Consider the following 53,967-nt stretch of genomic DNA (forward strand, 5'->3'; position numbering starts at 1 on the left):
CGACTTCGAGGGCATGGTGACCATCGGAGCCGCCTTCGACACCAAGCCCGCGTACAAGACGTTCCGGCTGCACTCGCCGGAGCGGTTCGTCGTCGACATCGCCCACCCCGCGGGCTGCCGGGCCTGACCGCCCGGGTGGGGGCCCGTCGCTCCGGACGGGCCCCTTGTCCCGTGCCGCTCACACTCCGGTGAGGCCGGTCTCCATGTACACGGTCGACCCGGTCCTGCGCGCCCGGTCGATCTCGACGAGGCGGGCGAACTCGTGCGGGTGCATCTCCCGCTCCCACTCGTCCAGGGTCCGCAGGCGGTACTCGCTGTGTTCCTCCGGGTCGAGGACGACGGCGGCGATCTGCTCGTCCGTCAGCTCGCCCCCGTCGAAGATGAAGCCGATGTGGTTGGCCGGCCAGTCCTCGCCCCGGTCCGTGACGAAATGGGTGGCGAGGAGGCGCGGCTCGCCGGTGAAGACCAGACCGGTCTCCTCGTGGCACTCGCGCACGGCGGTCTCCCAGGGGGTCTCCCCCGGGTCCATGTTGCCCCCGGGCCACTGCCACGGCCGGGTCTTGTAGGTGGCCCTGAGCTGGAGCGGGCGGCCTGCGGTGTCGGTGAAGTAGAGGCAGGCGTACGCCGTCGCTCTCGGCAGCGTGTCGACGTACTCGGCGGGCGGCAGCCAGGTGTTCGCCATGGGCGGTTCTCTCTCGACGGACCGAATGGGTCCCTTCCATCCAAGCGGTCCGGGCCGGGCCGGCCGGCGGCTCGCCAGTGGATCACCGGATCGTGTGAGCGCCTCCGGAGCCTTCAGGCGGCCGAGACCAGACCCGCCTCGTACGCGATGATCACGAGCTGCACGCGGTCGCGTGCGTCCAGTTTCGCGAGCAGCCGGGTCAGATAGGTCTTCGCGGTGGCGATGCTGATGTGGAGCTCGCCGGCGATCTCGGTGTTGGACAGGCCGCGTCCGACGAGGGTGAGCACCTCGCGTTCGCGGTCCGTGATCCCCTCGGCGCGGCGACGCGGTGCCGCCGGCTCGGTCCTCGGGCGACCGGTGAACTCCTTGATGAGCCGCCGGGTGACGCTCGGCGCGATGAGGGCGTCGCCGGAGGCGACGACGCGGACGGCGGCGAGGATGTCGTCCAGGGCCATGTCCTTGACGAGGAATCCGGACGCGCCCGCGTGGAGCGCCGCGTACACGTGGTCGTCGTCGTCGAAGGTGGTGAGGACGACGACGCGGGCGTCGGCGGGGCCCTCGGTGATGATCCGGGTGGCCTCGATGCCGTCCGTCCCGGGCATCCGCAGGTCCATGACGACGACGTCGGCGCCGGTCTCCTCGACGAGACGGACGGCCTCGGCGCCGTTCGCGGCCTCGGCGACCACGACGAGGTCCGTGGTGTCGGTGATGACCATCCGGAGCGCGGTGCGCACCAGGGGCTGGTCGTCGGCGAGGACGACGCGGACGGGCTGCTCGACGGTGGTCGCGCTCATCGGGTGGTGGCTCCTGTGGGCAGGGGAAGGCGGACGGTGACGCGGTAACCGCCGCCGGGGCGGGGTCCCGCGGTGAACTCTCCGCGCAGCACCGCGACGCGCTCCCGCATCCCGGTCAGGCCGTAGCCGGAGCCCGGGCCGGGGCTCACGCGCGCGTGGCCTGCGGCGGGACCGCGGTCCTCGACGGTGACGGCGAGGGAGTCGGGGTCGCGCTGGTCGACGGTGACCGCGCAGGAGACGGCGCCCGAGTGCCGCACGACGTTGGTGACGGACTCCTGGACGATCCGGAAGGCGGAGAGGTCGATGTCCGGGGGCAGTGGGCAGGGGGCTCCGACCCTGCGGACGACGACCCGGACGCCGGCCTTCCCGGTGAGTTCGGCGAGCCGGTCGAGGGCGGCGAGTCCGGGCATCTCGGGGAGTCCTCGCACGTCGTCGGCGGGTTCGGCGCGGCCGGGTGCGGTGGGGCCCGGCTCGGACCGCGTCTCCGCCTCCGTGTCCGCCGTGCGCAGGGCGCCGAGCATGCGGCGCAGGCCGGCGAGGGTCTCGCGGCTCGCCGTCTCGATCTCGCCGAGCGCCTGTCGGGCGGCCTCGGGCTGGGTCGTGATGACGCGCCGGGCGGCACCCGCCTGAAGGGCGACGATGCCGATGCTGTGGGCGACCGTGTCGTGCATCTCGCGGGCGATCCGGAGGCGTTCGGCGGTGACGGCCTGCTCGGTGGCCTGTGTGCGGCTCCGTTCGGCGTACTCCCGGGCCTGCCCCTCCGAGCGGCCGAGGAGCCAGGCCACGAGGGCGGTGAGGGCGACGGCCAGCGTGCCCGTGGTGCCGGCGGGCCAGCCGGCGAGCACACGCACGGCCAGGTAGACGACGAGAAGACCGAGGGCGAGCAGGAGCGCCCGCCAGGCCTCGCGGCGGGGGCGGGCGGCGGCGATGGCGTACAGAGCGACGTCGACCGCGAGGTACTGGGCGAAGGGGATGGCGGTGACGCCGAGGGGGGTGGAGGCGACGACGGGGGCGACGAGGAGGTGGTTGAGGGCGGCGGTGGGACGCCGGGTCAGGAGGGCGCTGCCGCGAAGAGTGTGGAGCGTGCCGACGGTCAGCATGAGCAGACCGTCCCAGCGCAGGATGACGAAACCGGGCAGGACGTCCGGCCCCTCCTGGCCGGGCACGCGGATCCGGAGGAGGGCGGTGAAGACCATGCCCGCGCCCCAGGCGACCGCGGCCCACCCTCCGGGCGTGACCCTCTTGAACAATTGTGCGGACCGGGTGGCGGACATGCCGTGATCGTAGAGGGCCGCCCCGGGCCCGGTCATCGGACCGAGGGTGTACGACCCGGGGTGACAGGGCCGCCGCCGAATGTCCGTGCTGGTCCGATGCCCTGCACGGGGCCCGGGCGGCACGGTGGTGCCCATGATCGAAGTCAGGGAACTCACCAAGCGCTACGGCGCCACGACCGCCGTCGACGCGCTCACCTTCACCGTCCGGCCCGGCCGGGTCACCGGATTCCTCGGCCCCAACGGCTCGGGCAAGAGCACCACGTTGCGGATGATCCTGGGACTGCACACGCCGACGAGCGGCTCGGTGACGGTCGCCGGGCGGCCCTTCACGGACCGGCCGCGCGGCCTCCGGCACGTCGGCGCGCTCCTCGACGCCGGGGACGCGCACGGGGGCCGGACCGCCCGGGCTCATCTGGCGGTCCTCGCGCGCAGCAACCGCATCCCCCGCTCCCGGGTCGACGAGGTCCTGGAGGAGGTCGGGTTGGCGGCAGCCGCCGGGCGCCGCATCGGCGGCTTCTCGCTGGGCATGCGGCAACGGCTCGGCATCGCCGGCGCGCTGCTCGGCGACCCGCCGGTGCTGCTGTTCGACGAGCCGCTGAACGGCCTCGACCCGGAGGGCGTGAAGTGGGTGCGGGGGCTGTTCCGCGGGCTCGCCGCGGAGGGCCGCACCGTCTTCGTGTCGAGCCATCTGATGACGGAGATGGAGCACACGGCGGACGAGCTGGTGGTCATCGGCCGGGGCGCGTTGATCGCGGCGGAGAGCCTCGCGGAGTTCGCCGCGCGGGGCAGACGCCTGAGCGTGACGGTCGGCACGCCGGACCGGGCGCGTCTGACGGAGCTGCTGCTCGCGGAGGGGGCGGAGGTCCGGGAGGAGGCGGGCGCGCTGACGGTGACCGGGCTCCCGGCGGCCCGCGTCGGCGAACTGGCCCTGGAGCACCGGGTGCTGCTCGACCAGCTCACGACCCGTACGGCCTCCCTGGAGGAGGCGTTCATGGAACTGACCGCCGACAGCGTCGAGTACCTGGCAGGAGACAAGCGATGACGACCCTCGATCTTCCCGTGGCCTCCGTGGCGGAGCCCCGGGCCCGTTTCCGTGACCTGGTGGCGTCGGAGTGGCTGAAGCTGTGGTCGCTGCGCTCGACGGGCTGGTCGCTGCTGCTCGGCGCGATCGTCGTGGTCGCCTTCAACTTCGGGACCGCCTGGGACCACTACCGGTACTTCCTCCAGTACGACGAGGCGAGCCGGGCCGAGTTCGTGGCGAACGACATGGCGCTGTGGGACGCCTTCACGTACAACGCGGCACTGGTCCTGATTCTCTCCTCGGCCGCCATGGGAGCGGTCGCGGTGGTCGGCGAGTACGGCAGCGGGCTCATCCGTACGACGTTCACGGCGGTGCCGGCGCGGGGCGCGCTCATGGCGGCGAAGGTGCTGGTCGTGACCGTGGTGCAGGCCGCCTTCGGAGCGGTGGTCGCGGGCGCTTCGTTCTGGTCGACGCAGGCGATGCTGTCGGCCCGGGACATCGGGCTCCCGATAACCCATCCGGGAGCGGCGCGCATCGTCGTGGCCTCGGCCCTCCTCGCCCCGGTCTGCGCGGTGGCCGGGATGGCGATCGGCGCGCTGCTGCGGCGGGGCGCGAACTCGGTCGTCGGGGCGGTGGTCCTGCTCCTGCTGCTGCCGGCGGTCCTCACGGACCGGCGTCACCTGACGGCGGTGCTCGCCCACGCGACCCCGCTCCACGCCTGGCAGCGGCTCGCGGACGCGGGACCGCCCGCCGAGGAGCTGTTCCCCTGGTCGGCGGGCGGGGCGTGGCTGGTGTACGCGCTGTGGACGCTGGGCGGGGCGGCGGTGACGGTCCTGGCGGTGCGGCGCCGGGACCAGTAGGGGTTCATACGGGACGCCTGAGCCGGCGGCGGACGAGATGTTCGTGGACGAGGCGTCCGACGAGGGCGCCTCCGTACACGACGAAGCCGACGCCGACGAGCCAGGACTGGAGGACCAGGACGGTGCCGAACTGGCCGTACGTCACGGCGTTCGAGGCGATCAGCGGGGAGAAGACGAGCTGCGAGAAGACCCGCAGCCCGAGGAGGCCGAGCGCGGTGAGGGCGGCGCCGGGGGCGAGGGCCCGCCAGCGGATACGGCCGCAGAGCAGGAAGCGCTGCGACCACCAGAAGAAGAGGAAGGTGCCGAGGAGGTCACCGAGGGCGACGACGACGGTGACGCCCGCCGAGGCCTTCTCGGGGGCGGGGAAGGCCACGAAGAGCAGCAGGGACGCGACGAGGACGGCGAGCCAGACGACGTGCCTCCACATGGTGTGCCAGCGGGCGGTGGGGAGGTCCCAGGCCCGCTCGTACCCGGTCTGTACGGCGGATCCGAAGGTGACGCCGAAGGCGGCGAGTGCGGCGAGGCCGAAGGCCGTGGTGCGCTGCAGGGCCTGTCCCGGCTGGCCGAAGAGGCGCTCGACCTCCTCCTCCGAGACCTCGGAGACGCCGAGGCCCTGGACCAGCCAGCGGGCGAAGCCCTGGCCGCTGGCGAGGTCGGCGGCGGCGACGACGATGAGCAGGGGGACGAGGGTGAGCAGGCTGAGCGCCGCGAAGCCCATGGCACGGTGCATGAGTTCCATGGCCCGGCCCCGGTTCCAGGCGAGGCCGACGGAGGAGGCGAGGACACGGGCGTGGAGCCGTGCGAACCAGTGGCCGTGTTCGGCGGGGGCACCGTCGCGCGGCGGACCGGGTGTGGAGGGCATGCCTGGTGAGGTACCCGGCCGGGCCTCGGGGCATCGCAGGGAGGGGCCGAACGGGTGGGGCGGGTCCGGCGGAGCACCGGCCCGGGCGGGCCGGTCGGTGTGGAACGCGGGGCCGACGGGCCGCTGGAGCGCGGACCGGAGGGCCTGGCGGGCCGGTGGGGCGTCAGCCGGCGCGGCGGGGGCGGGCGGCCGGGCCCGTGCGGACGGTGACGTCGCGGGGCGTGAGGACGGCCTGTTCGTCGCCCTCGCACTGGACGACGACGCGGACGGGGGCCCCGCACGCGTCGTGCCGGATGTCGAGGACGGGCCCCTCCGGCTCACCGGCGTGGGTGTCGCCCCACTGCTTGAGGGCGAGGAGCACGGGCCAGAGGTCGACGCCCTTGCGGGTGAGCCGGTACTCGTGGCGGGTGCGGGCGCCCGGTTCGCGGTAGGGCTCGCTGCGCAGCACACCGGCGGCGACGAGTTTGCGGAGGCGGTCGGCGAGGACTGCTTCCGAGAGGCCGAGGTGCTGGCGGAACTCGTCGTACCGGCGCACGCCGTTGAAGGCCTCGCGGAGGATGAGCAGGCTCCACTTCTCGCCCACGACGTCCAGGGCACGGCGGACCGGGCAGTTCTCCGTATCCGTCTCCAGCCAGTTCATCCGCCCACTGTAGCCACCTGGCTCTGTCGTTGACAGTCAGCTGGCACGGGAGCTAGCTTCGCCGTACAGAGTCAGATGGCCGGTGGAGTGGAGTGGTGATGGGGCGGTCACGCACGGTCGAGTGGGAGGACGCCGGGGCCACCGCGCGGGCCGCGATGTCGATGGCGGGAATCGATTTCTGCGGGAGATGGTGGCGGGCCGGCTGTCCGCGCCGCCCATCGCCGCCCTGCTCGGATTCACCCTGGAAGAGGTCGAGCCGGGGCGCGCGGTGTTCGCGCTCGAACCGGGCGAGGAGCACTACAACCCGATCGGGAGCGTGCACGGCGGCGTGTACGCGACGCTGCTCGACTCGGCCGCCGGCTGCGCGGTCCACAGCACGCTCCCGCAGGGCACGGCGTACACCTCGCTCGACCTGTCGACCCGCTTCCTCCGCCCGGTCACGATGGACACGGGCAAGATCCGGGCCGTCGGCACGGTGTTGTCACAGGGGCGCCGCACGGCGCTCGCGGAGGCCGGCCTGTACGACGCCGAGGACCGCCTCCTCGCTCACGCGACCAGCACCTGCATGCTGTTCCCGGTGCCGTCCTAGAACCACGGGCTCAGCGGGCGCCGGAGATCGGAAGGGTGCGGGTGCAGCCGTCCGGGGCGATGTCGGGCACACCGTTGGCCTGGAGGGCCGCGCTCACCAGCGTGGCGAGCAGGTCGATGTCCGAGCCCATGTCCAGCCGGACCGTCACCCAGCCGGACCCGGCCCGCAGCCGGACCGCGCTCGACCCGAGGAGGGCCGGGCGCAGTTTCGCGACCATGGCACGGGTGAGGTGGACGTCCGCCTCGTGCTCGCCGTGGAAATGGACGATCTCCTGCGTCCCTGTGCCGAGTCCGAGCTCGGCGCCGCAATGGGCGCGGCCGGGGGTCAGCGAGGGCCAGCTCATCAGACGTTCACTGGCATGCCTGGCCGTGTTCATACGAGGAGCGTGCCGGGCCCGGGGGCCGTGCACAAGCGTCCTGCCGGAAGAATCCCGCCGTGGCGAGAAACAGGTGGTCGGAGAAGGTGGTGTGACCGTCCGTCACCGCGGCGCGTGGGGAGAAAGTGACCCTCTGTCACGATGCGGGGCGGGTGCGGATGCGGGCCGCGAGCACGGCCACGTCGTCCTCCGCGTGAAGGGCGTCGAGGCGGTGCAGCACCTCTTCGACGACCTGCTCGGGGCCGGAGTCCGGGGGGAGCCGGAGGGCGGCGAGGCGGGCGAGCGAGACGTCGATGTCCTCCCCGCGCCGTTCGACGAGGCCGTCGGTGAAGACCAGCAGGGTCTCGCCGGGGGCGAGCGGTCGCGTGGTGGGTTCGTAGCCCCCGACGCCGGTGCCCAGCGGTGGACCCACCGGGAGGTCGACGAGCTCCGCGGAGCCGTCCGTGCCGAACACGACGGGCGGCAGGTGCCCGGCGCTGGCGAAGGTGGCGGTGCCCCGGGCCGGGTCGACCCGGACGAGCAGGCAGGTGGCGGGCCGGCGGGCGTCGTCCTCGGCGACCACCGAGTCGAGGTGGCGCAGCACCCGGTGCGGCGGCAGGTCGGTCGCGGCGACCTCGCGGAGCGCCGTGCGATAGGCGTTCATGTCCACGGCCGCGTCGAGGCCGTGGCCCATCACGTCACCGACGACGAGGAGGCTGCGGCCGAAGTGGAGACGTACGGTCTCGAACCAGTCGCCGCCCACGAGGGCGCGGGGACCCGCCGGGAGGTAGCCGCCCGCGATCTCCAGGTTGGGGTGCGGCCTGCCGGGTTCGGCGACGAGGGCGCGCTGGAGGTGGAGAGCCGTGTCCTCGGTGGCGACGAGCCGGCGGGCGTGGCCGAGATGGCGGGCGGCGAGCCTGGCCGTGTGCCGGAGGACCGCGGCCTCGTCGGGGGAGAAGACGGGGCCGCCGCGCGTGACGGTCACGGTCCCGAGGGCGTCCTCGTCGTGGACGGAGAGGGGTGCGGCGAGGCTGGGGGCGCTGTCGCCGCCACCGGTGTCCGCCGTGCCCGCCGTCGCCGCGCGGCGGACCGGTCCTCCCGGTTCGCCGTGCAGGTCGACGGTGACGGAGCCGTGCAGATGGCGGGCGAGGAAGGCCGCGAGCTCACGGCAGGTGGTCGTCTCGTCGAGCGTCGTGCCGATCTCGCCGATCGCCTGCTCCAGGGCCCGTGCCCTGGTCGGGAGGGCCTCGTCCCGTTCCGCCACGACACCTCCACCGCCGTGCGGGCCTCCGGGTGGCGTACCCGGTCCCCCCATTGCACCAGCGGCCGCCGCCCGGCGCGCGGCACGGAGCTCGCGCCGGACGGTTGTGCGGTGGTGCCCGATCTGATCAAGTACAGCTGAGGCTACTGGCCAGTACGAGATTCCGCTTCCCGGGGGACAGCCATGACGACCGGATTCTTCACCTCCGTCGACGACGTCGCCGAACGGCTCGCCACGACCGGCTACCTGGCGTCGCCGGCCGTCGCCACGACCGTCTTCCTCGCCGACCGGCTGGGCAAGCCGCTGCTCGTCGAGGGACCGGCCGGCGTCGGCAAGACGGAGCTCGCCAAGGCCGTCACCGAGGTCACGGGGGCGCGCCTGGTCCGGCTGCAGTGCTACGAGGGCGTCGACGAGTCCCGCGCGCTCTACGAGTGGAACCACGCCAAGCAGCTGCTGCGGATCACGGCCGGGCGGGGCGAGTCCTGGGACGAGGCGCGGACGGACATCTTCGGCGAGGAGTTCCTCCTCCCCCGGCCGCTGCTCACCGCCATCCGTTCCGAGGATCCGACGGTGCTGCTCATCGACGAGACCGACAAGGCGGACGTCGAGGTGGAGGGGCTGCTCCTGGAGGTGCTCAGCGACTTCCAGGTGACGGTGCCCGAGCTGGGCACGATCACGGCGACACGACGGCCGTTCACGGTGCTCACCTCGAACGCGAGCCGCGAGCTGTCCGAGGCGCTGCGCCGGCGCTGTCTCTTCCTGCACATCGGCTTCCCCGAGGAGGAGCTGGAGCGCCGGATCGTCACCCTCAAGGTCCCCGGTCTCGACGCCGCGCTCGCCGCCTCGGTCGTACGGGTCGTGGGGGCGCTGCGGGCCATGGACCTGCGGAAGGTGCCGTCCGTGTCGGAGACGATCGACTGGGCCCGCACGCTGCTCGCGCTCGGTGCGGACCGGCTGGACGAGCGGATCGTGCGCGAGACCCTCGGGGTCCTCCTCAAGCACCAGGAGGACATCGTGAAGGCGGCGGCCAAGCTCGACCTGGACGCGGTGTGAGCCGGCCGGCCTCCGACCGGGCTCACGGAGCCGGTACGCGGGACGAGGCGCCCGCCGGGGCCGCCGTGCGGCTCACCGGGCTCGTCGCGGCGCTGCGCGCGCACGGGTTCGGCATCGGCACCGGCGAGACCGTGGACGCCGGCCTCGCGCTCGAAGCGGTCGGCTTCACCGACCGGGAGCGGGTCCGGGAGGCGCTGGCGGCGACGCTCCTCCACGGCGAGGTCCAGCGCACGGTGTTCGACCAGGTCTTCGACCTCTACTTCCCGCTCGGCGGCGCTCCCGGACCGGCCGAGGCGGACGAGAACACCCCCGCGGACCTCGCCGCCCTGCGCGACCGGCTCGCGGAGGCCCTCACCGCCGGGGACAACGCCGCGCTCGACCGGCTGGCCGCCGAGGCCGTGGGCGGATTCGGCGGCTACGGCTCCGGTCCGGAGTCGGACGGCTGGTCCTCGTACCAGACCCTCTCCCGGGTGCGCCCCGAGACCCTCCTCGCCCGGGTGCGCGACCGGCTGCGGGCCGCGGCCGGCGCCGAGGACCCCGAGTTCACCGACCGGCTGCTCGACGACGAGATCCGGCGGCGGATCGAGGCCTTCCGGGAGCGCGTGCGGACCGAGGCCCGCCGGCGTGTCGCCGAGCGGCAGGGCCGTGACCGGGTCGCGCGGCGGGCGGTCGCGGGGACGGCGGACAGCGTGGACTTCCTGCTGGCCGGGCGGGCGCAGCTGGACGAGCTGCGGCGTACGGTACGGCCGCTGGCGCGGAAGCTCGCCACCCGGCTCGCGGCGCGGCGGCGCCGGGCGGCCCGTGGGGAGATCGATCTGCGGCGGACGCTGCGCGGCTCGCTGTCGACCGGCGGTGTGCCGGTGCGCCCGGTCCTGCGACGGCGCCGTCCCCAGCGTCCCGAGCTGGTCCTGCTGTGCGACGTGTCGGGATCGGTGGCCGGTTTCGCGCAGTTCACGATGCTGCTGGTGCAGGCGCTGCACGACCAGTTCAGCCGGGTGCGGGTCTTCGCCTTCGTCAACCGGGTGGACGAGGTGACGGGGCTGATCGCGCGGGGCGCGGCCGACCCGGCCGGTCTCGGTGACCGCATCCTCGCCGAGGCGGAGCTCACGGGGTGGCACGGGCAGAGCGACTACGGGACGGCGCTCGGGGAGTTCGCCGAGCGGTACGCGGAGGCGGTCGGCCCGCGCACGGTGGTCTTCGTGCTCGGCGACGCCCGCACCAACGGTGCCGATCCGAATCTCGCGGCGCTCCGGCTCGTCGCGGAACGCGCGCGCCGCGTCCACTGGCTCAACCCCGAACAGCCCTCGCTGTGGGGCACGGGCGACTCGGTGGCTCCGGCCTACGCGGAGCTCGTGGAGATGCGCCCGTGCCGCAACGCCCGTCAGCTGGGGGCGCTGATCGGCCGGCTGCTGCCGGTGTGAGGAGGGGACGGGGAACGGGAGCGCCCGCGCTCCCGGCCCGTCTCCCGACCGGCCCCGCACGCCCCCGCGTGGCACCATCGGTCCATGGCAGACGCATCCGACCGGCCCGAGTCCGACCTCCCGCGCGGGATCGGCGCGCCGGCGACGCGTGCGCTCGTCGCGGCCGGGTACACGCGGCTCGCCCAGCTCGACGGTGTGCCCGTAGCCCAGCTCGCCGCCCTGCACGGCGTGGGCCCGAAGGCCCTGCGCGTGCTCGGCGACGCACTGGCGGAGCGGGGGAAGTCGCTGGGCTGAGCACCGCCCGGTTGTACGGCGGGTGGCCGCTCGAACTAGCGTGGCCTCCATGGAACTCTTGGGAGAGATCACGGCCGACCGTCCCCTGCTCGTGCTCGCCGTCAAGGAGGAGGCGCAGTTCCTCGACACGGAGCTGCCCGTCCTGCTCACCGGCATGGGCAAGGTGAACGCAGCGACCGCGCTGTCGACGGTGCTCGGCCGGGGGCCCCGGCCGTCCGGGATCGTGAACCTCGGGACCGCGGGGGCGCTGCGTCCGGGCTGGACCGGGACGCACGTCGTCGGGACGGTGCTGCAGCACGACCTCGACGGGCAGCTGCTGGCGACGCTGACCGGTGAGACGTACGGCGCTCCGCTGACGCTGCCCGACGGTGGCGACGTGGTGCTGGCGACCGGCGACGCGTTCATCTCGGACGAGGCGGCCCGCGCCCGGCTCGCGGAGCGGGCGCCGCTCGTCGACATGGAGGGGTACGCGCTCGCGGCGGCGGCGGAGCTCGCCGGGGTGCCGCTGCGCATCGTGAAGCACGTCAGCGACGAGGCCGGTGACGGTGCCGCGCGCACCTGGCGCGAATCGGTCGCCGAGTGCGCGCGGGCGCTGGCCGACTGGGCGGAGGCGAACACCCCGTACCGCTCCTGACCCCCGCCCGGGGCGGTGTCAGCGGTGCTGGAAGTGGACCTCCGGGTTCGCGGGCGTCGGGCCGTCGAGGACCGGGCGCGGGATCCCGCGCAGGTGCTGGTCGAAGAAGGCCGCGACGTAGGTCCGGGTGACGGCGACGGCCCGGTCGGTGGGCAGCTCGGGCTGGGGCAGCCCGAAGTGACGTGCGATCACGGGGCCGTCGGAGAAGGTGAAGTGTTCGGATCCGGCGACCGTGATCCAGCGCTTCCAGCCGTCGAGCGCGGTCCACGTCCGGTCCCAGCTGGTGTCCTGCCCGCCGGGCAGGTGCATGCTGTCGTGGGTCCCGAGCATCAGGAACGGGCGGCCCCGCAGGCCATCCGCCGGGAGGTCCTCCCAGAAGGCGCCGTCCATGTTGATCCCGGCGTCGATGCGCGGATCGGCCGCCATCGCGGTGGCCGCGCTCGCCCCGCCGATGGAGTGGCCGGCCATGCCGACGCGGCGCGCGTCGATCACGTCGGCGTACCGCCAGACGGGCTCGGGCCCGGTGAGCCGGTCCAGGACGTACCGCATGTCGGCGGCGCGGGTCGAGGTGACGACACTGCCGTGCACCCCGCCCTCGTCGAGTGCCGTGCAGGCGACACAGGTGAGGGTGCGGCCGCCGGGGAGGCTGATCCCGTAGGACTCGTAGGCGTGGTCGACGGAGGCGACGATGTAGCCCCGCGAGGCGAGGTCCACGGCGAGATGGGTGAGCGTCCAGCGGGAGACGCCGAAGCCCGGCGAGAGCAGCACCAGGGGGTGTCGGCCGGACGCGGGGCGGACGCCGGTCCTGCTGTGGGTGCGGGTGCGGGCGAGCACGTCGCCGGAGACTCCGGGCCCGAGCTGCACGGCGAGCAGCCGCGCCTCGTCCCGGGTGGCGTACGGCGCGGGGCGGCCGCCGCCGGAACGGGCGGCCGGGTAGTGGAGCGTGACCATGAGCGCGCGGCCGTCGGCGGTGGGCACCCAGGGGTCGGTACGGGAGCGGTCGACCAGCGGCAGGACGGTGCTGCCGACGGCGTACGGCCCGGTCGGGGCCGGCAGGGTGGCGGCCCGCGCGACCTGTGCCGCACCTGCGGCCGCCGGTGCGGCGGTGGTCGGGCTGTCCGGGCCGGCCGCCGTGGCGACGCCGGCCGGTAAGGCGAGGGAGCAGACGAGAACGGCGGCGGCGGCCGCCCTGGTGAATCGGATCATGCCTGCACGCTAGGGGCCGGTACCGGGCCCACGCGTCCCTCCCTGGGCCGACCTTCGGTCAGCCCAGGGTCTGACACAGGATCGGGTCCTCGTCCCGGAGCGTGTCGTGACAACGTCCCTCCCCCGGTGCCGTCCTGACGTTCCGGCGGCCGGGACGACCTTGACAGCGTCGAAGGCGGCCTGCCTATGGTGAGGTGTCTCCGCCCGCACACCTGGGCGGGACCGGAACCGGGGGGGGAGGCGCAGGTGCTCGCAGTGATCGCCACGGCGCACGTCCCCGCCCGCTCCAGTGCCCGCCTCGTCTGCCGCCGGCACGTCGACTTCTGCCGTACCTCCTCGGCCATCTGTCCTTCCCCTCGCGCCTGACCCCGCCCTCCGTGGGTCCGCGCCTCCGCTGACGTCCCGTCGCCCGGTCCCCCGCAGCCGTGCCCCGCACCGCTGCCGTGCCGTCGCGCGCCCCTGTCGTTCGGAAGGACTCCCATGCCCCGCCCTGCCCTGCACCTGGCCGTCGAGATCGACGGCGACGGTGCCCATCCGGCCGCGTGGCGCCGTGCCGCGCACTCCCCCGGCGAGCTGCTGACCCCGCGTCGGCTCGCCCGGGTGGCGGCCGTCGCCGAGAACGCCGGGTTCTCCCTGGTCACCCTGGAGGACTCGGTCCTGCCGCCCGGCACCGCCGGCGGCCCGGATCCCGTGGGCCGGATCGGCGCGGTGGAACGCGCCGCGTTCGTGGCCGCGTCGACGAGCGTCCTCGGTGTGGCACCGGTCGTGGCGACCACGTACGCCGAGCCGTTCCACATCTCCTCGCAGCTGGCCTCGCTCGACCACGTCTCGGCCGGCCGGGCCGGCTGGGTGGTCGGGGTCGAGGAGGATCCGGCGGCCGCGCGCGCCTGGGGGCGGCCGGTCGTCGAGGGCGCCGACGCCCTCGCCCGTGAGGCCCGGGACGGCCTCCGTGTCGTGCGGGACCTGTGGGACTCGTGGGAGGACGACGCGGTGATCCGGTCGGTGGCCACCAGCCGCTACCTGGACCGGTCCCGGCTCCACGCCATCGACTTCACGGGGGAGACGTACTCCGTGAAGGGCCCGTCGATCGTGCCGCGGCCGCCGCAGGGCCGGCCCGTGGTCCTCGCCCGCCCGGAACTCGTCCCGCCCGGTCTCACCGATGTGGCACTGGTCGGCGGAGCGACGCCGTCCGAGGTGGCCGAGGCGGCCTCGGTGTCCGGCGCGCCCCTCGCCTTCGCCGAGATCGAGGTCGCCCTCGACACCCCGGGCGAGTCGGCGCGGGAGCGGATCGCCGACCTGGAGCGGTACGCCCCGTGGGAAGGCGGCCCGGACCGGCTGCGGTACTCCGGTTCCGCCACCGGTCTGGTGGACCTCCTGGCGGAACTGGGCGGCCATGTCGACGGGGTGCGGCTGCGACCGCTGGTCCTCGACGAGGACCTGGCGGTGCTCTCCCGTCTCGTGCTGCCCGAGCTGTTCGTCCGGCGGATCGCCGCCCGCCCGCTGCCGGGCACCACCCTGCGCACCTCCCTGGGCCTCCCCCGGCCCCTCAGCCGCTTCACGACCGACGGTGCCGCCGCGCTCGTCCGGGAGGAGACCCGATGACCCGCGCCGACGTGAACGACGTCCCCCGCCCGGACGCCCGGCTGCACTTCGGGGTGTTCTTCCAGGGCGTCAACCACTGGACGATCTGGTCGGACCCGTCCAGCGGCTCCCAGATCGATCCGGCGTCCTTCCTGCGGGTGGCCAGGACCGCCGAACGCGGACTCTTCGACGCCTTCTTCCTCGGGGACGGCCTGCGGCTGCGCGAGTCGGAGGGCGGCATCCACGAGCTGGACGTCGCCGGCCGCCCGGACTCGATCACCCAGCTGTCGGCGCTGGCCGCCGCGACCGAGCGGATCGGTCTCGTCTCCACGTCCAACACCACCTACAACGAGCCCGGCGACCTCGCCCGCCGGCTCGCGGGCCTCGACCTGCTCTCCGGCGGCCGGGCCGGCTGGAACGTGGTCACCACCCACAACGCCTGGACCGGCGAGAACTTCCGGCGGGGCGGGTTCCTCGACCACGCCGACCGCTACCGGCGGGCCGAGGAGTTCCTCTCCGTCGCACGCGCCGTGTGGAACGGCTGGGCGGAGGGCGCGGTGGCCGCCTCCGCCGACGCCCGGTCCTGGTCGGTGCCGGGTGCGGTGGGACGCGTACGGTCGCGGACCGACCACTTCGACGTCGATCTGGCGCCGACGCTGCCGCGCGGCGCGCAGGGACATCCGGTGATCTTCCAGGCGGGCGACTCCGGCGAGGGCCGGGACTTCGCCGCCCGCAACGCGGACGTGATCTTCTCCGCGCACGGCACGGACTTCGACGACGCGCTCGCCTTCGCCGAGGACGTCCGGAGGCGCCTGCGGGCGGCCGGACGGCCGGAGGACGCCCTGCGGATCCTGCCGGGCACGGAGATCGTCATCGGGGCCACGGAGAAGGAGGCGGAGGAGAAGGCCCGCTGGGTCCGCCTCGAACAGGTCACCCCCGCCGTCGCGCTGGGCATCGCGAGCCGGTTGTGGGGCTTCGACCTGTCCGGGCGGGACGCGGACGGGCCGCTGCCCGCCGAGGATCCGGTGGTCGCCGCGTACGACGGGAAGTTCGGCACGCGTCAGCTGGGCGAGACCCTGGACACGGTGGCCGAGTGGCGGGCGAAGGCCGATGCCAACGGCTGGTCGCTGCGCGAGACGGTCATCGAGCTCGGTCCGCAGCGCGGTCACGTCGGCACCCCGGCCGGGCTCGCGGAGAAGTTCGCCCGGTTCGCCCGGTACGGGGCCGTCGACGGCTTCAACATCTCGCCGTACCTGGTGCCGGACGGACTCGACGACATCGTCGAGCTGCTCGTGCCGGAACTCCAGGAGCGGGGCGTCTACCGCACGGCGTACACGGGGACGACGCTCCGGGAGCACCTGGGGCTCGCGCCGGTGGCGTGACCCTGCGGGGATCCGGGTGCCCGGCGACACGGGCACCCGGATCCCTCCGTACGGCCGTCAGCCCAGCGGCAGTTCCAGGAAGGCCGGCGCGTCCTCCGCGGAGCTGACGACGGTCTGCGTCCAGGTGACGGAGGCGTCCCCGTACAGCGGGTCCTTGCTGTCGACGACCAGCATCAGCCGGTGGCCCGGGGCGATGTCGTACGCGGCGGCCTGGAGCCGCCAGGTCACGGTGCGGTCCTCGTCGGGCGTCAGCCCGTACAGGTTGAGCGGCTCGTGGGTGACGATCCGGGCCGTGTCGTCCTCCGCGACGTCGAAGAGGTGGGCGACGAGGCCGGCCGAGGCGGCGGTGGAGCGCACGGTCAGGCGCAGCCTCGGGATGCCCCGGATCCTGCGCGCGGCCGTGCCCTCGCCCTGCGGGGCGGTGAGGGGCGCGGTGATCCAGGCGAGGGCGTGCCTGCGGTCGATCTTGCGGGTGTCGTAGGTCTTGGGGTTGCCGGCCCGCTCCGCCTGGCCGGTCTTCATCAGCGCGTCCATGACGGTGGCCTCGGTGTCGACGCCCGCGAGGAACGCGCGGCGCCAGCCGGTGACCTCCGAGGGAGCCGTCGTCTCGCCCGCGGGGAGGAGGCGGCCGTCGGTGCCGGCCGCGCCGTCGCCGGTGAGGCCGAGGACCTCGACTCCGGTGGTGACCCCGCGCCAGTCGGCCCGGTGTTCCCGGAGCGCCTCCTCGACGATCCGGTTCTCGCCGGTCGGCTCGCCGGTGTCGGGGTCGGGGACGGGTTCGGTGACGTAGGTGAACATCACCTGGCCGCAGACCTGGTCCCAGTCCTCCACGCCGTTGCGCTCGCCCTTCAGGTGGTGGTCGAGCCAGGCGTACGCCTCGGCCATGGGGAGGTTGGCCCTGCCGGGTTCCGTGCCGATGAGCCCCGGCCCCTCGGGGGCGGCGTGGTCTCCGATCCAGAGGTTGAGCCGCTTGGGGACCTCGAGCCCTTCGAAGGTCTCCAGGAGCTGGTTGACGGCGAAGAGCCCCTCGTGCCAGGTGTTCGAGAAGAAGGTGGGCGTCTCGTTCTCGTTGGTGAGGTGGAGGTACGACTCGGGGGCGCGCAGCCGGCCCCACTCGACGACCCTGTCGAGGTTCCGGTCGGCCAGGAAGTCGGCGAGGACCTCCTGGTTCGCCGCGTCGAACTTCGTCTCCGGCGGTCCGCCGGTGAGCGCGAGGAGGGCCTTCACCGCCGCGAGGTGGCGGGTGTCGTGGTCGTAGAGGCTGGTCGCGAGGTTCCCCCAGGTGCTGAGGGCGACGACGGCGGCGACGCGGTCGTCGTGGGCGGCGACGAGCTGGCTGATGCCGGAGCCGTAGGACTCGCCGAGGAAGCCGATCACGCTCGGGGCGAGGTGATCGGTCGCGAAGTCGATGACGGCGGAGCCGTCGGCCCAGTCGTGGGGTCCGGCGACGTCGACGAAGCCCTCGGAGGTGGAGGGCAGTCCGGGGATGCCGAGGCCGCGGGGCGTGTAGGCGAGGACGTGGTAGCCCCTGCGGGCGAGGGCGAGGTAGGACCAGAGGAACAGCGGCCAGCCGAAAGGGGTCCAGCCGGCCGGGACGACGACCAGCGGGTGCGGGCCGGGACCCCGCTGCCGGAGGCTGAAGGCGGAGAGCCGGATGCCGTCCGAAGCCTCGATGCGGTGGTACGCGGGGAGGGCGAGGCCGCGTACCTCCTCGATGTGCGCGGCGAGTTCGGCGGGGAGCAGGGGTTCGGAGCCGTCGTCGCCGTCTCCGTTCAGGAGGGCGCTGGTGAGGGTCTGGGCGAGCCGGACGACGTCGGGGTCGACGGTCCCGTCGGCGGCCCAGAGGCCGCGGCCGGTGAGGCGGGAGGTCTCGGCGGCGGTGAGGCCCGCCCTGATGCCCGGGAAGCCGGGGAATTCCTCGGACGATCCATGGGCGAAGGGGTTGTCCTGGGGCACGTGCACCCGTTCCTCTCGACTGGGCTGTGGGCCGTCCGCACGGCGGACCGTCGCAAGCCTCACGTACCGGGAACCGAGCGACCAGAGCGCACGAACGGCGCACAGGACGCGCAACCGGGTGGCAACGACACAAGCCGCCCCAGAGTCGATGTTTGGCGCCGGGGGTCCGCGCCGGTCATCAGGGTGCTGCGGGCGGGCGGACCACGACGACGGCGGCGACGTCGTCGTCGAGGCCGCCCGCCCCGTACGCCGAGAGGTCGCGGTGGAGCAGCTCCGGCAGCTCCGCGGCCGGTTCCCGGGCCCAGCCGCGCAGACGCAGCTCCAGCGGGTAGAACGTGCCCGTCCGGTCGCGGGTCTCGCTGACTCCGTCCGTGTAGAGGAGCAGTCGCTCCCCCGGCCCGAAGGGCACCTCCTCGATCCGGTGGTGGTTCTCGGCGAGCCCCGCGAGGTTGACCGGCAGCGACGGGTCGGCGAAGTGCACCGGCTCGACGCCGTTCGCGCCCTGGAGCAGCGGGGCGGGGTGGCCGCAGCTGAGGAGCCGTACGACGTCCTGGCCGTCGGGGAACTCGACCAGGACGACGGTGGCGAAGCGTTCGGCGGCGTCGGAGTCCGGGTCCCAGGCGCCGTAGCGGGCCAGGCCCTCGTCCAGCCGGTCCGCGAGGACCCCGAGATCGGGTGCGTCGTTGACGGCGGCGCGGAAGGAACCGAGCAGGACGGAGGCCGTCTCCACGGCGCCGAGGCCCTTGCCCTGGACGTCTCCGAGCATCACGCGGACCGCGCCGGGGATCCTGACGGCCTCGTAGAAGTCGCCGCCGATCCGCGCCTTGGCGGCGGCCGCGACGTACAGCAGGTGCAGTTCGAACCGGCCGAGGCGTTCGGGCAGGGGGCGCAGGACGACCCGCTGGACGACCTCGGCGACGGCGGTGACCTCGCGCAGGTCCCGCTCGTAGCGGGTCCTGACCCGGCTGACCCAGGCCGCGGCGGCGGTCACCGCGGCGAGGATGGCCTCGCTGGCGAGGAGGTCGGAGGCGAACCCCTGGCCCCGGGTGAAGTCGAGCAGGGCGCGGACGCCCATCGCGGTCAGGCCGATGGCGACGGTGGCGCGCACGGGCCAGGTGACGGCCGCGAGGGCGGGCGCCGCGACGAGGAGGCGGTCGAAGCGCTCCCGGTCGGGAGTGATGAGGTCGGCGAGGACCGTCAGCACCAGGACCAGGAAGGGCAGGGCGCGACCGAGGTTGAACTGGGTGCGCGCCGCCGTGCCGGGAGGGTGACGGTGACCGGCTGCGGGCATCTCATGATCGTACGCAGCGCTGTCCTCCCGCCCCGGGTGCGGCGGGCTCCGGGCGTGTCCCCCGCCGGACCGCGCGGGCGGGCAGGGCCAGGGCGGCGGGAAGGGCGAGCGCGGCGATCAGCGTCAGGGCGGGGAGGGCGGCGCCCCCGGCCGGTACGAAGCCGCCGTCGGGGACCAGGGCGAGGAGCAGGGTCGCGGTGGCGACGCCGAGCGCCGGTCCGACGTTCATCGCGGTCTGCTGGAGTCCGCCGGCGACCCCGGCGTGCTCGGCGGGGGCGCGGTGGACGACGACGGAGGTCGCGGTGACCATGAGCGTGACGAACCCGGCTCCGATCAGCGCGGCGGCGGCGCCGACGGGAACCGCGCCGGCCGTCGCATCGAGCCGGGAGAGCAGCAGGACCCCGAGCGTGAGCAGCGCGGCCCCCGCGGTCGCGGTGCGCCGGGGGCCGAAGCGGCGCTGGAGCGGCGGGCAGAGCGGCGCGCCGAGGATCATGAGGACGGCGAGGGGCAGGAAGCGCAGGGCGCAGGCGAGGGGGTCGAGGCCCTGGACGTCCTGGAGGAAGTACGTCGTCACGAAGAGCGCGCCGGACAGGGCGGCCGAGGCCGCGAGGAGCGCGGCGAGCCCGGCGACGACCGGTGCGCTCCGGAGCAGCGCCGGGGGCAGCAGGGGGTCCGCGACCCGGCGCTCCTGCCGGGCGAAGGCCACCCCGGCCGCGACGGCGCCGCCGCAGGCGAGCAGCGCGCCCCCGGCGCCGCCGGGCCGCGAGGCCGCGTCGAGGCCCTGGACCAGAAGCCCGAGCGTGAGGGCGAGCAGGAGCGCGCCGAACGGATCGAGCGCGGCGAGACCGGATGCGGGGCGCGGCGAGGACGAGGGGCCGGGCAGAAGCGGGCGGTCCTCCGCGGCCGTGCCGTCCGCCGGAGCCGTGCGGCCCGGCGACGTCAAGGCCAGTGCGCCGATCGCGAGGGTCGGGGGGACGCCGAGGAGGAAGACCGCGCGCCAGCCGTACGAGGAGACCAGCGCGCCGCCGACCAGGGGGCCGGCCGTTGCGGCCAGGCCGATGGCCGCGGTGCGCACGGCGATCGGGGTCGCGAGCCGGTCCGGTGGGTAGGCCGTGCGCAGCATGCCGAGGGTGGCGGGCTGGAGGAGCGCCCCACAGACGCCCTGGAGCACGCGCAGCGCGATCACCGTGCCGATGCCGGGGGCCAGGGCGATCCCGGCGGAGGCGGCGGCGAAGCCGAAGGCTCCGACGGCGAAGACCCGCCGGTGGCCGTACCGGTCGCCGAGGCGGCCGGCGAGGACGAGGAGGCTCGCGACGGCGACGAGGTAGCCGGTGCTGGTCCACTGCACCTGGCCGACCTGGGCGTGCAGGTCGTGCTGGAGGGCGGGCTGGGCGACGGTCAGGACCGTGCCGTCGAGGGCGACGACGGCGGCGCCGACGACGCTGCAGGCGAGGGTGCGGTTCACGGGGTGGCCTCCGCGGGTCCGAGGTGGGCGTCGAGTGCGGCGGTCAGGAGGGGGCCGGGGTCGTCGCCGCCGGTGGCGAGGCGGAGGCTGCCCCAGTGCCAGAGCTGGGCGATGCCGTGCAGGTTGGCCCAGAGGGCGCCGGCGAGAACGGCGGGTTCGGCCCCGGGGCGCACCCGGGCGACGAGCGCGGTGAGGTGGGCGAAGAGCGGCAGGCTGGTCTCACGGAGTCCGAGCCTGCCGCTCTCCAGGAGGTCGTGGCGGAACATCAGCTCGAACATGCCGCGCCGGGTGTCGGCGTAGTCGAGGTAGACGCGGGCGAGCACCTCGATCCGCTCGCGCGCCGACGCTCCCACGGGGTCCTCCTCGGCGACGCGGGCGGCCAGGTCGGCGAAGCCCTGCCGGGCGATGGCGGACAGCAGGTCCAGATGGGCGGGGAAGTACCGCCGGGGCGCTCCGTGGGAGACCCCGGCGCGGCGGGCGATCTCGCGGAGCGAGAGGGCCTGGATCCCCTCGGCGTCGAGCAGCTCGACGCCGACCCGGACGAGCCGGTCGCGCAGCCCGTCCTCGTTCTCCTTGTCGTTCTCATGCATAGACACTGTCTACCAAGATCGAGTAGACGCTGTCTACCCACCCTCGCGCCCCGATCCGTTACACTGGGCGAGAGCGAAGGGGAGTAGCCCTGCGAACCGGTCGTCGACACACTGGAACCCCCGGGTTCCCGGTGACCGGGTCCGCGCACGACGCGGACGGGCGAGACCTTCGGCCAGGCAACAGCCATGCCCGCGTTCCCGTGGGCGTGGTCCGTCATGCCGGGCCGAGTGGTCCTCCCGTCGCCCACCGAGGTGTCGTGCGGAGCCGCGGGGCCCGGACCGAGCAGAGAGCCCCGGTATGCACCTCGACCCCTTGGCGATCCTCACCGCCTTCGGGCTGATCTTCCTCGCCGAACTTCCCGACAAGACGATGTTCGCGTCCCTCGCCATGGGCACGCGCATGCGTCCGCTGTACGTGTGGATCGGCACCTCCACCGCCTTCCTGGCCCATGTCGCCATCGCGGTGGGCGCCGGCAGCCTGCTCGGGCTGCTCCCGGGCTGGAGCGTCAAACTGGTCTCGGCCCTGATGTTCGGCTTCGGCGCGTTCATGCTGCTGCGCGGCGGGGGCGACGACGACGAGGCCGACGAGGGCGGCCGGACGGTCAGCGGCTTCTGGCCCGTCTTCTCCACCGCCTTCATGGCCGTCTTCATCAGCGAGTGGGGCGACCTGACCCAGATCACCACCGCCAACCTGGCCGCCACCAACGGCACCTGGTCGACGGCGATCGGTTCCTTCGCCGCCCTGACGACGGTCTCCGCCCTCGCCCTGATCGCGGGCCGGTTCATCGCCAAGCGCGTCCCCCTCAAGACCGTGCAGCGCATCGGCGGCGTCTGCATGGCGGGCCTCGCCATCTGGTCCCTGACCGAGGTCTTCACCGGCTGACCCCGTCCCCGTCCGGCACACGCCCCTTTCCGTCCCGGGAAGGGGCGTGCGCCGTCCCGGAGCGACACGGGGGCGTGCGCGGACCCCGCCCGGTGGAATCATGCGGCGCATGGCCACCACCTCCGAACCTGCCGACCGCCTCGCGGCGTTCGGGAACCAGCTCGTCGACGTACACCTCTGGCTCCGCGAGGAGCTCGCCCGCCTCCGCGAGGAACTGGACTCCTTCCTCTCCGGCGCCGGCACCCGCCCCCGGAACCTGCGGGCCCACTGCCTCGCCTTCTGCTCCGCGCTCACCCGCCACCACACCGCCGAGGACCGAGGCGTCTTCCCCGTCCTCGCCCAGGCGTACCCGGACCTGCGGCCCGTGCTCGACGAGCTGGCCCGCGACCATGCGCAGGTGGAGGAGATCCTGGTCAGCCTCCAGGCCCTCCTCGACACGCTCCCGGCCGAGCCGATGAGCGACCCGGACCCGGCGGAGGTACGCCGGGTCCGCGGCGAGCTGGACGGTCTCGTCGCGCTCGTGGAGTCGCACTTCACGTACGAGGAGAAGAAGCTCGTCAAAGCCCTCAACGAACTGGGCACCCCGCTGCCGGTCGACTTCGCGCTCCGCGACCTGACGGGCCGCTGACGGAGCCGGGCGCCGGCTCCTCCGGGGCGTGCGCCTTCCTCCGGCCTCTTGATGAAGCAGTGAATCACTGCTTCACTCCTTCCATGCCCTACCGACGCACCCCCGCCGTCCAGGCCCGGCTCGACGCCCAGCGCGCCTCGGTCGTCGACGCGGCCCTCGGGCTGCTCGGCGAGCAGGGGTACGCGGGCTGCACGATGGCCGCCGTCGCCGCGCGCGCCGGAATCGCCACGGGCAGCATGTACCGCCACTTCCCCAGCAAGGCCGAACTCGCCGTCGAGCTGTTCAGGACCGTGGTGAGCCGGGAGGTCGCGGCCGTCTCCGCGGCGGCCGGCCACTCCGGGCACGGATCGGCGGCCGAGCGGGTGGTCGCCGTGATCGAGACCTTCGCCCAGCGGGCCCTGAAGTCACCGCGCCTCGCCTACGCGCTGCTCGCCGAACCGGTCGACCCGGCCGTCGACGCGGAGCGGCTCGTCTTCCGGCGCGCGTTCCGCGACGTGTTCGCCGCGCGCGTCCAGGAGGGCGTGCGCTCGGGCGAGCTGCCGCCCCAGGACCCGCTCCTGACGGCCTCGGCGCTGGTCGGGGCGGGCGCCGAGGCGCTCGTCGGACCGCTGGCGGAGGGGTCCGTCGGGCCCGAAACCGTACCCGCACTCGTCACCTTCACCCTGCGAGCACTGGGAGTTCCCGATGCCGACCACGCATGAGGTCACCAACCAGGTACCGCCACTGACCGGTTACGACGTCTCCGCCGACCCCGCGCTCCTGGAGGCGCTGCGCCGGGAGGGCGCCGGCTGGGCCGAGGCCGAGGTCCGCGAGCTCGGCGCGAGGGCGGGAGGCGAGGAGGCCCAGGAGTGGGGACGGCTCGCCGAGCGCCACTCCCCCGTCCTGCACACCCACGACCGGTACGGACACCGGATCGACGAGGTCGAGTTCCACCCGTACTGGCACGAGCTGATGGACGTGGCCGTCCGCCACGGACTGCACGGAGCTCCCTGGCGCGACGAGCGGCCGGGCGCGCACGTGGCGCGCGCGGCCAAGGTGTTCGTGTGGGGACAGGCCGACGCGGGGCACCTGTGCCCGGTCTCCATGACGTACGCCGCGGTGCCCGCGCTGCGCGTCCAGCCGGAGGTGGCCGAGGCGTACGAGCCGCTGCTCACCTCCTCCTCGTACGACTTCGGCCTGCGGGTGCCCACGGAGAAGCGCGGCATCATCGCCGGGATGTCGATGACCGAGAAGCAGGGCGGCTCCGACGTCCGGGCCAACACGACCCGGGCGGTGCCCACGGGCGAGCCCGGGCAGTACGCGCTGACCGGGCACAAGTGGTTCACCTCGGCGCCGATGTCGGACGTCTTCCTCACCCTGGCGCAGGCTCCCGGCGGTCTGTCCTGCTTCCTGGTGCCCCGGGTGCTGCCCGACGGCAGCCGCAACGCGATCCGCCTCCAGCGCCTCAAGGACAAGCTGGGCAACCGGTCCAACGCCTCCTCCGAGATCGAGTACGAGGGAGCCCTCGGCCGGCTGGTCGGCGAGGAGGGGCGCGGGGTGGCCACCATCATCCGGATGGTCAACATGACGCGGCTCGACTGCGCCATCAGCTCGGCCTCCGGCATGCGCCTCGGGCTCGTGCAGGCCGTGCACCACGCCACGCACCGCGAGGCGTTCGGGGCCCGGCTCGTGGACCAGCCGCTGATGCGGAACGTGCTCGCCGACCTGGCCGTCGAGGCGGAGGCCGCCACCGTGGCGGCGCTGCGCCTCGCGGGGGCGGTGGACCGGGCGGCTCGGGGCGACGCGGAGGAGGAGCAGCTGCGGCGGCTCGGGCTCGCCGTCACCAAGTACTGGGTCTGCAAGCGGGCTCCCGCGCACGCGGCCGAGGCGCTCGAATGCCTCGGCGGCAACGGCTACGTCGAGGACTCGGGCCTTCCCCGGCTCTACCGGGAGTCGCCGCTGCCGTCCATCTGGGAGGGCTCCGGGAACGTCGCCGCGCTCGACGTGCTGCGGGCGATGGGCCGTCAGCCGGAGGCCGTGGAGGCGTACTTCGCGGAGGTCGACCGGGGCGCGGGGGCCGACCGGCGCCTCGACGCGGCCGTCGCGGGCCTGCGCAAGGACCTCGCCGGGCTCGGCGACCCGGACGCGGTCGCGTACGGGGCGCGGCGGCTCGTGGAGCGGCTCGCCCTGGTCCTGCAGGGTTCGCTGCTCGTCCGGCACGGTCACCCGGCGATCGCCGACGCGTTCTGCGCCTCCCGCCTCGACGGCGACCGGGGCCTCGCCTTCGGCACGCTGCCGGCGGGCGTGGACACGGCGGCCATCATCGCGCGCAGCGGCCCGGACGCGGTGAGCGCGCCGGCCTGACCGGTCATGTCGGACAGACCCTGACCTACATCGGGCCTAGCGTGACTCTCGTACGGCAGAGGGGCACATCGGCGAAGGGATCAGGAAGATGTCCGAGCACCACGGCACCGCTCCGAAGGGCTACACGACCGTGGCGCCCTGGGTCGTCACCGACGACACGGGGGCCTTCCTCGACTTCGTCGCCCGGGCGTTCGGGGGTGAGGAGCTGGCCCGGGTGGCCACCGAGGACGGAGCGATCGGTCACGGTGAGATCCGGGTCGGCGACACCGTCGTGCTGGCCTTCGACCGGCGTGCGGACTGGCCCGTGCTGCCCAGCCTGCTGCGCGTGTTCGTCGCCGACGCGGACGAGGCGTTCGCCCGGGCCACGGCCGCGGGGGCCCATGTCGTCACCCCGCTCGCCGACGACGCCTTCGGGCAGCGCGGCGGGCGGGTGCGCGACCCCTTCGGGAACATCTGGTGGGTGAGCTGCCGCGTCGAGGAGGTCGCCGAGGACGAGATGTGGCGGCGGCTCAAGGACCCGGTGTACGCCGAGACGATGCGCGTGGCCCAGGAGACGCTCGACGCCGAGCTCAGCGGCAGGGACGAGGGACGCAGCAGCGCGCCGGTGGGCCCGACCGGCTGACCGGGGCGGTGTCGCGTCCCGGACTGCCGTCCGGGGTGGTGCCGTGGCCCGTCCCGGCTGGCAGTCTGGTCGGGCACGGTTCCCAGGGCCACGGCGTCAGCCGGTACGAGAGGGAGTCCCCGTTGGGCGGCGAGTCGATCCACCGTGAACTGGACGCGCGCGCGGCGAAGGTGTCGGAGCAGGTGGTGGCCTGGCGGCGCCATCTGCACCGGCACCCGGAGCTGCCCAACCGCGAGGTGAACACGGCCCGGCTCGTGGCGGACCACCTGCGCGCCCTGGGCCTCGACGAGGTCCGTACCGGCATCGCGGGGCACGGGGTCGTGGGCGTCCTGCGCGGTGCGGCGCCGGGCGGCGGGCGGGTCGTGGCGTTGCGGGCGGACATGGACGCGCTGCCGGTCAAGGACCTCTGCGGGGCCGACTTCGCCTCCGAGGCGGTGGACGCCGACTACCCGGGCGGCCCGTTCCCGGTGTCGCACGCCTGCGGGCACGACTGCCACACCGCGATGCTGATGGGTGCGGCGACGGTCCTGGCCGGGGTCCGCGACCGGCTCCCCGGCACGGTCCTGTTCGTCTTCCAGCCCGCCGAGGAGGGTCCACCGGTGACGGAGGAGGGCGGGGCGCGGGCGATGGTCGAGGCGGGCGCCTTCGCGGACCCGGTGCCGACGATGGCCTTCGGCATGCATGTGACGCCGTACCCGAAGGGGTACGTGGGGTACCGGGCCGGCAACCAGTACGGAGCCTCCACCCTGGTGCGTGTCGTCGTCACGGGGAAGCAGGTCCACGGCTCCACGCCGTGGGAGGGGGTCGACCCGATGCCCGCGGCCGGCGCGATCCTCACCGGCATCGGCCAGTTGTACCGGCAGGTCTCGGCCTTCGACCCGGTCACGGTGACCATCGGGCACGTCGAGGACGTGGGCCGCTTCAACATCATCGGCGAGACGGTGACCCTGTGGGGCACGGTCCGCTGTGCCGTGGAGTCCGACATGGCCGAGGTCCGGCGCCGTCTGACGACGCTGGCCGAGCACTCCGCGGCGGCGTACGGCGCGACGGCCACGGTGGAGTACCTGCAGCCCGTGCCGCCCGTGCACAACAGCGGGCCCTGGGTGGCGGCGGGACTGCCCACCTTCCGCCGGGTCGTCGGCGCGGACCGCGTGGTGGAGACGGGGGCGACGCTCGGGTACGACGACGTCTCGGAGCTCATCGGCCGGTTCGGCGGCCTGTACGTGATGCTCGGCGTCCAGGACGCCACGCCGGACGCGGCCGGGCGGCCGGTCCCGGTGGAGGGCGGGCGCGGCCTGGCCACCAACCACAGTCCCCACTTCTACGCGGACGACGACACCCTCGTCACCGGCGTCCGCCTCCACGCGCACGTGGCGTACGACCATCTGACGGGGGCCCTGGTCGCCCGGTAGGCGCGTACCCCTGCGGCCGGCGGCACCTCATGGCCCGAGCGTCCCTCCGCGTGCGGCGGCCGCCGTCACGAAGGCCCTGAGCAGGGCCGAGTCGGAGGCGGTGGGCCACACCAGGCCGTACTCCAGGGGCGGGACGTCCCGCAGGGGGACGTAGGCGATGCCGGGGCGGGGGTGGTACCGGGCGCCGCGGGCCGCGCCGGGGGAGGCGCCCCGGCCGGCCGTCACATGTGAGAGGACCTCCTGCCAGGTGGCGGCGGCAGGTCCCCGGCCGACGGGGGCGCCGGACGGTGTGCGGCGGGGGTAGTGGTGGTCGGCCCAGTAGTCGGGGACGGCGCCGCCGGGGGCGATCAGGTCGAGGCCCGCGAGATCCTCCGGGCCGAGGGAGGCACGGCCGGCCAGCGGGTGACCGGCGGGCAGGAGCAGGACCCGCTCGTCGGTGACGAGGACGGGACCGGTGGTGAGGTCCGGTTCGCGGACGGGAAGGGCGGCGCACAGCACGTCGAGCGTCCCGTCCCGGAGGGGGCGGACTCCGCCGTCGAGGGGGACCTCGTGGACGGTGATCTCGCAGCCGGGGTGGAGGGCGAGCAGGGTGTCGGCGGCGGCCGTGAGCAGTTCGCCTCCCCAGGGTGTGCCGAAGCCGACGCGCAGCCGGCCGTGGACGCCGCGCCCGGCGGCGGTGGCGCGGTCCAGAGCCGCCCCCATCTGCCGGTACGCGGGCAGGAGGTCCTCGTAGAGGGCGTGGCCGACGGGGGTGAGCCGAACGCTGCGGCTGGTGCGGGCGAAGAGCGGGGTGCCGACGCGCCGCTCCAGCTTCTTCACGGTCTGGCTGATCCGGCCGGTGGAGACACCGAGCCGCTCGGCGGTGCGCCCGAAGTGGAGTTCCTCGGCGAGCATGAGGAACGCCTCCAGTTCGTACCGTTCGAGCACCGGCCCCACCCTTCCCGTGTCCACCGATCGTTGAGTCCGGTTCAACGCCGGTTTCATGATGACATCTTGATCCGCCGGGCCCGCGGCGAGGAGCCTGGAGGCGTCCCCCTCCCCATACGGAAGAGTCTCCGTGGCCCCACGCCCCCTCGCCCCCACCCGACCTCTGAACGTCCCCCTGCTCGCCGTCGCGGGGGCGGTCACCGTCGCCAACATCTACTTCCCGCAGCCGCTGCTCGCCGCCGTGGCGCACGGCCTGGACGTGTCGGAGCGGACGGCGGGGCTGATCGCCTCGGCCGCGCAGATCGGCTACGCGCTCGGCATCCTGCTGCTCGTACCGCTCGCCGACACCGCACGGCTGCGCCGCCTCACCTCGGTGCTGCTCGCCCTGACCAGTACCGCCCTGCTCGTCGCCGCGGCGGCGCCCGACGTACTCACCCTCACGCTCGCGACGCTCGCGCTCTCCACCACCACGGTGCTGCCGCAGATCCTCACCCCGGTGGCGGCTGTGCTCGCCGGGCCGGGCAGGCGGGGCCGGGTCGTGGGCCTGGTGGGCCTCGGTCTGACCCTCGGCTCCACCCTGTCCCGTACGGTGTCGGGCACCGTGACCGACGCGAGCGGGAGCTGGCGGGTCGCCTACGGGGTCGCGGCCGTGGCCACCGCCGCGCTGCTGCTCGTCCTGCCCCGCCGGCTGCCCGAGCGTCTCGGGCCGTCGGGGCACACCTCCTACGCCGGGCTCCTGGCCGGGCTCCCCCGGCTCCTCGCGGTCCACCGCGAGCTGCGGATCTCCGCGCTGCTCGGCGCCTGCGTGTTCGCCGCGTTCAGCGTCTTCTGGTCGGTCCTCGCCTTCCACCTGGCAGCGCCCCCGCTCGGGTACGGGCCAGGGGCGGCGGGTCTCTTCGGGCTGCTGACCCTGCCGGCGGCTCTGCTGTCGGCGGCGGCCGGGCCGCTGGCCGACCGGTACGGGGCCTCGGCGGTGAACGCCGGAAGTCTGGCCTGCGCGGGGCTCGGCCTCGCTCTGGCGGGGCTCACCCCGTCCTCCCCCACGGCCCTGGTGGCGGGGGCCAACCTCCTGGTGGTCGGCGTCAGCTCGTGCCAGGTGGCGAACCAGGCGCGGATCTTCGGGATCGGCCGTGCCGTGGCGGCCCGCGTGAACACGGTCTTCATGCTGGCGACCTTCGGCGGCGGGGCGCTCGGCTCCCTCGCCGGGTCCTGGCTGTACACGGCGTACGGCTGGCAGGCCGCGCTGCTCGCGGCGGGGGCGTGCGTCGCCGTCGCCGGGCTGGTGGTGGTCGCGGCCCGCCCGGCGGTCCCGAGTTGCGTCCGGGACGTCACACGGGAGGCTGGGGGTATCCGCCCGCGCATCCCGCAGGGAGAGTCATGATGCTGGACCTCACCGCCCTCGCCGACGAGCACCTGGCCGCGGCCCGTACGGCACCGCACGGGCGCAGCGCCCAACGGATCATGCACGACGGGGTGCTGCGGCAGACCGTCATCGCCCTGACCTCGGGCACCTCCCTGGACGAGCACAACGCGCCGCCGGCCGCAAGCCTCCAGGTCCTGCGGGGCCGGGTGAACCTGACGGCGGCCGGGTGGGCGGAGGAGATGCGGGCGGGCACGCTGCGGATGATCCCCAAGGAGCGGCACGGGCTGACCGCCCTGGAGGATGCGGTGGTACTGCTGACCGCGGTGAACGACTGAGAGCACGCGTCGGCAGCGCGGCGCATATTCGATGTCGTTCGGACCCGCGGCCGTGCAGACTCGCCCCATGGCAGACACGAGGGCGTTCCAGGACGAGGTGGGCCGCTGGGCGGCCGGCGACACCGGCGGAGACACGGCGAGGGAACTGGCCGTGGAGCTGGGGCTGCGAACGGCGGTGCTCCTGGAGGGACCGAGTGACTTCGCGGCCGTCGAGACCCTGGCCGCGGCGCGCGGCCGGGACCTCGCCGCCGAGGGCGTGTGCGTGGTGTCGATGGGCGGGGCGATGAGCGTCGCCCGGTACGCCGAACTGCTCGGGCCGCCCGGTCTCGACCTGCGTCTGACGGGTCTGTGCGACGAACGCGAGCAGGGCTACTACGAGCGCGGTCTGCGCCGGGCCGGTGCGCCGGACCGCGACTTCTTCGTCTGTGTGGCGGACCTGGAGGACGAGCTCATCCGGACGCTGGGCCCGGCGGCGGTCGAGGAGATCATCCGGGTGGCGGGCGACCTGCGCCCCTGGCAGACCTTCCTGAGCCAGCCCGCCCAGCACGGCCGGCCCCGGCATCAGCAGCTGCGGCGCTTCCTCGGCACGAAGAAGGGCCGCAAGATCCGCTACGGCACCCTCCTGGTGGAGGCCCTCGCCCCCGACCGGGTGCCGGCGCCGCTGGAGGACCTTCTCGGGAGTCTGTGATCCGTCGGAGTCCGCTCCCGGAGCCGTGGTCGGTCACCCCCTGCCGAAGGCGCTGACGTGGACGTCCCCGGACACGGCGTCCACCCACAGGATGTCGGCCGAGCCCGGGGCCGGGGGTGCGGCCCCGTCCCACGCCGCACCGACGGACTCGTGCACGAGCCACTCCGCACGCCACTCACCGTCCCGTTCCACGGCCTTGAGCGCGAACGCGTCGAACCGCAGCTCGTCCGGCACGCCCCGCCGGCCGGACTGCGCGGCGAGCCGTGCACGCACGATCCGCTCGGCCTCCACCGCGCTCAGCTTCCCCGGCTCCAGATCCAGCCGCGTGGGCCCGAGGGTCACGTCGAGCCGGGAGACACGTCCCTGCCGGTCGACCTGCACGTCCAGCGCGCGGGGCATCACGACGCCGTCGTGCTCCCAGGTCCACTGGGTCGTCCACCCCAGCTCCGCGCGGTCCCCCACGGGGTACGTCCGGTGGGCCACGGCCTGCCGCGCCCAGGGGTAGTGCGCCCGCATGTACCGCCGGGCCGCTTCGTACGCCGCCTTCTCACCTCCGGGCGCCGTGGCACCGGCGACGGGGAAACCCGTGGCGGTGATGCCCTCGCCGACGGCGAACTCGATGCCCAGGCGCTTCCTGTCCGGCCAGGACAGCGTTCCGTCGGCGAAGCCCTGCGGGTGCGCCGTGTCGCGGGGGTGGAGGCTGAAGAGGACGTTCGCGCAGGGCACGCCCACGCACGGCTGGTGCTGAACGGTTTCAGCAGCCCGTGACCTGTGTCAGGTCCACGTGTTGGCGTCGCGGACTTCCGCGCGCCTGTCGCGAGAGCTCAGTCCTCCGCCGTGACCAGGACGAGCGGGGTGCCGCCGCAGGGCAGCATCCGGAGGCCGTCGGCGCGGTGTTCGGCCGGCGGCCCGGCCAGGACGGCGGCGAAGTCGGGGCCCCTGGTGAGGGATCCGGCGAGGTGGTCCGGGTCGGTGGAGGCGGCGACCCGGCCCCGCGCGTTCACGAGCCGGGCCGGTGCGGGCAGCCGCTGGAGGACGGGTAGCACGGCCGCCTCGAAGTGCCGCAGATAGACGTCGGCCGCGGCCACGCCCACGAACCGGCCGCCGAGACCGACCGGCGCGGAGAGGGTGAGGCTGTACTCGTCGGAGCACAGGTAGTCCACGTAGGGCCCGGCGACGGCCCGGCGCCCGGTCTCGCGGGGCAGGGTGTACCAGTCCCAGTGCGTGTAGTCGGAGTAGGCGGAGTGCTCCGGATCGAGGTCGAGCAGGAGCGGCCGGACGGCTCCGCCGGGGCCGCGCTGCCACCACTCCAGCCAGCCCGGCGCGTCGGCCAGGAGGCCCGGCGCGGCGACGAAGCCGACGCCGGAGACGAGCGGGTGGCCGGCCAGCCGGGCGCGCAGTCCGGGGCGCAGGCCCGCCAGGTCGGCGGCGACGGGCTCACGCCCGGGCCCGGACGCCGCCGAGAGCAGGGCGGCTGTGTCGGCGCCGGTCTCGGCGACGGCGGCGAAGACCTCTTCGAGGGCGTCCCGCACGCGACGGACGACCTCGTCGACCGGGTCCGAGTCCCGGAAGCGGTCCATGACCTGGTCGACCGGGTCCGGGTCCCCGACGCAGCTCGCTGTCCCCTCGACCGGGTCCGTGTCAGCGACGGCCCCCGCGGGGCCCGCGAGCCCGGTGCTCCTGCCCATGCGTGTCCTCCTCGGGACGCGGCTCGGTTGCGCGGCCGGGGGTGCCGAGGCGCAGCGCGATCAGCCGCCCCACCGACTCCCGTACGCACGTCTCGGCGAGCGCTCTGGCCCGCTCGTCGGCCTCATCCTGCACGGCGGAGATCACGGCGCGGTGACGATCCGACACATTGCCGAGATGGACGGGGTCGTCGAGGACGAGGCAGAGGAGCGCGCCCAGGTCCGTCTGGAGGGCGATCTCCTCGCGGGTGAGGCGGGCGGACTGGGCGGCGGCGGCCAGTTCGACGTGAAATCGGCCGTAGAGCCTGCTGCCGGTCGCCGGGTCTCCCGCGGCGGCGAGCTCCTCGACCGTACGGGTGAGGGGGCGCAGGTCTCCGGGCTGGGTGCGGCGGGCGGCGAGCAGGGCGGCGGCGCCGGAGACGGCGGCCCAGTGGTCGCCGAGGTCGCGGAGTTCCTCGGTGGACCAGTCGGCGAGGCGGGCGCGCAGCCGCTCCTCCGGCGGGTCGTCGGGCAGGGTCACGAAGCTGCCGCCGCCGCGGCCTCTGCGGGTGGTGACGAGGCCTTGCTGCCGCAGGGCCATGAGGGCCTCGCGCAGGGTGACGGTGGAGACGCCGAGCTGTCCGGCGAGTTCGGTCTCGCCGGGCAACTGCTCCCCGTCGGCGAGGAGTCCGAGCTCGATGGCGTCGCCGATGCGGCGGACGACGGTGTCGACCCTGGCCCGGGTGTCGACGGGGGCGAAGACGGCCCTGCGGGCCGCGCCCGTCCCGGCCGCGCCGCCGTCGTCCGGCCTGCCGTTCGGTCTCACGGTTAACCACCTCGCGCGTCGAGCGTTGACTCAGGCTTTACCTTAAAGGGGTCTTGAGATTTGAACTATGACTTCATATGTTTACGCCCACGCCCGAGCAACGCTCCACCGCACCAGAAAGGTTCCCGCCCATGGAGGGAATGGCGATCCGGCTGACGGGACTGCGCAAGACCTACGGCCGGACCGAGGCCGTGGCAGGGGTGGACCTGGAGATCGCGGACGGCGAGTTCTTCTCGATGCTCGGCCCCTCCGGCTCCGGGAAGACGACCGTGCTGCGGATGATCGCCGGCTTCGAGGCACCGAGCGCCGGCACCGTCGAACTGGCCGGCCGCGACGTCACCCGCCTCGCCCCCTTCGAGCGGGACGTGCACACCGTCTTCCAGGACTACGCGCTCTTCCCGCACATGACGGTCGAGCAGAACGTCGCCTACGGCCTCAAGGTCCGCGGCGTGGCCCGCGCCGAGCGCCTGGTCCGCGCCCGGGCCGCCCTCGCGCAGGTCGGCCTCGACGGTCTCGGCCGCCGCCGGCCCGCCGAGCTCTCCGGCGGCCAGCGCCAACGGGTCGCCCTGGCCCGCGCGCTCGTCGGACGCCCCCGCGTGCTCCTGCTCGACGAACCCCTCGGCGCGCTCGACCTCAAGCTCCGTGAACGGATGCAGGTCGAACTCAAGGCGATCCAGCGGGAGGTCGGCATCACCTTCGTGTTCGTCACCCACGACCAGGAGGAGGCGCTCACCATGAGCGACCGGATCGCCGTCTTCCACCAGGGCCGGATCGAACAGGTCGCCGCCCCCGCCGAGATCTACGAGCGCCCCGCGACCCCGTTCGTCGCCGGCTTCGTCGGCACCTCCAACCTCGTGACCGGCGACACCGCCCGGCGGGTGGTCGGGGCGCCGGGCACGTACAGCATCCGGCCGGAGAAGATCCGGATCCTCCCCGACCACAAGGCGCCCGGCGACCCCGGGCACGCCATCGCCGCGGGCACGGTCGCGGAGGTCGTCTACCTGGGCGACTCCACCCGCTTCCTGGTCGACCTCGACGGCGGCGGCCGGCTCACCGCCCTCCAGCAGAACCTGGAGACCTCCTCCGCCGACCTCGCCGCGTTCCGGGGGGCCCGGATCGGCCTCCAGTGGCACCCGAGCCACGCCGTGCGCGTCCCGGAGACCCCCTAGGCGATCAGGCCCTCCCCGTCCCGTCCCCCTCACGCAACGGAGATTCACGTGCGCCCGCACCGCTCCCTCCTGACCGCAGCCGCCCTCTCCGGGCTGCTCCTCGTCACCGCCTGCGGATCGGCCGACCCGGCGGGTTCCGGGAAGTCCGGCGGCCTCAACCCGCCCGACCTGAAGGCCCCGACCGCTCTCGGCAAGGCCGAGGGCGAGGTCAATCTCATCGCCTGGGCCGGATACGTCGAGGACGGCTCCAACGACCCGAAGGTCGACTGGGTCAGCGCCTTCGAGAAGCAGACCGGCTGCCAGGTCAACACCAGGACCGCCGCGACCTCCGACGAGATGGTCTCGCTGATGAAGACCGGCGCGTACGACGCCGTCTCCGCCTCCGGCGACGCCTCCCTCCGGCTGATCGCCTCGGGCGACGCCGCTCCCGTGAACACCGCGCTCGTGCCGAACTACGCCGACGTGTTCGCCGGCCTCAAGAACAAGGAGTGGAACTCCGTCAAGGGCGTCGCCTACGGCATCCCGCACGGCCGCGGCGCCAACCTCCTCATGTACGACACGGAGAAGGTGAAGCCCGCCCCCGACTCCTGGTCCGCCGTCTTCGACAAGGCCTCGGCGCACAGCGGCAAGGTCACCGCCTACGACTCCCCGATCTACCTCGCCGACGCGGCCCTGTACCTCAAGGCGACCAAGCCCGAGCTGGGCATCGAGAACCCCTACGCCCTCGACCAGAAGCAGTTCGACGCCTCCGTGGCCCTGCTCAAGGAGCAGAACGCCCACATCGGCGAGTACTGGAGCGACTACCTCAAGGAGGTCTCCGCCTTCAAGAGCGGCGACTCGGTCGTCGGCACCAGCTGGCAGGTCATCGCCAACCTCTCCCGGGCCGAGGGCGCGAAGGTCGAGGCGGTCCTCCCGAAGGAGGGCTCCACCGGCTGGTCCGACACCTGGATGGTCTCGGCGAAGGCCAAGCACCCCGCCTGCGCCTACAAGTGGCTCGACTGGATCATCTCGCCGAAGACCAACGCCCAGGTCGCCGAGTACTTCGGAGAGGCCCCGGCCAACGCCCGGTCGTGCGCCGAGACCGCCGACAAGAACCACTGCACGGTGTTCCACGCCTCCGACGAGGCGTACTGGAAGCGGGTCCACTTCTGGACCACGCCGATCGAGCAGTGCCTGGACGGCCGGACGGACACGCACTGCGTGCCGTACGCCAAGTGGGTCCAGGCCTGGACCGAGATCAAGGGCTGACCCCGGCACCATGACCGCTCTCTCCCCCGGGCTCTCCCCCGAGTCCGCGACGCGAGCCGCCGGCCCCGGCCGGAGCGCCGTCCGGCGGCTCGCCGGGTCCCTGCACCGGCGGCCCCGGCTGCGGCTCGCGGCGCTGCTCACCGCCCCGCTGCTCTGGCTGGTCCTCGCCTACCTCGGCTCCCTCGCCGCCCTGTTCCTCTCCGCCTTCTGGTCGACCGACACCTTCACGTCGGAGGTCGTCCGGATCTGGACCTCGCAGAACTTCGAGGAACTCGTCGGTTCCCCCGTCTACCGCACGGTCGCGCTGCGCACGATCGGCGTCGCCCTCGCCGTGACCGCCCTCTGTGCCGTGATCGCCTTCCCGCTCGCCTTCTACACCGCGCGGGTCGCGCATCCGCAGCGCCGGCCGCTCTTCGTGGTGGCGATGCTGATGCCGCTGTGGGCCGGCTACCTGGTGAAGGTGTACGCGTGGCGGCTGATCCTCTCCGAGGGCGGGCCGCTGGACTGGGCGCTGCGGCCCCTCGGTCTGAGCGGACCCGGGTACGGGCTCACGGCGACGGTGCTCGTCCTGACCTACCTCTGGCTGCCGTACATGGTGCTGCCGATCCACACCGCGCTCGCCCAGCTCCCCGACAGCCTGCTGCACGCCTCGGCGGACCTCGGGGCGAGGACCTGGCGGACGTTCGTCTCGGTGGTGCTGCCGCTGGTGTGGCCCGCTGTGGCCGCCGGTTCCGTCTTCACCTTCTCCCTCAGCCTCGGCGACTACATCACCGTGCAGATCGTCGGCGGCAAGACCCAGCTGATCGGCAACCTCGTCTACTCGAACGTCACCCTCAACCTGCCGCTGGCGGCCGCGCTCGGCACCGTGCCGGTCGCCGTCATCGTGGTGTACCTGCTCGCGGTGCGGCGCTCCGGTGCGCTGCGCAGCCTGTGACCGGCCGGAAGGACCCCGACCGATGAACCTCTCCCGACCCGCGCGGATCGCGCTGCGCACCGCGGCCGGCCTCGGCTTCGCGGCGATCTATCTGCCGCTGCTGCTCGTCCTGCTCGGCTCGCTCAACCAGGACCGCTCGGCGAGCTGGCCGCCGCCCGGCCTCACACTCGACTGGTGGGCGGCGGCCTGGGACAACGAGGGTGCCCGCGCCGCGCTCTGGACCTCGGTCCGGGCCGGACTCGCGGCGACGGCGGTGGCCCTCGTGCTGGGCACGCTCATCGCCTTCGCGGTGCAGCGGTACTCCTTCTTCGGGCGCGAGGCCGTCTCCTTCGCGGTGGTGCTGCCGATCGCGCTGCCCGGCATCGTCACGGGCATCGCGCTCAACTCGGCCTTCGGCACGGTCCTGGAACCGCTCGGCGTGGGTCTCGGGATGTTCACCGTGGTCGTGGGCCACGCCACCTTCTGCATCGTGGTCGTCTTCAACAACGTGGTGGCGCGGCTCCGGCGGCTGCCCGGCTCGTACGAGGAGGCGGCGATGGACCTGGGGGCGCACACGTTCCGCGTCTTCTGGGACATCACCCTCCCTCTGCTGCGCTCGGCGCTGCTCGCGGGCGGACTGCTCGCCTTCGCGCTGTCCTTCGACGAGATCGTGGTGACGACGTTCACTGCGGGACCCGGGGTCCAGACCCTGCCGGTGTGGATCTTCAACAACATGACCCGCCCTCAGCAGGCCCCGGTGGTGAACGTGGTGGCCGCGGCACTCGTCCTGCTCTCGGTGCTGCCGATCTACGCGGCGCAGCGACTCTCCTCGGACACGCCGGGCGGCGGGCGCGTGTGAGGGACGCCAGGACGGCGGCGCGCCCCTCGTCCTGCTAATTTTCCGAAATGCACCTTTCGCCCCGTCTCGATGTGCGTGCCCTCGCCCGGCGGGCCGCCGCACTGCGGCCACGGCGGCGCCGCGGGGGCACCGTCACCGTGCCGGAGGCCGAGAGCGCCGGCCGCGAACGACTGCGGGACCTGGCCGCGTTGCTGTGCGAGCTCGGCGCGGAACTGCTCCGCGCCGGGGAGCGGACCGCCGAGGTGGAACGGGTGCTGCACGACGTGGCCGCCCGCTACGGGATGCGGGTGCGCTCCTTCGTGGTCCCCACGGGCCTCTTCGTACGCGTCGGCGGCGGCCCCGACGGGCGGGGCGGCGAGCTGGACTTCTCCCCGGTCGAGGGCCCCGCCCTCCGCCTCGACCAGGTCGAGGCGCTGCAGTCGCTGGTCGAGCGGATGCGGGCGAAGGAGCTGCCGTTCGAGGAGGCGCGGCGCGCCTTGCGCGAGGTCCGGGAAAGACCCGAGCGGTTCAGCCCGGCCACCACGGTCCTCGGGTACGTGCTCCTCACCGTCGGCCTCGGCGCGATGCGGCACGCGACGGTCCCGGCCGTCGTCGGATACGCGGTGCTCGGCACGGGCGTCGGTCTGCTCCGGCTCTTCGGCGACCGGCTCCCGACCACCCGTACGGCGCTGCCGGTGATCGCGGCGATCCTGGTCACGGCGGTCTCGCTGCGCTGGGCGGGACCGCTGCTGCACGAGGCGCCCACCGTCCTGTACATCCCGCCGCTCATCGCCTTCCTGCCGGGCGCCGCGCTGACTCTCGGCGCCATCGAACTCGCCACCGGCGCCGCCCTGTCGGGCATCGCGCGGCTCGCCGGAGCCGTGAACGTCCTGCTGCTCCTGGCCCTCGGCATCCTGGTCGGCACCGAACTCCTGCGGGCGCGGCCGGCGGGCGGGCCCGCACCCGAGCCGCTCGGCGCCTGGGCCCCGTGGGCCGGGGTACTGCTGCTCGGCTTCGGCTTCCTGCTGTACTTCTCCGCCCCGCCCCGGGTCACCGGCTGGCTCCTTGGCGCGCTGCTCGTCGAGCGCCTGGTGCAGTCGGTGGCCTCGGAGTTCGCCGGACCGACCTTCGGCGCCTTCGCGGCGGGGATGCTCCTGCCGCCGATGGCGACCTGGATCGAGCGGCGCTCGCACACCCCGGACCAGGTGGTCTTCCTGCCGTGCTTCTGGCTCCTCGTCCCCGGCGCGGTCGGCCTCACCAGCGTCTCGGAGATCATCGTGCAGGGCGACACGACGGGCGGCCTGGACAGCCTGGTGACGATGACCGTCACGGTGGCCTCGATCGCCCTGGGCGTGCTGGTGGGCGCGGGACTCCAGCGGCATCCCCGGCTGAGCCTCGGCGAACCCGCCCCGGCCACCCCGTCGGACACTTCGTCGGACACCCCGTCGGCCGCCCCGGGGGACTCGACGGAGCCGGCGGGGACGGAGCCCGGCCGCTGATCGGCCGGCGGGGGACGTCTGCGAGGGTGAGGCGCGGGCCGTTCAGAGTGCCGGGCGCAGGGCGCCCGCGGCCGGCCTGGCCCCGGAGCCGCGGGCGTCCGTGGCGAGGGCGTCCGTGGCGAGGGCGCTGCCCCGCAGCCAGTCGGGCCAGCTGAGGTTCCAGTCGCCGAAGCCGTTGTCGAAGGGCGTCATGGGCTGCCCGAACCCGTTGACGACCCGTACGAGGTCCCCCTCGCGCACGGTGTGGAAGAGCCAGGCGGCGTCCTCGGGGCTCATCCCCGTACAGCCGTGACTGACGTCCTCGCTGCCCTGGGAGTCGAGCGACCAGGGCGCGGCGTGCAGGTACTCGCCGCTCCACGTCACCCGGGTGGCCCAGCGGACCTTGAGGTCGTAGAAGTCCTTGCTGCCACGGGCGATGCCGATGGAGTCGCCGCGCATCCGGACGAGGGGCTCCTTGCCGAGGACGACCTTGATGCCGCTTCGCGTGCGGTAGCCGGCCTTGCCGGTGGTGACCGGGAAGGTGCGCAGGAGTTCCCCGTCGCGGAACACGGCCATCTCGTGCGCGGAGACGTCGGTGACGGCCTCGATCCGGGCCCCGGTGGTGAAGGTGAGGGGGCGTGAGGGGCCGCCGCGGAGGCCGGCGGCGATGGGGGCCCCGTCGAGGCCGCTGTGGACGCGGACCGTGCCGTGGGCGGGCCAGTACGTGCGGGGTCGGTAGTGGAGGGTGGTGGGGCCGACCCAGTACCAGGCGCCCTCGACGTGGGGTTCGGACCGCACGTCGAGCGCCCGCTCCACGGCGCGCCGGGCGTAGGGGTCGTCCTCCGGTACAGGGCTGCTGAGCTCGGCGGTGACCGGGCGGCCCACCCCGTACGTGCCGCCGTCCTCCGGTCCGAAGGTGACGGTGAGCAGCTCCCCGGCAGGCAGCGGGGCCGTACGGAAGTCCAGGCGGGCGCGGTGCGAGCCGTGTGCTCCGGCTCCGTCGACGACGAGCCGGGCGGCGTAGCGGGCTCCGGCCGGCAGGGGAGCGGCGCTGGTCCACCTGGTGTGGTCCGCGCTCTGCGTACCGGCGATCCTGCGGCCGCGCTGGTCGGTGACGTTCACGTCGGCGAGCACTCCGGGGGTGCGGAGCGCGAGCTCCACGGGCCCGGTGGCCTTCGGGTCGAGTGCGAACGGCGGGCCCGTGAGGACCCGGTCGCCGCCGAGCACGACCGTATGGTGCGGGGCGGTGCACAGGCCGCCGGCCGCGGCGCATCCGTCCAGCGTGACGACCGCGTGGGCGTCCTGGGCCGCGGCCCCCTGCTCCCCCGCCGAATCGAGGCCCGGCGCCTGGGCCGCCGTGCTGACGAGGACGGCCCCGACGGCCAGGGAGAGCGCTCCCCACCCCCGTGTGTATCGGCGTGACGACACGTCGGACACCCTCCCCTTCATGCGGTGGCGTCGGCGGACGTGCCGACCGCAGCATCAAAACGGATGAAAGGAGAAACAGATGATCAAGGCGCCGGGCGTGGCGGAGGAGTGGGGGGCGAGACGACTCGAATGGGTCAGCGGGGCGGTTCCGGAAGCTCCTCGCCCGTCTCCAGAAGGGACTTGAGGCTGGAGATCAAGGCGGGCCAGCCCTCGCCGATCAGGCCCTTGATGATGCCGTCGGGCTCCAGATGTCCATGGGTGACCGTGAGCTTGACCGTGTCGCCGGACGGCTCGATCACGAAGGTGACCCGGGACCGGCGCTCGCGGGCGAGGCGTTCGTACACCTCCTGTTCGAGGCGGACGGCCGCCGCCCAGGCCGGGGTGAAGGTGTGCCAGGTGTACGAGAGGCGGCGGCCGGGCACGGCTTCGAGGACGACCTGGTCGGCGTCGACGGTCCTGCGGCCGCCCTCGTCCCAGACCATGGACGCGCCGGGCGTCCACGTCGTCTCGAAGGCCACGCCCCAGTAGCGGCGGGTCAGCTCCGGATCGGTGAGCGCCTGCCAGAGCTCCTCGGGGGTGGTCCGGATGTAGGTGGTGTAGACGAACGTGTCGCTGTCCATCGTGCTGCCCCTCGGATCTGCTCCCCCGCGGCCTGCCCCTCTCCAGCCTAGGCAGGCGCCGGACGGACGTGCCAGCGAAGGACCTCCGTCCGGCGGGCGGGACCGGGGGCGCCCCGCCGGGCGACGGGGATGCCCCGTCGGTTGATTAGGTGCGGAGGAAACTATTCAACGTGCTGCTAGCGTGTCCGGATGTCCCTCAAGCACGCCGTCCTCGCAGCTCTCCTGGAGGGCGAGGCCTCCGGATACGACCTGGCCAAGATCTTCGACGTGTCCGTCGCCAACTTCTGGGCCGCCACCCCGCAGCAGCTCTACCGCGAGCTGGAGCGGCTCGCCGACGCCGGTCTGATCACGGCTCGCGTGGTGGAGCAGGAACGGCGCCCCAACAAGCGGATGTTCAGCCTCACGGAGCCGGGCCGCCAGGATCTGGTCGCCTACACGACGGCACCCCCGCGCCCGAGCGCCGTGCGCGACGAGCTGATGGTGCAGGTGCAGGCCTGCGACGAGGGCGACACCGCGGCCGTCCGCTCGTTCGTGGCCCAGCGCATGGAGACGGCCCGGGCGAAGCTGGCCCGCTACGACCGGCTGCGGGAGTGGATGCTCGACGGCCGGGACGAGGAGACGTACCTGGACGAGGCGGAGCGCATCGGCCCGTACCTCACGCTGATGCGCGGCCGGTTCTTCGAGGAGGAGAACCTGCGCTGGGGCGAGCGGGCCCTCGCCGTGCTCGACCGGCGCGCCGCCGTGCGGGGTGCCGCTCCGGAGGCGGCACACCAGGGGTGACGCCGGCCCTACCGTGCGGTAACGTCACCGGCCGACCGCCGGAGGCACCGGTGGCACCAGTGGGACGGATCGGGGCGGGCCTGAAATGAACGTCGGTGACCTCGTCGAGGACTTCAGCCTTCCGGACGAGACGGGCGCCCCGCGCTCGCTGACCGGCCTGCTCGCCGAAGGCCCGGTCGTCCTCTTCTTCTACCCGGCGGCGCTCACCCCGGGCTGCACCGCCGAGGCCTGTCACTTCCGCGACCTGGCCGCGGAGTTCCGGGCCGTCGGCGCCCTGCCCGTCGGTATCAGCTCCGACGGCGTGGAGCGGCAGCAGGAGTTCGCCGAGCGGCACTCGCTCGGCTACCCCCTGCTGTCCGACCCGGACGGCGCCATACGGGAACGGTTCGGCGTGAAGCGCGGGTTCTCGCTGGCGCCGACGAAGCGGGTCACCTTCGTGATCGGCCAGGACCGGCGGATCCGGGAGGTCGTCCGCAGCGAACTGCGGATGAGCGCCCACGCGGACCGCGCGCTGGCCGCCCTGCGCGGCGCCTGACCCGGGCAGGCCGTTCGCCCGTCCCCGGGCGCTCCGTCAGACGCCGAGCAGCTTGGCCTTGGCCTTGGCCGCGGCGAACTCCTCCGGCGTAGGCAGACCCTGCTGGCCGAGCTCCCCCAGCCGCGCCGGCTGGTCGGTGATCGACGGTGCCCCCGCGGCGGGCGTCACGGCAGGGGGCGGGGGCGCGCTCGGATCTCGGCGCGCCACGGCCGTCACCGCCGCCACTTTCGGCCGCTCTCCCGGGAAGGCGAGTACGACACGTTCCACCGGGTCCATGCTGCTCCGTTCCGTTCCGCGTACGGTGCGCGGCCCGCGCGGGCGTGGGGCGCGCCGCTCCGGCGACGGTCCGCGGCCTTCACCCGAACACGGCGCCATGGGGTTCGCACGCGCAGCCGCCACGAAGTGCGGGCGTGCGGGGGCTGGGTGAGACTCACTCCAACGCCGGGCCCTCCTCGGCCCGCGCGGGAACGGAGTGTGCAGGAATGGACGACTATCCCCTCCTCAACGTGTTCTGGACCATGATGTGGTTCTTCCTCTGGATCATGTGGCTCTTCCTGCTGTTCAAGGTGATCACCGACATCTTCCGGGACCACGAGCTCAACGGCTGGGCCAAAGCGGGCTGGCTGATCTTCTGCATCCTGCTCCCCTTCCTCGGCGTCTTCGTCTACGTGATCGCCCGCGGCAAGGGCATGAGCCGGCGGGACGTCAAGCAGGCCAAGGAGAGTGAGGCCGCGTTCCAGGACTACATCCGCAAGACCGCGGGAACGCAGGGCGGTGGCGGCGCCACCGACGAACTGGCTCGGCTCGCCGATCTCAAGGAGAAGGGCGCCATCACGGCCGAGGAGTTCGAGAAGGCCAAGGCCAAGGTCCTGTCCTGAGACTCCGGAGGCGGCGGGCCGCGGGTCCGGAGAAGGGCGGGCGCGATGCCGGGCTCACGGGTTCCCTGCTGCGGGAAGTGGCGGCGGAACCCACGAGGCTCCCGGAGGCGCTCGCCTCCTTCGCGTTGCGCCACCTCGGGCCAGGCGCCGGGCCCGCGGTCGAACGCCTCCGCTCCGCCCATCCCGAAGCCGACGCGGCGACTCTGCGCTCCCTCGTCATCAGCCGCGGACGGCGCCGGGTCGTCGCGGAGGGCGCCTTCGTCGGCGGCCCGTTCCTCGTCTTCATCCCCGTCGCCTTCTGCGGAGCCCTCCTCTCCCAGGTGCGCACGGTGCTCGAGATCGCCGCCACCGAGGGACGGGATCCCGCGGATCCGGAGCGGGCGGCCGAACTGCTCGTCCTGCAAGGGGTGTACGAGGACACCGCGAGGGCCCGGGCCGCCCTGGACGCCCACTCCGCCGCACCCCCTCCCCGGCCCGGACCGGGACGGACCAGCAGGCTGTGGGACCTGGTGATGCGGATGGCGCGGCTCCTCGGACTGCTCACGCCCTCCGGCGGCGAGCAGACGAGCCGGCTCTCGCGCATCGGACAGTGGGCGCTCGTGGCCTGCGTCTTCCTGGTGGGCCTGGTGGCGCCGCTCGTCTGGCTGCCCTACATGGCCGTCTCGTACAACCGCGCCACGACGCGCATGATGGACCGGGCCGTCGTCTTCTACGCCGGCTCGCGCTACCTGCGCTCTCCCCGCCGTGTCCGCGTCGACCCGTCCATGGTCGCGGCGGGACTGCGCGCGCTGGCATCGCTGCTGCTCCCGCTGGGCGGCCTGCTCGTGGTCGCCGCCACGGACACCCGGATCGCGGGCGGTCAGTGGCCGGTGGCCGGGATCGTCCTCACGGCCAGCTGCCTGCTCACCGGCGGCTGGTGGCTGTGGCGTCGCCATCGGCGGCGGCGCGAACCACCCCCTTAATACGTACACGAGATACCTCTTTGATACGGTCGGATCGTGAGGCTGACAAAGTTCACCGACCTGGCTCTCCGTGCCGTGATGCGCCTGGCGGTCACCGCACCGGAGGAATCCGTCACCACCCGCGAGGTGGCGGAGTCGATGGACGTGCCCTACGCCCACATGGCGAAGGTCGTGACCCGGCTCCAGCACCTCGGCGTGGTCGAGGCGCGGCGCGGCCGCGGCGGCGGACTGGCCCTCACGGAGCTGGGGCGGCGCTCTTCGGTGGGCTGGCTGACCAGGACCCTGGAGGGCGAGGAGGAGGTCGTCGCCTGCGAGGGCGATCCGCCCTGCCCTCTGCGCACCGCCTGCCGGCTCCGGGGAGCGCTGCGCGAGGCCCAGGAGGCCTTCTACCGCGCGCTCGACCCGCTGACCGTGGCGGACCTCGTGTCCTCACCGACCGGTCCGCTGCTCCTGACCCTCGGCCCACGCCCCTCACACTCCCCCTGACCGCGCCCGCTCCCTCCGGGGGGTGTCCGCGCACCCTTAAATACGAAGATCATCTACCAGATTGCGAGTTCTCATGCTGTCCGAGCAGGCCGTTCCGGTCGTCCGCGCCACCCTGCCCGCCGTCGGCGGCGCCCTCGACGAGATCACCGAGCGCTTCTACGGGCGCCTCTTCGCGGCCCACCCCGAGCTTCTGCGCGACCTGTTCAACCGGGGCAACCAGGCCAACGGCGAGCAGCGGAAGGCACTCGCCGGATCGATAGCCGCCTTCGCCGTCGCCCTGCTCGAGAACCCGGACAGCCGTCCCGACGCGATGCTGTCCCGGATCGCGCACAAGCACGCCTCGCTCGGCGTCACCTCCGAGCAGTACAAGACCGTCCACGAGCACCTCTTCGCCGCCATCGTGGAGGTCCTCGGCGACGCCGTGACCCCCGAGGTCGCCCAGGCCTGGGACGAGGTCTACTGGCTGATGGCGAACGCGCTCATCGCCGTCGAGGCCCGCCTCTACCAGGAGACGGGGGTCCCCGAGGGCCAGGTCTGGCGGTCCATGGAGATCGCCGAACGGCGGGAGGAGACGGCCGACACGGCGTCCTTCGCCCTGCGCCCCACCGACGGGAGCCCCACGGGCCCGTTCCGGCCGGGCCAGTACGTGAGCGTCCGGGTCGCCCTGCCCGACGGCGCCCGGCAGATCCGCCAGTACAGCCTGTCCGCCGCTCCCGGGCACCCCCAGTGGCGGATCACGGTGAAGCGGGTCGACGGCGACCCGGCGGGCGAGGTCTCCTCCTGGCTGCACGCCCACGCCCGCGCGGGCGACACCGTGGAGGTCTCGGCCCCGTTCGGCGACCTGGTCCTGCCCGAGGGCGACGGCCCGCTGCTGCTCGCCTCCGCGGGAATCGGCAGCACCCCGATGCTGGCGATGCTCGACCACCTGGTCGCCACGGCGTCGGCCCGCCCGGTCGTCGTGGTCCACGCCGACCGCAGCCCCGCCTCCCACGCGCACGCCGAGGAGCTGCGGCGCCTCGTGGCCGCCCTGCCGCAGGCGGCGCTGCACCTCTGGTACGAGGAGCCGGGCGACTCCGGCGCCCGGCCGGGACGTGCGGACGTCACTCTCATCGACCTGCCGGCAGGCACCACCGCCTACCTCTGCGGTCCGCTCCCCTTCCTGCGCGCGGTGCGCGGCGACCTGCTCGGCCGCGGCACGGCCGCGGCCGACATCCACTACGAGGTGTTCGGCCCCGACCTGTGGCTCGGCACCGAGGGCTGACCCACCCTCACGGACCGGCCTCCTTCGATCCCCAAGCACCATGGCGCCACAGCCACGGATATTGCATAGTGAGGTGCCGTATCAACCTCGCAATCAGCGGGTTCGCAGGAAATGGACGGAAGCGATGGGATCGTTCGGAGCAGCAGGAGACAGCCGGGGCACGGGGCGGCCGGTGCGCGGCATCGCCCTCGACATCGGCAGCTCCCGGACCCGCGCCTGGGCGCCGGGGGCGGGCGTCTTCGCGGACGTGCCGAGCGGGCCGGTGCGGCGTGGCCGGGTGACCGATGCCGATTCCCAGCTCCGCCTGCTGCGGCGCCTGACCGCCTCGGCCCCGGGTGGCGGCGGGCACGACACCGTCGTCATGCTGACCCACCCGGTCCTGGCGGGCCCGGAGGAGCGGGCGGCGGCGAAGCGGATCGTGGACGGTCTCGGCCCGGTGCGGGTCATCGCCGTGGACAGCGCCCGCGCGGCCGCCGCCTACGCCGCGCCGTCCGGCGGGGGCCCGTTGCTCGTCGTGGACCTCGGCGCCCAGCTCACGGAGGTCACGCTCGTCGTGGACGGCCTCGTCGAGGACGCCCGGCTCGCCGAGGTCGGCCTCGACGACCTGCCGGACACGGGGAGCGCGCCGGACACGATCGCCGCGACGACCGCCGACATGGTGAGCGACATGTGGCGGCACGACCGGACCGGCGCGGTCCGCGGGGCGCTGCGCCGGGGCGTCCTCGTGACGGGCGGCGGCGCCTTGCGGCTCGATGTGACGGGGCGGCTGGCCACCCTCCTGCGTGCCCGGCTCCGCCTGGCGAGCGACCCGTCCACCAGTGTGGTCCGCGGCGCCGGTCTGATGCTGGCCTCAGCCCTCCGCCATCCGACCGGCGCCCTCCCGCGCGGCTGACGCAGGGATCAGCAGCCGGTCGACCAGATGTGGGAGTCACCCCGGTCGTTGGCAGCACCGTTGTACCCGACCTCCTGGCCCGGGGCGAGACAGATGGTCATGCTGCCGCCCTGCCAGGCGTTCTCGTAGACCTGGACGTGGTCCTTGATCCCCGGCCCCGAGATGCCGTGGTTCGCCCATGAGGAGTCGGTGTCGGAGATCCAGCTCTCCCACCAGCCGTCGTCTCCGCTCCAGTTGGCGCGCTGGCCGCCGAAGTTCGCGTCCTGCCAGACGCAGAACTCGCCGGAGGGGCATTCGGCGGCTCCGGCGGCCGTGGCGAGGGCGAGGCCGGCTGTGACGGCGAGGAGTGCGGCGGCCGAGGTGGCGATGAGTCGCTTCACGAGTGGGTGGAGCCCTTCTTCGGGTGGGTGGTCGCGGACAGTTCGGCTGCCCGCCGCAGCGCGCGGTCGCGTAGCTGCCGGTAGGTGGTGAGCTCGTCGCGGCGCAGGGTCCGCACCGTGACCAGCTCCGCGGCCTCCAGCCGCGCGCGGACGTCCTCGAGTCCGGTCTCGCGGGCGCAGCGGGCGGCGACGGCGGGATCGGGGCGGTCGGAGCGGGGACGGCCCGGTGGGCTCGCGCATCGGGTCCAGCGGGCGAGCGCCGCTCGGTGGGCGGGGTCGGCGCTCATCCGCGCCTGGGCCTCGGCGCGGAGGTTGTCGACGGTGACCTGGGCCCGGAACCAGCGGCGCTGGTCTCCGTAGAGCCGGTGACGGGCGGTGGCCAGGCAGCCGTCGTCGTTGGCGGTGACGGTGGCGCCGGTGGCGAGAGTGACGGAGAGTTCCCTGGGGCCGGCGCCGAACAGCGCCGCCTGGAGGACACGGTCCTCGTCCGGAGCGCGGGGCCGGGCCGTGAGCGTGAGCCCCCGGGAGTCGAGGCAGTCCACCACGAGACGGTGCTCGGCGGACTTCAACAGCTCGTCCTGGGCCGCCTTGCCCACCGGGACGCCACCGGGCCCGGGCCCGTCCGGCGTGACGGTGGCGCAGCCCGCGAGCCAGACCGAGGCGGCCGCGGCGAGCAGCACGCGACGGGCGCGGAAGGTGGTGCGAGAGGTGGCGCGGACCATGGGGTCCCCCTTCGATCGTCCCTGGTCGGAGCGGCCGGCGGATGATCGTCTTCACCGGCTCGGGAAGATCACTGCCCGGGCGGCGGGCCACCATGCCGTGGCTCACTCGAACGGGTCGAACGCGCCGGTGCGCGCGCCCCTCACGCGCCGCCCACGTGCCGTGTGGGAGCAGAGAAGGGGAGGAGACGGAAGGCGGGACCCGGGAACGACGAAGCCCCGGTTGGACGGGGGATTCCAACCGGGGCCGATCGCCGTGACGGGCGAAGAGCGGTCACCTCTCGGGGGGACCTTGGGGACCGGACCCCTTCGCAGTCACATACGTATGAACGGTAAATCTTCCCCGAATGTTCCGGGGAATCCCGGGTGGGCGATGTGAGGCACCTCACCCGGTTTCGGCAGGTCCCGTCAGTCCCTCTCGGGGCGGTAGACCTCGCCGGGCTCGGCCTTTCCGGGAGCGAGAAGCTCCGGCACCGTCACGAACGTGAAGCCTCGCCGCTTGAGCTCGTCGATGATCGACGGCACGGCCGGCACCGTCCCGTCGTAGATGTCGTGGAGCAGGATGATGCCGTCACGGTGCGCGTTCTCCAGGACGCGCTGCCGTATGAGCGCCGAGTCGGTGGTGGAGTAGTCCTTGGCCGTGATGCTCCACAGGATCTGGGCGAGTCCGAGCTCCCGGCTGACGTCGGAGACGGTGCCGTCGGTGCGGCCCTGCGGCGGGCGCATCAGCGTGGGCTTCCGGCCGGTGATCTTCTCTATGGCGTCCTGGGTGCGCGACAGCTCGTCGCGGACCTCGGACTCGTCGAGGTCGGTCAGGATCCGGTGCGACCAGGTGTGGTTGGCCACCTCGTGTCCCTCGTCGGCGATGCGCCTCACCACGTCGGGGTAACGGTCGACGTGCTTGCTGCCCAGGAGGAAGAAGGTGGCGGGCACCTGCTTCTCCTTGAGGACGTCGAGGAGGTGCGGGGTGTCCTCGCCCGGTCCCGCGTCGAAGGTCAGGGCTATGCACGTGACCTTGGCGCAGTCGACGCGACGGGCTCCGTCACCGGCCTTGTCGTCCGTTCCGGCCTCTCCCCGGGCTTCCTGCGGGGTCAGCGGGTCGACTCCGCAGGCGCCGAGCGTCAGCATCAGCGACGCCGCGGCGAACAGGGCGGTGGTCACAGCCCTGGTTCGGCCAGGCCTGGATCGGAACATGGTGGACCCGCTTTCCCCGTGATGTCTTCGGTACGGCCGTCACCGCTGGTCAGGGCGGTGCGCATGACCGGAAGGCACTCTACATACGGTGTATACCGGGGATGTCGGCGGGGTCCGCCGACGGTGCGCGGGCACACGAGAACCCCGGGTGGCGCCCGTCCGCGCCGCCCGGAGCCTCCATACGTCCCGCTCAGCGGGACGCGAGCAACAGTCGGGCCTCGGTCTCCTGGTCACCGGAGACGGACTGCAGGGACTGGATGTCGAAACCGGTGGCGAGCACCTTCTCGACCTCGTCGACGGCTCGGTAGCCACCCGTGAGCGTGGCTCCGACCATGGCGGACAGGTGGGTGGGGCCCACCTCCTCGTGCCGCCCGCCGGCCGTGTCGAACGTGGCGGTCCAGACGGTGGGAGCCGGCCCCGTGGCCGCCTGCGGGCTCGGTGTCGTCATGTCCTCCAGCTGGTAGACCCGGTCGAGGACGTCGAACACGGCCTGGGCGTCCTCCTTGCAGCAGTCGCTGAGCTGCACGGTGACGTCGGTGTCGATGTGCAAGTCGTACACGTCGCTCATCTCCTCGCGGCCCGCCGGCCGCTCGTGGTGCCACGCGCTCCTCGTACCGGGCGCTCGTCGTGCCACGTCTCCAGCATCCCTCGCGGGAGGCTGCCCCGCGAGGCCCGTCGGCCGTGGTCAGCGGCCTTGGGTGATCCGCTCGACGGTGTCCGCCTCGGAGGCCCGCTTGTCGGGCCGGTAGCGCACGACCCTGGCGAAGCGGAGCGTGACGCCCGCCGGGTAGCGCGTCGAGGCCTGGAGCCCGTCGTAGGCGATCTCCACGACGAGCTCGGGCCTCACGCGCACGGTGAACCCGTCGTCCGACACGGCGAGTTCGCCGAGCCGCTCGGTCTGCCAGCGCAGGGTCTCGTCCGAGAGCCCTTTGAACGTCTTCCCCAGCATGACGAAGCCACCGTCGGCGGTCCGCGCCCCGAGATGGAGGTTCGAGAGCAGCCCGGTTCTGCGGCCGTGGCCGCGCTCCACGGCGAGCACGACGAGGTCCACGGTGTGGACGGGCTTCACCTTCAGCCAGGTGCGGCCCCTGCGGCCTGCCACATAGGGCGCCTCCAACGCCTTGACGAGCACGCCCTCGTGTCCCCGCGCGAGGGTGTCCGTGTAGAACCGCTCGGCGGCCTCGGCCTGCGCGGGATCGGCCGGATCCGTGACGACGGTACGGCGGACCCGCTGGGACTCCGGCAGCAGACGGGTGAGAACGGCGTGCCGCTCCGATCCGGCCCGGTCGATCAGGCTCTCCCCCTCCCGTGCGAGGACGTCGAAGAAGACGGGTGTCAGGGGAAGGGCCGCACGCGCCCCGGCCACGTCGGCACGGGAGCCCACCCGGGCGGCGATCGACTGGAAGGACACCGGGCGCCCGGTTCCGGGATCGAGGGCGATCACCTCGCCGTCCAGGATGAACGCGTCGGCTGCGACCCCGCGGGCGGTCGCGACCACCTCGGGGAGGCGGTCGGTGATGTCGTCGAGGGAGCGTGTGTACACCCTGACGTCGTCGCCGCGCCGATGCACCTGGACGCGGATGCCGTCGAGCTTCTCCTCGACGGCGCACGGCCCCAGGCCCGCGATCGCCTCGGCGACGGAAGCGGCCGTGTGCGCGAGCATCGGCTGCACGGGACTGCCGACCCGCAGGGTGAACCGGTCCAGCGCGGATACCCCCTCGGCCAGCACGGCCTGGGCGACCGGGGGCAAGGAGCCTTCGAGCATGACGGCGCGGCGGAGCTCGACGGCCGGCACCCCGGCGGCCTTGGCGACACCCTCCAGGGCGACGGCGTCGAGGGCCCCCTGGCGCACCTCGCCGGCCAGCAGCCGCAGCAGGAGCTCCTGTTCGTCGTGGGTCGCGGCCGTGAGCAGCGCGTGGACCAGCCGGGTCCGCTCGGCACGGGCTCCGGCACCGGAGACGGCGGCCAGCTCCTCCATCGCCGCGTCGACCTGCCCGAGCGTGAGCCCTGGCCCCTCTGCGGGCGGAACGGCCGGTGGGACGACCTCCTTGAGGATGCTCCACCCCACCCCGATCCGGCCCTGCGGCAGCCGCCCGGACAGGTACGCGATGACGAGCGGACTCTCCTCGGGCCCGGCCTCGGCGAACAGCCCGGCCAGCAGAGCGATCTTGCGCGAGCGCGCGGAGACGGCCGCGACCTCCCGGGACACTTCCGCGACACGCGCAAGGAGCATGGGCCCATCCTCTCCAGCCTCCGTCCCGACCGCACGCCGGAGCGCCGCGTCAGGGCCAGGCCACCGGCCGCCTCCGCCGCCGGGGACGCGCCGCACCCGTCGCCCTCCCCCGCCGGAAACGCTCCAGGAGCCGGGTGCGCACCGGCCGGCCCGGTGGACGGCCGCCCGCGACAGGCCGCCCCGCCGGAGACGCCACCGCGTCGACCGACGCTTCAGGAACCGGCGCTTCAGGAATCGACACCGCGCGAACCGGCACCTCGGGAACAGGCCCCCCGGGAACGGGCCCCCTGGGAACGGGCGCTTCGATGACAGGCCCTCCGGGAACCGGCCCCAGCCCACCCGGCGCCCCTCCCACCGGCAGCGGTACCGGCGCACCGACGTCGACCACGCGCGTCTCGCCGGGGTGCGGAGCCTGCCGCTCCGCGCGCGCCTCGTCCAGGGCCAGAGCCAGGCTCAGCCGGTGCCAGAGGATCTCGTCCGGGTCGTCCGCCCGCGTCAGCCGTTCGGCGAGCTCACGCGCGACCGGCGAGCCCGGCATCCCGGGCGGCGGAGGCGGGCGCAGCCGGTCGAGGTGGGTGCGCTCGTACGGATCGTCGACGACCTCGGCCAGCTGGACCGGGTCGAGCAGGGAAGCGATGGCCGCGGCCCGCGCCCACGGGTCCTGGGTCGCGCGGAGCAGCAGGCCGAGCCGCCGCGTCCGCCAGTTCCTGGGCCGCCGGTCCTCGTGTGCGGCAAGGCGCTCGCGGAGGTCCAGCGGCAGCCGCCCGGTAAGGAGGGCGGGACAGGTGAGGCCGAACTCGACGACCTCCTGTGCGAGATACATCCAGATCACCGCCCGGTAGCGGTTCAGCGAGAAGCGCACCGGGCTGAGGTGTCCCGTCCGGGCGAGCCGGGTGAACCGGTCCGCGGTGATCCCGAGGAGGGCGGCCGCCTCCCCCGTACCGACCGCGCGCACTCGCTCGCGCAGGCCGGCGGGGAAGTCCGGGGCGGCCCTGAGACGGTCGAGCTCACACCGCTCGACACGCCGCCGTTCTCCCTCGCCGGCCGGTACCGTCCTCACCACGCCGAGCTGGACCGCTAGCCGGAACTCGTCGCGCCTCAGCTCGAGTTCCTGTGCGGCCCGCCCCGGCGTCACCGTGCGCGCCCCTTCGTCCACCGTCATGTCGCGGCCCTCCCCCTGCGTCCGTGTTCCCTCCAGGTCGCGGGCCTCTCGGACCCGCACGAAAGAAACGTAACGCAGAGTGACGACCTTCGCACTGCCTGTGGACAACGCCCTGTGGACAACTATCCCGGCAGAGGCGTCAGAGCACGCCGCCACCCGGAATTCCGGGCTGCCGCGCCTCCACACCCAGGTGCTCGCCGACCCGGTTGACCAGAAGCGTCATCTCGTACGCCACCTGGCCGACGTCCGCCTCCGCCGCGCTCAGGACGCACAGGCAGCTGCCTTCGCCCGCCGCCGTCACGAAGAGCAGCGCGTCGTCGAACTCCACCATCGTCTGCCGCGCCCGTCCTGCCCTGAAGTGCCGCCCGGAGCCCCGCGCGAGGCTGTGCAGCCCGGAGGAGACGGCCGCCAGGTGCTCGGCGTCCTCGCGGACGAGTCCGCTGCTCGCGCCCGTCACCAGACCGTCGTTCGACAGCACCAGGGCGTGCCGTATGTATCCGACGCGCTGGGTCAGGTCGTCCAGGAGCCAGTCCAGTCCCTTGTCCAATGCCATCAGTGGTCCTCCCCCTAGCCGGTGCGTCCCCTCGGGGCGGACCTGGTGGTCCGCAGAGCCCTCGTGGTCCGTACCGTCGTGGTCCGCGTATCGCCGCAAGCCTTACGCACTGTCGTGGACAGGGCAAGCACTGCACCACGCCCGCGCGTGCCGCAGGATGGGGGCATGACGAGGATGACCGAGGATCAGTGGCGGGCCTTCGTGTCCGAGGGGACCCGTACGGCCAAGCTGGCGACCGTGCGCGACGACGGCAGTCCGCATGTCGTGCCCGTCTGGTTCCTGCTCGACGGCGACGACTTGGTGTTCAACACGGGCAAGGAGACGGTGAAGGGCCGCAACCTCGCCCGCGACGGCCGGGTGGCCCTGTGCATCGAGGACGACACCCCGCCCTTCGCCTACGTCTCCGTGCGGGGCCGTGCCGAACTCGGCGAGGACCCTGACGAGTTGCGGCACTGGGCCGCCCGGATCGGCGGCCGCTACATGGGCGAGGACCGGGCGGAGGAATTCGGCAGGCGCAACGCGGTCCCCGGCGAACTTCTCGTCCGTGTGCGGATCGAAAAGGTGATCGCCGAGGCCGGCATCGCCGACTGACGACCGGGCCGCACGATCTCGGGACCCGGCCGCGCGACCTGAGAACCCGGCCGCGCGGCCTCAGAACCTGTCCGCCGAGCGCGCGCCCCGCCGCCTCAGGCACCTCCGGATGAGGCCGCGCGCCTCAGCCGACCGAGTCCAGGAGCCGGGCGGTGTGCATCCGCCCCGCGTACTCGACCAGGCGGATCAGCACTTCCTTGCCCGAGTCGCGGTCACGCGCGTCGCACAGCACGACGGGCGTGCCGCGGTCGAGGTCGAGAGCCCGGGACACGTCGTGCGCCCCGTACGTACGCGCGCCCGTGAAGCAGTTGACCGCGACCACGAACGGGATCTTCCGGTGCTCGAAGTAGTCGACGGCGGGGAAGCAGTCCTCCAGGCGTCGGGTGTCGGCGAGGACGACCGCCCCCAGGGCGCCCTGTGACAGCTCGTCCCAGAGAAACCAGAAGCGGTCCTGGCCGGGCGTGCCGAAGAGGTAGAGGGAGAGCCCGGAGCGGATCGTGATGCGGCCGAAGTCCATGGCGACGGTCGTGGTGGTCTTCTGGTCGACTCCCCCGGTGTCGTCGACCAGTTCGCCGGCCCTGCTGAGCTGTTCCTCGGTGCGCAGGGGGCGGATCTCGCTGACCGCGCCGACGAGGGTGGTCTTGCCCACGCCGAACCCGCCGGCGACCAGGATCTTCAGGGCGAGGGCGGAGGTGTCCGCGCCGTCGCCCGCGCCGGTGCTCTCAGAGCGCTCGTAGGCCATCGA

At 73.8% G+C, this 53,967-nt stretch carries 59 protein-coding genes and 1 pseudogene (2 of these 60 running past the window's edge); 32 read left to right on the top strand and 28 right to left on the bottom strand.

Annotated elements, in window-relative coordinates:
- Positions 1-127, top strand: the final stretch of a protein-coding gene (locus IE237_RS07955; RefSeq protein ID WP_189801089.1) for an AMIN-like domain-containing (lipo)protein. 395 nt of this gene lie to the left of the window's left edge; the window shows 127 of its 522 coding nt (coding positions 396-522); its start codon lies off the left edge, out of view; the stop codon is at positions 125-127.
- 51 nt (positions 128-178) lie between these two features.
- Here the strand turns inward: IE237_RS07955 and IE237_RS07960 are convergent, their stop codons facing one another.
- From IE237_RS07960 to IE237_RS07970, 3 genes are all read right to left on the bottom strand, one after another.
- Complete coding sequence (locus tag IE237_RS07960) at positions 179-682, bottom strand: NUDIX domain-containing protein (protein ID WP_189801090.1); 504 nt, start codon at positions 680-682, stop codon at positions 179-181.
- A gap of 113 nt (positions 683-795) precedes the next feature.
- Positions 796-1,476, bottom strand: coding sequence for a response regulator (locus IE237_RS07965; protein WP_189801091.1), 681 nt, complete (start codon positions 1,474-1,476; stop codon positions 796-798).
- Entirely contained in the window at positions 1,473-2,750 is a 1,278-nt protein-coding gene (locus IE237_RS07970) for a sensor histidine kinase (RefSeq protein WP_229842429.1), read from the bottom strand. Before IE237_RS07970 ends, IE237_RS07965 begins: the two co-directional genes overlap by 4 nt.
- Positions 2,751-2,883: 133 nt before the next feature.
- On the opposite strand from IE237_RS07970, the gene IE237_RS07975 reads away from it, so the two are divergent.
- The gene (locus IE237_RS07975) at positions 2,884-3,792 is read left to right on the top strand and encodes an ABC transporter ATP-binding protein (RefSeq protein ID WP_189801093.1); all 909 of its coding nucleotides are present in this window, start codon (positions 2,884-2,886) and stop codon (positions 3,790-3,792) included.
- On the top strand, positions 3,789-4,631 hold the full coding sequence (locus IE237_RS07980) for an ABC transporter permease (RefSeq protein ID WP_189801094.1): 843 nt from the start codon (positions 3,789-3,791) through the stop codon (positions 4,629-4,631). Before IE237_RS07975 ends, IE237_RS07980 begins: the two co-directional genes overlap by 4 nt.
- 4 nt (positions 4,632-4,635) lie before the next feature.
- Here IE237_RS07980 and IE237_RS07985 read toward each other — a convergent pair whose 3' ends face one another.
- Positions 4,636-5,493 (bottom strand): YhjD/YihY/BrkB family envelope integrity protein, encoded by an 858-nt coding sequence (locus IE237_RS07985; RefSeq protein ID WP_189801095.1) that lies wholly within the window; start codon positions 5,491-5,493, stop codon positions 4,636-4,638.
- Between the two features lie 163 nt (positions 5,494-5,656).
- Positions 5,657-6,133, bottom strand: coding sequence for a winged helix-turn-helix transcriptional regulator (locus IE237_RS07990; protein ID WP_189801096.1), 477 nt, complete (start codon positions 6,131-6,133; stop codon positions 5,657-5,659).
- A gap of 98 nt (positions 6,134-6,231) precedes the next feature.
- Here IE237_RS07990 and IE237_RS07995 point away from each other — a divergent pair.
- Positions 6,232-6,722 (top strand): annotated as a pseudogene (locus IE237_RS07995) (PaaI family thioesterase).
- A 10-nt stretch (positions 6,723-6,732) separates the two neighbouring features.
- Here the strand turns inward: IE237_RS07995 and IE237_RS08000 are convergent.
- Positions 6,733-7,098 (bottom strand): luciferase domain-containing protein, encoded by a 366-nt coding sequence (locus tag IE237_RS08000; RefSeq protein WP_229842430.1) that lies wholly within the window; start codon positions 7,096-7,098, stop codon positions 6,733-6,735.
- Between the two features lie 136 nt (positions 7,099-7,234).
- Positions 7,235-8,341: a PP2C family protein-serine/threonine phosphatase gene (locus IE237_RS08005; RefSeq protein WP_189801097.1), complete on the bottom strand. Its 1,107-nt coding sequence runs from the start codon at positions 8,339-8,341 to the stop codon at positions 7,235-7,237.
- A gap of 180 nt (positions 8,342-8,521) precedes the next feature.
- On the opposite strand from IE237_RS08005, the gene IE237_RS08010 reads away from it, so the two are divergent.
- The 4 genes from IE237_RS08010 to IE237_RS08025 all read left to right on the top strand — a co-directional run bounded on the left by IE237_RS08010 (position 8,522) and on the right by IE237_RS08025 (position 11,740).
- Entirely contained in the window at positions 8,522-9,391 is an 870-nt protein-coding gene (locus IE237_RS08010) for an AAA family ATPase (RefSeq protein ID WP_189801098.1), read from the top strand.
- Positions 9,388-10,812 (top strand): VWA domain-containing protein, encoded by a 1,425-nt coding sequence (locus IE237_RS08015; RefSeq protein ID WP_370468155.1) that lies wholly within the window; start codon positions 9,388-9,390, stop codon positions 10,810-10,812. Before IE237_RS08010 ends, IE237_RS08015 begins: the two co-directional genes overlap by 4 nt.
- 84 nt (positions 10,813-10,896) lie before the next feature.
- Positions 10,897-11,106 (top strand): helix-hairpin-helix domain-containing protein, encoded by a 210-nt coding sequence (locus IE237_RS08020; protein ID WP_189801099.1) that lies wholly within the window; start codon positions 10,897-10,899, stop codon positions 11,104-11,106.
- A gap of 49 nt (positions 11,107-11,155) precedes the next feature.
- Positions 11,156-11,740 (top strand): nucleosidase, encoded by a 585-nt coding sequence (locus IE237_RS08025; protein WP_189801100.1) that lies wholly within the window; start codon positions 11,156-11,158, stop codon positions 11,738-11,740.
- A gap of 18 nt (positions 11,741-11,758) precedes the next feature.
- Here IE237_RS08025 and IE237_RS08030 read toward each other — a convergent pair whose 3' ends face one another.
- Positions 11,759-12,946, bottom strand: a complete 1,188-nt coding sequence (locus IE237_RS08030; protein ID WP_189801101.1) for an alpha/beta hydrolase family protein — start codon at positions 12,944-12,946, stop codon at positions 11,759-11,761.
- 480 nt (positions 12,947-13,426) lie between these two features.
- Here IE237_RS08030 and IE237_RS08035 point away from each other — a divergent pair, with 480 nt between their 5' ends.
- Both IE237_RS08035 and IE237_RS08040 read left to right on the top strand, forming a co-directional pair.
- A complete protein-coding gene (locus IE237_RS08035; protein ID WP_189801102.1) occupies positions 13,427-14,548 on the top strand; it encodes an LLM class flavin-dependent oxidoreductase in 1,122 nt (373 codons plus the stop codon).
- Positions 14,545-15,909: an NtaA/DmoA family FMN-dependent monooxygenase gene (locus tag IE237_RS08040; RefSeq protein ID WP_189801103.1), complete on the top strand. Its 1,365-nt coding sequence runs from the start codon at positions 14,545-14,547 to the stop codon at positions 15,907-15,909. Before IE237_RS08035 ends, IE237_RS08040 begins: the two co-directional genes overlap by 4 nt.
- Positions 15,910-15,966: 57 nt before the next feature.
- Here IE237_RS08040 and IE237_RS08045 read toward each other — a convergent pair whose 3' ends face one another.
- From IE237_RS08045 to IE237_RS08060, 4 genes are all read right to left on the bottom strand, one after another.
- Positions 15,967-17,865 (bottom strand): CocE/NonD family hydrolase C-terminal non-catalytic domain-containing protein, encoded by a 1,899-nt coding sequence (locus IE237_RS08045; protein WP_229842432.1) that lies wholly within the window; start codon positions 17,863-17,865, stop codon positions 15,967-15,969.
- A gap of 178 nt (positions 17,866-18,043) precedes the next feature.
- Positions 18,044-19,156 (bottom strand): PP2C family protein-serine/threonine phosphatase, encoded by a 1,113-nt coding sequence (locus tag IE237_RS08050; protein ID WP_189801105.1) that lies wholly within the window; start codon positions 19,154-19,156, stop codon positions 18,044-18,046.
- A gap of 1 nt (position 19,157) precedes the next feature.
- On the bottom strand, positions 19,158-20,621 hold the full coding sequence (locus IE237_RS08055; protein ID WP_189801106.1) for an MFS transporter: 1,464 nt from the start codon (positions 20,619-20,621) through the stop codon (positions 19,158-19,160).
- Positions 20,618-21,211, bottom strand: coding sequence for a TetR/AcrR family transcriptional regulator (locus IE237_RS08060; RefSeq protein WP_189801107.1), 594 nt, complete (start codon positions 21,209-21,211; stop codon positions 20,618-20,620). The genes IE237_RS08055 and IE237_RS08060 overlap by 4 nt, the downstream gene beginning before the upstream one ends.
- Before the next feature lie 298 nt (positions 21,212-21,509).
- Between IE237_RS08060 and IE237_RS08065 the strand changes: the two genes are divergently transcribed.
- The 6 genes from IE237_RS08065 (at position 21,510) to IE237_RS08090 (ending at position 27,099) form a co-directional block, all read left to right on the top strand.
- Positions 21,510-22,094, top strand: a complete 585-nt coding sequence (locus IE237_RS08065; RefSeq protein WP_189801108.1) for a TMEM165/GDT1 family protein — start codon at positions 21,510-21,512, stop codon at positions 22,092-22,094.
- Between the two features lie 109 nt (positions 22,095-22,203).
- Positions 22,204-22,722 carry a hemerythrin domain-containing protein gene (locus IE237_RS08070; protein WP_189801109.1) on the top strand — a complete coding sequence of 173 codons (519 nt, stop codon included), beginning with the start codon at positions 22,204-22,206 and terminating at the stop codon, positions 22,720-22,722.
- 83 nt (positions 22,723-22,805) lie between these two features.
- Positions 22,806-23,423 (top strand): TetR/AcrR family transcriptional regulator, encoded by a 618-nt coding sequence (locus IE237_RS08075; RefSeq protein WP_189801110.1) that lies wholly within the window; start codon positions 22,806-22,808, stop codon positions 23,421-23,423.
- The gene (locus IE237_RS08080; RefSeq protein WP_189801111.1) at positions 23,407-25,065 is read left to right on the top strand and encodes an acyl-CoA dehydrogenase family protein; all 1,659 of its coding nucleotides are present in this window, start codon (positions 23,407-23,409) and stop codon (positions 25,063-25,065) included. The genes IE237_RS08075 and IE237_RS08080 overlap by 17 nt, the downstream gene beginning before the upstream one ends.
- Positions 25,066-25,153: 88 nt before the next feature.
- Positions 25,154-25,687: a VOC family protein gene (locus IE237_RS08085; protein WP_189801112.1), complete on the top strand. Its 534-nt coding sequence runs from the start codon at positions 25,154-25,156 to the stop codon at positions 25,685-25,687.
- Between the two features lie 122 nt (positions 25,688-25,809).
- Positions 25,810-27,099, top strand: a complete 1,290-nt coding sequence (locus IE237_RS08090) for an amidohydrolase (RefSeq protein WP_189801113.1) — start codon at positions 25,810-25,812, stop codon at positions 27,097-27,099.
- Between the two features lie 27 nt (positions 27,100-27,126).
- Here the strand turns inward: IE237_RS08090 and IE237_RS08095 are convergent, their stop codons facing one another.
- On the bottom strand, positions 27,127-28,026 hold the full coding sequence (locus tag IE237_RS08095; RefSeq protein ID WP_189801114.1) for a LysR family transcriptional regulator: 900 nt from the start codon (positions 28,024-28,026) through the stop codon (positions 27,127-27,129).
- 130 nt (positions 28,027-28,156) lie between these two features.
- Here IE237_RS08095 and IE237_RS08100 point away from each other — a divergent pair, with 130 nt between their 5' ends.
- The 3 genes from IE237_RS08100 to IE237_RS08110 all read left to right on the top strand — a co-directional run bounded on the left by IE237_RS08100 (position 28,157) and on the right by IE237_RS08110 (position 30,412).
- Positions 28,157-29,407, top strand: coding sequence for an MFS transporter (locus tag IE237_RS08100; RefSeq protein ID WP_189801115.1), 1,251 nt, complete (start codon positions 28,157-28,159; stop codon positions 29,405-29,407).
- Entirely contained in the window at positions 29,407-29,724 is a 318-nt protein-coding gene (locus IE237_RS08105; protein WP_189801614.1) for a cupin domain-containing protein, read from the top strand. The genes IE237_RS08100 and IE237_RS08105 overlap by 1 nt, the downstream gene beginning before the upstream one ends.
- Before the next feature lie 67 nt (positions 29,725-29,791).
- Positions 29,792-30,412, top strand: a complete 621-nt coding sequence (locus tag IE237_RS08110) for a TOPRIM nucleotidyl transferase/hydrolase domain-containing protein (RefSeq protein ID WP_189801116.1) — start codon at positions 29,792-29,794, stop codon at positions 30,410-30,412.
- Positions 30,413-30,445: 33 nt separating this feature from the next.
- On the opposite strand, the gene IE237_RS08115 is transcribed toward IE237_RS08110, so the two are convergent.
- The 3 genes from IE237_RS08115 to IE237_RS08125 all read right to left on the bottom strand — a co-directional run bounded on the left by IE237_RS08115 (position 30,446) and on the right by IE237_RS08125 (position 32,902).
- The gene (locus IE237_RS08115; RefSeq protein WP_189801117.1) at positions 30,446-31,144 is read right to left on the bottom strand and encodes a hypothetical protein; all 699 of its coding nucleotides are present in this window, start codon (positions 31,142-31,144) and stop codon (positions 30,446-30,448) included.
- Positions 31,145-31,236: 92 nt separating this feature from the next.
- A complete protein-coding gene (locus tag IE237_RS08120) occupies positions 31,237-31,992 on the bottom strand; it encodes a cache domain-containing protein (RefSeq protein WP_189801615.1) in 756 nt (251 codons plus the stop codon).
- Between the two features lie 61 nt (positions 31,993-32,053).
- On the bottom strand, positions 32,054-32,902 hold the full coding sequence (locus IE237_RS08125; RefSeq protein WP_189801118.1) for a FadR/GntR family transcriptional regulator: 849 nt from the start codon (positions 32,900-32,902) through the stop codon (positions 32,054-32,056).
- Between the two features lie 131 nt (positions 32,903-33,033).
- Here IE237_RS08125 and IE237_RS08130 point away from each other — a divergent pair, with 131 nt between their 5' ends.
- The 5 genes from IE237_RS08130 to IE237_RS08150 are packed head-to-tail and all read left to right on the top strand — an operon-like array spanning position 33,034 to position 38,569.
- Entirely contained in the window at positions 33,034-34,071 is a 1,038-nt protein-coding gene (locus tag IE237_RS08130; RefSeq protein ID WP_189801119.1) for an ABC transporter ATP-binding protein, read from the top strand.
- Positions 34,072-34,119: 48 nt separating this feature from the next.
- Positions 34,120-35,319, top strand: coding sequence for an ABC transporter substrate-binding protein (locus IE237_RS08135; protein ID WP_189801120.1), 1,200 nt, complete (start codon positions 34,120-34,122; stop codon positions 35,317-35,319).
- A gap of 10 nt (positions 35,320-35,329) precedes the next feature.
- Positions 35,330-36,253: an ABC transporter permease gene (locus IE237_RS08140; protein ID WP_229842434.1), complete on the top strand. Its 924-nt coding sequence runs from the start codon at positions 35,330-35,332 to the stop codon at positions 36,251-36,253.
- 22 nt (positions 36,254-36,275) lie between these two features.
- A complete protein-coding gene (locus IE237_RS08145; RefSeq protein WP_189801121.1) occupies positions 36,276-37,091 on the top strand; it encodes an ABC transporter permease in 816 nt (271 codons plus the stop codon).
- A gap of 47 nt (positions 37,092-37,138) precedes the next feature.
- Positions 37,139-38,569, top strand: coding sequence for a threonine/serine exporter family protein (locus IE237_RS08150; RefSeq protein WP_189801122.1), 1,431 nt, complete (start codon positions 37,139-37,141; stop codon positions 38,567-38,569).
- Positions 38,570-38,611: 42 nt separating this feature from the next.
- Here IE237_RS08150 and IE237_RS08155 read toward each other — a convergent pair whose 3' ends face one another.
- Positions 38,612-39,976 (bottom strand): L,D-transpeptidase, encoded by a 1,365-nt coding sequence (locus tag IE237_RS08155; RefSeq protein ID WP_229842440.1) that lies wholly within the window; start codon positions 39,974-39,976, stop codon positions 38,612-38,614.
- A 134-nt stretch (positions 39,977-40,110) separates the two neighbouring features.
- Positions 40,111-40,596 carry an SRPBCC family protein gene (locus IE237_RS08160; RefSeq protein ID WP_189801124.1) on the bottom strand — a complete coding sequence of 162 codons (486 nt, stop codon included), beginning with the start codon at positions 40,594-40,596 and terminating at the stop codon, positions 40,111-40,113.
- 189 nt (positions 40,597-40,785) lie between these two features.
- Here IE237_RS08160 and IE237_RS08165 point away from each other — a divergent pair, with 189 nt between their 5' ends.
- Together IE237_RS08165 and IE237_RS08170 are read left to right on the top strand one after the other, a co-directional pair.
- Entirely contained in the window at positions 40,786-41,376 is a 591-nt protein-coding gene (locus tag IE237_RS08165) for a PadR family transcriptional regulator (RefSeq protein WP_189801125.1), read from the top strand.
- Between the two features lie 85 nt (positions 41,377-41,461).
- Positions 41,462-41,911 carry a peroxiredoxin gene (locus tag IE237_RS08170; RefSeq protein WP_189801126.1) on the top strand — a complete coding sequence of 150 codons (450 nt, stop codon included), beginning with the start codon at positions 41,462-41,464 and terminating at the stop codon, positions 41,909-41,911.
- 36 nt (positions 41,912-41,947) lie between these two features.
- Here the strand turns inward: IE237_RS08170 and IE237_RS08175 are convergent, their stop codons facing one another.
- Positions 41,948-42,178 carry a hypothetical protein gene (locus IE237_RS08175; protein ID WP_189801127.1) on the bottom strand — a complete coding sequence of 77 codons (231 nt, stop codon included), beginning with the start codon at positions 42,176-42,178 and terminating at the stop codon, positions 41,948-41,950.
- A gap of 215 nt (positions 42,179-42,393) precedes the next feature.
- Here IE237_RS08175 and IE237_RS08180 point away from each other — a divergent pair, with 215 nt between their 5' ends.
- From IE237_RS08180 to IE237_RS08200, 5 genes are all read left to right on the top strand, one after another.
- Positions 42,394-42,789 (top strand): SHOCT domain-containing protein, encoded by a 396-nt coding sequence (locus IE237_RS08180; protein ID WP_189801128.1) that lies wholly within the window; start codon positions 42,394-42,396, stop codon positions 42,787-42,789.
- Positions 42,790-42,866: 77 nt separating this feature from the next.
- Complete coding sequence (locus IE237_RS08185) at positions 42,867-43,751, top strand: hypothetical protein (protein ID WP_189801129.1); 885 nt, start codon at positions 42,867-42,869, stop codon at positions 43,749-43,751.
- A gap of 36 nt (positions 43,752-43,787) precedes the next feature.
- Positions 43,788-44,237 carry an RrF2 family transcriptional regulator gene (locus IE237_RS08190; protein WP_189801130.1) on the top strand — a complete coding sequence of 150 codons (450 nt, stop codon included), beginning with the start codon at positions 43,788-43,790 and terminating at the stop codon, positions 44,235-44,237.
- 73 nt (positions 44,238-44,310) lie between these two features.
- Complete coding sequence (locus IE237_RS08195) at positions 44,311-45,498, top strand: globin domain-containing protein (RefSeq protein ID WP_189801131.1); 1,188 nt, start codon at positions 44,311-44,313, stop codon at positions 45,496-45,498.
- A gap of 124 nt (positions 45,499-45,622) precedes the next feature.
- Positions 45,623-46,390 carry an acetate and sugar kinases/Hsc70/actin family protein gene (locus tag IE237_RS08200; RefSeq protein ID WP_189801132.1) on the top strand — a complete coding sequence of 256 codons (768 nt, stop codon included), beginning with the start codon at positions 45,623-45,625 and terminating at the stop codon, positions 46,388-46,390.
- Between the two features lie 8 nt (positions 46,391-46,398).
- Here the strand turns inward: IE237_RS08200 and IE237_RS08205 are convergent, their stop codons facing one another.
- The 7 genes from IE237_RS08205 to IE237_RS08235 all read right to left on the bottom strand — a co-directional run bounded on the left by IE237_RS08205 (position 46,399) and on the right by IE237_RS08235 (position 52,631).
- A complete protein-coding gene (locus IE237_RS08205; RefSeq protein WP_189801133.1) occupies positions 46,399-46,770 on the bottom strand; it encodes a peptidase inhibitor family I36 protein in 372 nt (123 codons plus the stop codon).
- Positions 46,767-47,492 (bottom strand): hypothetical protein, encoded by a 726-nt coding sequence (locus IE237_RS08210; protein ID WP_189801134.1) that lies wholly within the window; start codon positions 47,490-47,492, stop codon positions 46,767-46,769. Before IE237_RS08210 ends, IE237_RS08205 begins: the two co-directional genes overlap by 4 nt.
- Positions 47,493-47,897: 405 nt before the next feature.
- Complete coding sequence (locus IE237_RS08215; protein ID WP_189801135.1) at positions 47,898-48,683, bottom strand: polysaccharide deacetylase family protein; 786 nt, start codon at positions 48,681-48,683, stop codon at positions 47,898-47,900.
- A gap of 190 nt (positions 48,684-48,873) precedes the next feature.
- Entirely contained in the window at positions 48,874-49,317 is a 444-nt protein-coding gene (locus IE237_RS08220; RefSeq protein ID WP_229842441.1) for a hypothetical protein, read from the bottom strand.
- 51 nt (positions 49,318-49,368) lie between these two features.
- Positions 49,369-50,916 carry an ATP-dependent DNA ligase gene (locus IE237_RS08225; protein ID WP_189801136.1) on the bottom strand — a complete coding sequence of 516 codons (1,548 nt, stop codon included), beginning with the start codon at positions 50,914-50,916 and terminating at the stop codon, positions 49,369-49,371.
- 49 nt (positions 50,917-50,965) lie between these two features.
- On the bottom strand, positions 50,966-52,138 hold the full coding sequence (locus IE237_RS41300) for a DUF6397 family protein (RefSeq protein ID WP_268253680.1): 1,173 nt from the start codon (positions 52,136-52,138) through the stop codon (positions 50,966-50,968).
- Between the two features lie 79 nt (positions 52,139-52,217).
- On the bottom strand, positions 52,218-52,631 hold the full coding sequence (locus IE237_RS08235) for a roadblock/LC7 domain-containing protein (RefSeq protein WP_189801137.1): 414 nt from the start codon (positions 52,629-52,631) through the stop codon (positions 52,218-52,220).
- A 165-nt stretch (positions 52,632-52,796) separates the two neighbouring features.
- Here IE237_RS08235 and IE237_RS08240 point away from each other — a divergent pair, with 165 nt between their 5' ends.
- Entirely contained in the window at positions 52,797-53,222 is a 426-nt protein-coding gene (locus IE237_RS08240) for a PPOX class F420-dependent oxidoreductase (protein WP_189801138.1), read from the top strand.
- 124 nt (positions 53,223-53,346) lie between these two features.
- Here the strand turns inward: IE237_RS08240 and IE237_RS08245 are convergent, their stop codons facing one another.
- Both IE237_RS08245 and IE237_RS08250 read right to left on the bottom strand, forming a co-directional pair.
- Positions 53,347-53,964: a GTP-binding protein gene (locus IE237_RS08245; RefSeq protein ID WP_189801139.1), complete on the bottom strand. Its 618-nt coding sequence runs from the start codon at positions 53,962-53,964 to the stop codon at positions 53,347-53,349.
- Positions 53,945-53,967, bottom strand: the end of a protein-coding gene (locus IE237_RS08250; RefSeq protein ID WP_189801140.1) for a DUF742 domain-containing protein. Its footprint extends 394 nt past the window's final position; only the last 23 of its 417 coding nucleotides appear in the window; its start codon lies off the right edge, out of view — the gene reads right to left on this strand; it ends in the stop codon at positions 53,945-53,947. The genes IE237_RS08245 and IE237_RS08250 overlap by 20 nt, the downstream gene beginning before the upstream one ends.

Source organism: Streptomyces tanashiensis (assembly GCF_014648895.1).
Lineage (GTDB): Bacteria > Actinomycetota > Actinomycetes > Streptomycetales > Streptomycetaceae > Streptomyces > Streptomyces tanashiensis.

Bases quoted from the DNA above. Each gene is read 5' to 3' on its own strand.
- IE237_RS08160 (WP_189801124.1), bottom strand. From the start codon at position 40,596: ATGGACAGCGACACGTTCGTCTACACCACCTACATCCGGACCACCCCC.
- IE237_RS08240 (WP_189801138.1), top strand. From the start codon at position 52,797: ATGACGAGGATGACCGAGGATCAGTGGCGGGCCTTCGTGTCCGAGGGG.
- IE237_RS08080 (WP_189801111.1), top strand. From the start codon at position 23,407: ATGCCGACCACGCATGAGGTCACCAACCAGGTACCGCCACTGACCGGT.
- IE237_RS08120 (WP_189801615.1), bottom strand. From the start codon at position 31,992: ATGGACCGCTTCCGGGACTCGGACCCGGTCGACGAGGTCGTCCGTCGC.
- IE237_RS08030 (WP_189801101.1), bottom strand. From the start codon at position 12,946: ATGATCCGATTCACCAGGGCGGCCGCCGCCGCCGTTCTCGTCTGCTCC.
- IE237_RS07980 (WP_189801094.1), top strand. From the start codon at position 3,789: ATGACGACCCTCGATCTTCCCGTGGCCTCCGTGGCGGAGCCCCGGGCC.
- IE237_RS08085 (WP_189801112.1), top strand. From the start codon at position 25,154: ATGTCCGAGCACCACGGCACCGCTCCGAAGGGCTACACGACCGTGGCG.
- IE237_RS08140 (WP_229842434.1), top strand. From the start codon at position 35,330: ATGACCGCTCTCTCCCCCGGGCTCTCCCCCGAGTCCGCGACGCGAGCC.
- IE237_RS08010 (WP_189801098.1), top strand. From the start codon at position 8,522: ATGACGACCGGATTCTTCACCTCCGTCGACGACGTCGCCGAACGGCTC.
- IE237_RS08020 (WP_189801099.1), top strand. From the start codon at position 10,897: ATGGCAGACGCATCCGACCGGCCCGAGTCCGACCTCCCGCGCGGGATC.
- IE237_RS08000 (WP_229842430.1), bottom strand. From the start codon at position 7,098: ATGAACACGGCCAGGCATGCCAGTGAACGTCTGATGAGCTGGCCCTCG.
- IE237_RS07970 (WP_229842429.1), bottom strand. From the start codon at position 2,750: ATGTCCGCCACCCGGTCCGCACAATTGTTCAAGAGGGTCACGCCCGGA.
- IE237_RS08150 (WP_189801122.1), top strand. From the start codon at position 37,139: ATGCACCTTTCGCCCCGTCTCGATGTGCGTGCCCTCGCCCGGCGGGCC.
- IE237_RS08075 (WP_189801110.1), top strand. From the start codon at position 22,806: ATGCCCTACCGACGCACCCCCGCCGTCCAGGCCCGGCTCGACGCCCAG.
- IE237_RS08070 (WP_189801109.1), top strand. From the start codon at position 22,204: ATGGCCACCACCTCCGAACCTGCCGACCGCCTCGCGGCGTTCGGGAAC.
- IE237_RS08025 (WP_189801100.1), top strand. From the start codon at position 11,156: ATGGAACTCTTGGGAGAGATCACGGCCGACCGTCCCCTGCTCGTGCTC.
- IE237_RS08065 (WP_189801108.1), top strand. From the start codon at position 21,510: ATGCACCTCGACCCCTTGGCGATCCTCACCGCCTTCGGGCTGATCTTC.
- IE237_RS07985 (WP_189801095.1), bottom strand. From the start codon at position 5,493: ATGCCCTCCACACCCGGTCCGCCGCGCGACGGTGCCCCCGCCGAACAC.
- IE237_RS08180 (WP_189801128.1), top strand. From the start codon at position 42,394: ATGGACGACTATCCCCTCCTCAACGTGTTCTGGACCATGATGTGGTTC.
- IE237_RS08195 (WP_189801131.1), top strand. From the start codon at position 44,311: ATGCTGTCCGAGCAGGCCGTTCCGGTCGTCCGCGCCACCCTGCCCGCC.
- IE237_RS08040 (WP_189801103.1), top strand. From the start codon at position 14,545: ATGACCCGCGCCGACGTGAACGACGTCCCCCGCCCGGACGCCCGGCTG.
- IE237_RS07990 (WP_189801096.1), bottom strand. From the start codon at position 6,133: ATGAACTGGCTGGAGACGGATACGGAGAACTGCCCGGTCCGCCGTGCC.
- IE237_RS08060 (WP_189801107.1), bottom strand. From the start codon at position 21,211: ATGCATGAGAACGACAAGGAGAACGAGGACGGGCTGCGCGACCGGCTC.
- IE237_RS08170 (WP_189801126.1), top strand. From the start codon at position 41,462: ATGAACGTCGGTGACCTCGTCGAGGACTTCAGCCTTCCGGACGAGACG.
- IE237_RS08050 (WP_189801105.1), bottom strand. From the start codon at position 19,156: ATGCCCGCAGCCGGTCACCGTCACCCTCCCGGCACGGCGGCGCGCACC.
- IE237_RS08165 (WP_189801125.1), top strand. From the start codon at position 40,786: ATGTCCCTCAAGCACGCCGTCCTCGCAGCTCTCCTGGAGGGCGAGGCC.
- IE237_RS08210 (WP_189801134.1), bottom strand. From the start codon at position 47,492: ATGGTCCGCGCCACCTCTCGCACCACCTTCCGCGCCCGTCGCGTGCTG.
- IE237_RS08130 (WP_189801119.1), top strand. From the start codon at position 33,034: ATGGAGGGAATGGCGATCCGGCTGACGGGACTGCGCAAGACCTACGGC.
- IE237_RS08035 (WP_189801102.1), top strand. From the start codon at position 13,427: ATGCCCCGCCCTGCCCTGCACCTGGCCGTCGAGATCGACGGCGACGGT.
- IE237_RS08200 (WP_189801132.1), top strand. From the start codon at position 45,623: ATGGGATCGTTCGGAGCAGCAGGAGACAGCCGGGGCACGGGGCGGCCG.
- IE237_RS08215 (WP_189801135.1), bottom strand. From the start codon at position 48,683: ATGTTCCGATCCAGGCCTGGCCGAACCAGGGCTGTGACCACCGCCCTG.
- IE237_RS08110 (WP_189801116.1), top strand. From the start codon at position 29,792: ATGGCAGACACGAGGGCGTTCCAGGACGAGGTGGGCCGCTGGGCGGCC.
- IE237_RS08235 (WP_189801137.1), bottom strand. From the start codon at position 52,631: ATGGCATTGGACAAGGGACTGGACTGGCTCCTGGACGACCTGACCCAG.
- IE237_RS08145 (WP_189801121.1), top strand. From the start codon at position 36,276: ATGAACCTCTCCCGACCCGCGCGGATCGCGCTGCGCACCGCGGCCGGC.
- IE237_RS08245 (WP_189801139.1), bottom strand. From the start codon at position 53,964: ATGGCCTACGAGCGCTCTGAGAGCACCGGCGCGGGCGACGGCGCGGAC.
- IE237_RS07975 (WP_189801093.1), top strand. From the start codon at position 2,884: ATGATCGAAGTCAGGGAACTCACCAAGCGCTACGGCGCCACGACCGCC.
- IE237_RS08225 (WP_189801136.1), bottom strand. From the start codon at position 50,916: ATGCTCCTTGCGCGTGTCGCGGAAGTGTCCCGGGAGGTCGCGGCCGTC.
- IE237_RS07965 (WP_189801091.1), bottom strand. From the start codon at position 1,476: ATGAGCGCGACCACCGTCGAGCAGCCCGTCCGCGTCGTCCTCGCCGAC.
- IE237_RS07960 (WP_189801090.1), bottom strand. From the start codon at position 682: ATGGCGAACACCTGGCTGCCGCCCGCCGAGTACGTCGACACGCTGCCG.
- IE237_RS08105 (WP_189801614.1), top strand. From the start codon at position 29,407: ATGCTGGACCTCACCGCCCTCGCCGACGAGCACCTGGCCGCGGCCCGT.